Here is a 56784-nt window from a genome sequence, read left to right as displayed (position 1 = left end):
GAAGTCGTGCGCCCGTACGGTGCCGTGTTCCAGCGTCGTGGGCTGCCGGTGTTGCTCACAGCTGCTGGGCGTCCGGAACAACCCGCCACCCGGCTGGACTCGACCCCGCCGATCGGCCGGGAGGCTTGCGCCGCAACGTCCTCCCGGCGTGTCGTGACACGAGTGGACGGTGGTCGTCGCGGGAGTGCTCACGGCCGGGAGGTCCGCAGCGGCCGGAAGGTCTTCCGGATCTCCTCGGTGAGGACGTCCGGTTGTTCGAGGGCGGCGAAGTGACCGCCTCGGTCGAGCCGGGCGTGGTGCAGCACCGTCTCGTAGCGCCGCTCGAGCCAGCGCCGGGACGCCTGCACCGCCTCACCGGGGAAGATGCTGAAACCGGCGGGGACGGGGTTCGGCTGCCCGGGACCGGTCGGCGTGCCGCCGCCGAAACCCTCCTCCCAGTACAGCCGGGCGGAGGACGCGGAAGCGTTGGGCAGCCAGTAGAGCATGACGTCGTCGAGGAGGTCGTCGCGGTCGATGACCTCCTCGGGGACGCCCCCGCTGTCGGTGACGTCCTGGAAGAGCGTGTAGATCCAGGCGGCGAGTCCTGCCGGCGAGTCCGCGAGCGAGTATCCGATCGTCTGCGGCCGCGTCGCCTGTTGCCGGGCGTACGCGCTCTGCCGGTCCTGGTAGTGCTGGGCGCGAGCGATCATCCGGCGCTCCTCCTCGGTCGCCTCTTCGACCTCCTGCGCGGTGGGGAAGACCAGCGGCAGGGTGAAGTGCGCGCCCCGGCACCGTTCGGGCACCTTGCGGGTGATCTGTTCGACGACGGCCGCACCCCAGTCGCCGCCCTGGGTGAAGTAGGTGCCGTAGCCCAGGCGGTGCATGAGGGTGATCCACGCGTCGGCCACCCGCGAGGTGTTCCACCCGGTCGTCGTGGGCTTGCCGGAGAAACCGAAGCCCGGCATCGACGGGATCACCAGGTGGAACGCGTCGCGGGCGTCGCCTCCGTGCGCGACCGGATCGGTCAGCGGGCCCGCGAGGCGGCGGAACTCCAGGATCGAGCCGGGCCAGCCGTGGCACAGCAGCAGTGGATCGGCGTGCGGCTCGGCAGACCTGACGTGCAGGAAGTGGATGTCGATCCCGTCGATGACGGTGTGGGACGAGCCGAGGTCGTTGATGTCCCGCTCGGCGCGGCGCCAGTCGTAGTCCGACGCCCAGTGCTCGCAGAGATCGCGGATGCGCGCCAGTTGCGGTCCCTGGCTGCCGTCGGTGGCGGTCTCGCGGTCCGGCCACCGGGTGGCGGCCAGGCGGTCGCGCAGGTCCAGCAGATCGGCCTCGGGCACGGAGATCGGGAACGGCTCGACGGCGTCGTGGGCGGGTGTTGAGGACACAGGGGCGCTCCGTGGGAGTTGAGGAGGGAGGACGTGATCGTAGGAGTAAGTGGAAGAACTATTCAACTTGGAATTTTGCTTCCGCTTGTCTAGGGTCCGAGGTGTGACCGAAGCTGTTCCCCCTCTGCGCCGGGACGCCGAGCGCAACCGCCAGTTGTTGCTCCGGACGGCCGGCGAGCTCATGGCCTCGCGGGGGCTGGACGTCCCGTACGAGGACATCGCGAGGGCCGCCGGCACCGGGATGGGCACCGTGTACCGCCGTTTCCCGCAGCGGCAGGACCTGCTGGACGCCCTGTTCAGCGAGCACGTCGACACGGTGATCGACATCGCCCGCGAGGCCTCGCGGTACGACGACGCGTGGGCTGGACTCGCCTGGTTCCTCGAACGGCAACTCGAGATCGAGGCGCAGAGCCGGGGCCTGGGTGAGTTGCTCCGCAGCCGCGATCAGGCCACCGAACTGGTGCAGCGGGCGCACGAGGAGATGACACCGCTGGTCGCGGACCTCGTGCGACGGGCGGTCCGGGCGGGACAGCTGCCGGCCGGGGCGACGCCGGCCGACTTCGCCGCGGTGCACGTGATGGTGGGCAGCGTCATGGACGCCTCCCGCGAGCACGCCCCGGGGTTGTGGCGACGTGCCCTGCGGATCGCCCTGGCGGGCCTGCGGCACGCCGACCTGTCCGGCGACCGGCCGGACGAGACGGTCATCGACCACCTCTACCACGACCAGGCGAAATGAAGGCCGGCTCATGACGACACTGTCCGACGACCTGATCGACGTCCTCAACGGCAGGGCGATCTGCTTCGTGACCACGCTCATGCCGGACGGGTCGCCGCAGATCTCCCAGACCTGGGCGGGAACGGACGGCGAGCACGTCCTGATCAACACGGTCGACACCCACCAGAAGACCCGCAACGTCCGGCGTGACCAGCGGGTCGCCCTCGGCATCGCCGACCCCGCGGCACCCTCGCGGTACTGGGCCCTGCGCGGCAGCGTCGTGGACATCACCGAGGACGGAGCCCGGGAGCACATCGACGAGCTGTCCGAGAAGTACATCGGCCGCCCCTACCCCGGTTTCGGTGGCGGTGAACAGCAACGCGTCGTCCTCACCATCAAGGTCGACCGGACGCACACGCCCTGATCACGATGTCCGCGCCGACTTGCGTCCACTGCGGACAAAGGGCGCACTCGCGGCTGTCGATTGCCGCCCGCCGGACGGGCCGAGCGACGCGTCGCTCCCGCGGCTCGATAGCCTGGATCAGGCAAAGGCTCCCGAACTCCTTCGCCCCCAGCGGAAGGATCTCCAATGGCTCAGCTCGGCCGCTCAGGCATCGAAGTGTTCCCGTTGGTGCTCGGTGGGAACACGTTCGGCTGGACCAGTGACGAGAAGGCGTCGCACCGGGTCCTGGACGCGTTCGTCGAGGGTGGCGGGAACTTCATCGACACCGCGGACAGCTACACCGCGGACGTGCCGGGCAACTCCGGTGGCGAATCGGAGACGATCATCGGGTCCTGGCTGGCCGCGCGCGGGAATCGCGACGACCTGGTCATCGGTACCAAGGTGAGCCGGCACCCCGCGTTCAAGGGGTTGGCCGCCGGCACCGTCACGGCGGCCCTGGAAGCCTCGCTGACGCGGTTGGGGATCGATCACGTCGACGTCTACTACGCGCACTTCGACGACCCCAAGACGCCGCTCCACGAAACCGCCGGTGCGTTCGACGCGTTGCACAAGGCGGGCAAGATCCGTGTGGTGGCCCTGTCGAACTACACCGCTGCGAGGATCGCGGAGTGGCTCGACATCGCCCGCCGCGAGGGCTACGAGCCGCCGGCGGTCGTGCAGCCGGACTACAACCTCGTGACGCGGCACCGCTACGAGCGTGAGATCGCTCCCGTCCTGGCCGGGGAGGGGATGGTGGCGGTGCCGTACTTCGCCCTGGCAAGCGGCTTCCTCACCGGCAAGTACCGGCAGGTCGGCCCGTACCGCAAGGCGCTGCCGTACTTCGAGCTGATCGGCGCGTTCCTCACCGGCAAGAACCGCAGGAACAGGCAGGAGTTCGGCGAGATCGTCCGGCGCGTCGTCAGCAGCCGGTACTTCACCGCGGCGGGGCTGGCGGTGGTCGAGGCGGTCGAGGACATCGCGTCCGCCAGGGGAGTGGCGATGCCGACCGTGGCGCTCGCCTGGCTGCGCGGGCGTCCTGGGGTGGTCGCCCCGATCGCGAGCGCGCGCACCGTCGAACAACTGCCCGCCCTGATGGCGTCGGCGGAGTTCGAACTCACCGCGGACGAGACGACCGCGCTCGACGAGGTTTCCGCGCGCGTCAAGTGAATCGGCGTCGTGGCGTTCGGTCATGATGGTGGTCGACGCGCGACGCCACGGTCAACGGGACACGTGGCCGGCGGCGAGGTAGGTGTCCAGCCGGCGGCGGCGTTCGGCTATGAGCTGTTCCTGCCGCACGAGTTCGTCGCGGACCTGCCGGACGCGCGTGAGGAGTCCGGCGCAGTCGCCACGCGGGTGCTCGTCCTGGGCGCACGGCAGGATTTCACGGACCACGTCGGAGGACAGACCGGCGTGGAAGAGGTCCTGGATGAACGCGACCACCTCGACCGACTCGGGGGCGTACTCGCGGTACCCGTTGGTCCGGCGCTCGCTGCGCAGCAACCCCTGCTCTTCGTAGTAGCGCAGAGCCCGGCTGCTGACGCCGGTCGCCTTGCTCAGCTCGCCGATGCGCATGAGCCAGTTCACCTTGACCTTGACGTGGACGTCAAGGTTTAGCGTCGAGACCATGACCACAGCAGCGCAGATGCGCGCCAAGTTCGCCGTCGTCACCGGCGCCTCCACCGGCATCGGGGCGGCCATCGCCGAGCGGCTGGCCGCCGGGGGAGCCCACCTCGTCCTGGTCGCCCGCGGTGCGGACGCGCTCGAGGAGGAGGCCGCGCGGCTGAGCCGGCGCCACGGGGTGACCGTGCGCGCCGTCCCCCTCGACCTCGCCACCGCGGACGCGCCCACGCGGCTGGCCAAGGCGTTGTCGGACCAGGACATCGAGGTGGAGCTGCTGGTCAACAACGCCGGTGTCAGCGCGCGGGGGCCGGTGCTCGACGGTGACCCGGCGCGGTTCCGGTCCTTGGTCGACGTCAACGTCAGCGCGTTGACCGAGCTCACCACGCTCCTGTTGCCCGCGATGGTCGCCCGCGGCCACGGGGCCGTCGTCAACATCGCGAGCACGGGGGCGTACGCACCCGCGCCCCACCTGGCGGTCTACGCGGCGACGAAGGCGTACGTCCTCTCGTTCACCCAGGCGCTGTGGGCCGAGACCCGGGGCACCGGGGTCAGGGTGGTGGCGGTCAGCCCCGGTCCCACGAAGACGCCGATGAACGCCCGCGGCACGCGGAGCGCCGACGCGGTCGCCGCCACGGTGTTGCGCGCCCTGTCGGGCAGCGGACCGGCGGTCGTCGACGGCAGGGCCAACGCGCTGGTCGTGTTCCTGTTCGGCAGGCTGCTGCCGAGGCGGCTCACCCTGGCCATCGGGCGGCGGCTGATGGCCAGGGGCGGTGCCTGACGGAGCAACGTCCACGCCGCGGCTGGGCCGGCAGCGGGCCCGGCGGTCGATCGAGTCGGGCGACCATTCGAGACGGTGGATTCGCCGAAAGGCGGGGGGTTTGCGTAGAAGGGAGTCGGTGGCAGGACGCGTGGCCGGCCCGCAGGACGATCGCCCCTGATGCTTCACGGCCGTGTGGTGGATCCTGAAAGGACTCGATGCGAAGTGGACGTGTTCGACCCCGTGCCGGTGCTTCCGGTGGTGGTTCCCTTGGCGGCGGTGGTTTTTCTGGTGCTGCTGTGGGTCCTGCACCGGCGTGGCGGCCTCACGGTGCCGCGTGCCTGCGTCGCTCTCGCGCTCTGCGTGTACGTCGCCGGAGTTGTCGCGAACACGGTGTTCCCGATCTACCTGAGCGCGCCGGCGACGGAGTCGGGCTGGACGGTCCACTTCGGTCTGATCGACGGCTACACCGTCGGTGACGCGGTGGGGAACGTCCTGGTGTTCGCACCTGTGGGCATGATCGTGCCGCTGCTGCTGGCGACACCTTCGTGGTGGCGTGTGCTGGTCGCGTCGACGGCGTTCAGCGCCGTGGTCGAGGTGAGCCAGTTCTTCGCGAGCAACCTCGGGAACGGTGGCCACCTCGCCGACGTGAACGACCTGTTCTTCAACGTGGTCGGCGGTGTGCTGGGCTACGGCGTGTTCTCCCTGCTGAACCGGGTGCCGGTCCTCGCCTCCCTCATCGACCGGTTCCGCTGGACCGGCCCGCGTCCGGTGGTCAGTTCCTCACCGCGGTGACCCCTCCCCGGTCAGGCACAGCGGTCCACCGTGAACCGCCAGGTGCCCGAGCCCACCGAGAACGGTTGTGCGTCACCCTCTTTCGCCAGCGCGGTCGCACCGGCGGTGGCGCGGACGCGCTCCCTGCCGAACAGCGGCACGACCACCGTGGCGGTGGCGTTGACGGGCACCGTCGCCGTGAGCTCGAACCTGCACGGGTGGTTGGTCCAGGCGGAGCCGACGGTCCCGCGCACGGTGTCGATCGACGTGGAGACGCGGGAGAGGCCGGGAGGAACCTGCGGGGCGATCCCGATCTCGGCATAGCCGGGTGACGCGGGCGTGATGCCGCCGAGCCGGGTGTAGAAGGTGGCGTTGACGCCGGCGAACATGGCGTGGTCATGGGTTTCCATGCCGGACTCGTAGGTCCACTGCTCCCACGGCGTCGTGGCGCCGCGGCTGATCTGGTAGCCGAACCCGGGGTAGCTCCGCTGCCCCAGCACGGTGGCGGCCACGTCGATCCGCCCGGCCTCGGCGAGCGCGTCGACCAGGTAGCGGGTGCCGAAGATGCCGGTGTCGAGATGGCCGCCGTCCTTGCCCAGCACCGTGTCGGCCAGCCGGGCGCCCACGGCCGCGACGCGGTCCGGTGGCACCATGCCGAACGCCAGCGGCAGGATGCTCGTGGTCTGCCTGCCACTGCCGTAGAACGTGCCGGAGGCGTCGAGGAACCGCGCGGTGAACGCCTGCGTGATCGCCGCGGCCAGCTGCCGGAAGTGCGCGGCGTCGGCCTGCAGGCCCAGTGCCTCCGCCGCTTCGGCGGTGTCGGAGGTCTGGCGGTACGACAGCGCGGTGTTGACGATCGCCCGTTCGCTGAAGCAGTCACCGGCGGTCGGGGAGCCCTGGCCCCCACCGGCGTCCGGGCCGTGGACCGGCGGGCACCAGTCCCCGAAGCCGCGGTCGTCCGGCCAGACGAGGTCCGGGCGGGTGGCGGCGTTGGCGTCGGCGAAGGCCTTCATCAGCGGATAGCTCCTGGCGAGCGACGACTTGTCGCCGTACTGCTCGTAGAGCGACCACGCCAGCGAGACGGAACCGCCGCCCATGTCCGGCTGCTGGGCGTTGTGCGCGTCGTTGGGCAGCGCGGTGCCGGGTGGGAGGTCGAGGAAGTACTTGGCGTAGAAGCGTTGCATGTCGAACTCGCGCAGGGACGCGGCGTGGTAGGCCTGCACGTCCATGCCGGGCGGCGTGCGTTCGTCGCGCACCGGGGTGTCGGTGGGCAGGCTCATCGAGTTGTTGAGCATCGCCCAGCGGTTGTTGAGCGCGATCCGGTTCAGCAGCGGGTCGGAGCTGTCGAAGCTGCCCGTGGCGGTCACGTCGGCGCGGGTGACCTTGGCGACCACGCTGTCGCGGCCCGGGGTTCCGGGGAACCCGGTGAGCTCCAGGTACCGGAAGCCGTGGTAGGTGAACCTGGGCTCGTACGTCTGCACGGTCCGGGAGTCGCCGAGGGTGTAGGTGTCGGTGGCGGCCGCGTTCCGGTTGGTCGTGGTGTCCAGCATGCCGTCGGCACGCAGTTCCTCGGCGGTCCGCAGGCGCACGGTGGTGCCCGCCGGTCCGCTGACCCGCAGTTCCGGCCGGCCGGCGATGTTCTGCCCGAAGTCGTAGACGTGGGTTCCGGGACGTGGCTGGGTGATCGCGGTGGCGCGCAGGGTCCGCACGGCTCGGATCGGCGGCGCGTCGTTCGCGGTCAGCACCGGGCTCGGCGCCTGCGCGGTCCGGACGGCGTGCCAGCCCGAGTCGTCGAAACCGGGGCTGCTCCAGCCCTTCTGTGCCAGGCGGGCGTCGTAGCTCTCGCCGTCGTAGAGGTCGTTCGCGGTGATCGGGCTCTCCGACCACCGCCACGAGTCGTCGGTGGTGATCGTCTTCCGCGTGCCGTCGGCGAACGTGACCACGATCGCCGCGATCGCCTGTTTCGGTCCCTGCCAGCGGAAGCCGTACGGGCTGAACCGCGGCCCGTAGCCGGTGCCCAGCCACATCCCGGCGGCGTTGGCCCCCTTGCGCAGCAACGACGTCACGTCGTAGGTGTCGTACAGGTTGCGCCGCTCGTAGGGCGTGCTCGCGGGCGTGAGGACGTGGTCGCCGACCTTGCCGCCGTTGAGGTGCAGTTCGTAGAACCCGAGCCCGTAGACGTGCGCGCGGGCGCTGACGACCGCCCGGTCGAGCACGAACTCCTTGCGCAGCAACGGTGAACCGGGCTCGGTCGCGAGCAGCGTGGGGTCACCACGCGGTTCCAGGCGGCCGTCGACGATCGGTGCGCCGGGGAAGCGCGGGTCCGGTGCGGTGGCGAAGTCGTCGGTGAACAGCACCGTCCCGGCCAGGTCGCGCACGACCAGGTTGTCGTACTGGGCGACCTCGGGCACGCCCTGACTGGTGGAGGAGCGGAACCCGATCGTGCCGCGGCCGGTCGTGGTCACGTCGCGCACGTCCACCTGCACGTCGTCGACCCAGGTGGTGACGGTGGCGCCGGCGGCGCGGACGCGGACGTGGTGAGGTGCGGTGACGTTGGCCGGCGTCAGCACGGGGCTCAGGTCGACCTCGCCGAGCAGCGAGTAGGAGCCGTTCGTCCTGGTGTGCGGCCGCAGCACGACCTTGCCGGGCGTGGTCACGGCGTTGATCTGCCACAGGGCGAAGGCGTCGGAGTTCTCGGCGCGGAACACCAGACTCGCGGCGCCGGACTTCAGCACCACGTCGGCGTCCAGCGTGAAGTCCTGCCACGAGTACGCGTCACCGGTGTCCGGCGTGATCCACCGCGCCCCTGCCCACCCGGCCGTGCCGAGGGTGCCCGTCTCCCACCACGAGGAGCGAGCCGGGATCGCCGCACGCCCCTTCGCGTCCCAGACCCGGACGGTCCAGTGGTAGCGGTGCTGGGGAACGAGGTCCTTGCCGGCGTAGGGGATCGCGACGGAGTCGGAGCCGGTCCGGCGTCCGCTGTCCCACACGTCCGCGCGGCCCTCGACCAGCAGTTCCGGCCTGGACGCGACCAGCACGCGGTAGGCGCTCTGCCGGTCGCCCCGCACGCCCGAGCGCAGCCGCCAGCTCAGGGCCGGGTGGGAGTCGTCGACGGCGAGCGGGGTGGTGGTGCCGGCGACGCGCAGGTCGTGCACCGTCATCCCACCGTCGGCGGTCGCGGGTGGGAGCGCTGTCACGGGTAGTGCCAAGAGGACGCAGAAGACCAGTGCGATCAAGGAGGTGGCGTTCTTCGGGCAGCGTCGACCGAACATGCGTGCTCCGCTCCTGAGTAGGCGGAAGGCGACTCGCACGGACAGGGTTGAAACGTTTCAATCACTGACCTTAGCGAGGACACCCGAGTGATCGCAATGACCGGCCGGCCGGCACATCCGTTCGCCGGCAACGTCTTCGCCCCGCTCGGGGTCGGACCTGCCGGTCGGCCGACGGGCCGGAGAGGCTCCGAGGTCGCTACCGGGGGAACGGAGTTCGTGCTGCGGGCGATGTCGCTCGCGTGGCGCGTTCATGTGTCACGAGTCCCAGCTCGCCGAGGAGGAACTCGAGTTCGCGCACGGCGACCGCATCGCCGTGCACGGCGCCGACCCCGCTGAGGTTGAGCACCACCTCGTCGACCCCGGCGGCGTGGTACTCGCGCAGGCCGGCCACGATCTCGGTGAGCGTGCCGGTGAGGAACAGGCCTTCCTCGACGAGTCTCCTCGCGCCCGCCTCGGGATCGGCCGGATCGACGGTGACGCCCGCCTGGTTCAGCATCGAGACGTAGTGCGGTGCCTGGAGATGCCGCCGGCACACCGAGAACGCCACCCGGTCGAGGTCCCGGCCCGGTTTGCGCTGGGCGACGTGCACCACCGACACCACCCTGGTCCGGCTGCCCAGCTCCGGTTTCAGCACGTCCCGGATGTAGGAGGGCGGGCACAACCACGTGATCGCCACGTCGGCCACCTCGCCCGCCAGCCGGGCCATCGCCGGGCGCAGGACGCCCACGCCGACCTCGACGCGTTCGTGCGGCAACGGCAGGAGTGCTCCGTCCAGCTTGAAGTACTCGCCGTCCAGCCGGACCGCGTCGCCGTCCAGCAGTGCGCGCACGGTGGTCAGGTACTCGCGGGTCGCGGTGAGCGGGCTGCGGTACCTGCCGCCGGTGGCCTGCTGGAAGTCGGCCGGTCCGGGGCCGTAGCCCGCGACGACGGGCCGGCCCGTGAGGACGGCCAGTGAACGCGCCTGGAGCGCGGCCTCGTAGGGGTGGCGCAGCGGCATCAGCGTGACGCTCGTGCCGACCGGGATGCGGTGTCCGAGGCCCGCCGCGTAGGCGAAGACCTGGTGTGGTTCGACCGCGAGCGCCTGGCCCAGCCACAGGCGGGTGTCCGCCCGTCGCACCAGGGACGCGACCGGGCCGATCTGGTCCGGGCGCGTGGGCATGAACGGGACGTGGACCGAGAACTTCACGACGCCACCAGGTTGCGCGCCGGATTCGCGGGGTCGATGCCCGCGAGGGTGAACTCGCGGGCCAGCACCAGTTCCCGCGCCTCGTCGCCGGGGTGCAGCAGCGCCTGGGCGAGGACGCGGGAACGGTGCTGGCCGAAGCTGAGGCCGGACATGCCCAGCCGGGTGTCGTTGGGTTCGTCGGCCACCGCCACGCCGGGGGCCAGTTCCTCGGCGAACACCGATGTCTCGGTGCCGATGCCCGGCAACGCCCGGACCGCGGCCGCCACCAGCTCGGCGCCGGGGCCCGGCAGGTACACCACGAGGGCGTCCCGGCGCGGGTACTCGTCCCTGCGCGACAGGACCTTCGCGTGGTAGGTGCACTCCGCGCGTTCCAACGCGGTCAGCACCGCGCCCCAGACCGAAGGGGCGTCGTCCGCGTTCGTCACGTGGACGTACACCCGTTGCAGGGCAGCGGCGAACTCCGCGGGGCGGGAGCTCGTCACGTACAGGAAGCCCGGCGACAACGCCGGTCGTGCGGCCGGGACCCGGATCTGGTCGCCGTCCACGGCGTCCTCGGGGAACCACACCAGCACGTCGTCCAGTTCCACCAGGACGCGGCCCGCGGACCGTCCTTTGAGGACGCCCGTGACCGTGGTCGTGCGGTGCGGCACGGCGGCGGTGAGGAGGGCTTCCAGCCGCCGGTCCCGCTTCGGCGAGAACCGGTCGCGGGCGTGCCCGGTGTGCAGCCGGGTGTACAGGTCGACCGCCAGTTCGTCGACGGTGCCGGTCGCGCCGACCGTGAGCGTTGACAGGGCGGTGGTGAGACGGTCACGCACGAGCCAACCCCAAGGTGGTGTGGAAGCGGTGCGGCGCAACGAGAATCGTGCGCGCGATGCGGAACAGGGTGTGGCCGACCCCGTCCAGTCGCGGACGGGCCATCGCGTCGATGAACATCCGGTCCAGGAGGTGCCACGCCACGAAGACGACCGCGCGTTCCGCCACGTCCGGCGAGGGGCGGGCGTGGTGGTACGCCTGCCAGAACGCCTCGACCACCGGGCGGACCTCGCGGTAGGGCTGCCAGCGTTCGGTCAGCACGATGTTCGGCACCGGTACCCGGCGGGCGGCGGCGCGGGTGCGGTCGGCGAGGTGGCGGAAGATCGCGTGGTAGAGGAACTCGCCCACGAAGCTGCCCACGTCACGGGCGGGGTCGGCCAGCCGGAACGTCTCCCAGTCCGCCAGGTGGAGGCCGTGGTCCGCGATCAGGAACTGGTCGAGGCGCAGATCGCCGTGGGTCGGTGTGCGCACCACGTCCGCGCCGCGGTCTTCCAGCGGTGCCAGCGATCGCACGATCACATCGTCCTGCTGGACCAGGTGCCAGGCTTGCAGCTGGGCCTGGCTGGACTCGGTGTACATCTCGGCGCTGATGCCGCCGAAGACGTCCTCGTGCGGGTGTTCCGGCAGTGCCTGCTCGGTCTCGGCCAGCGGGCCCGGGTCGAGGCGGTGGACGGAGGCGAGCGCCTTGCCCGCCTGTGCGCCGAGGTCCACGTCGAACGTGCGATCCAGCGCGGCCTTCTCACCGGTGCGGACGTCGTCGAGGCCGCGGAACGCCTGCACGGCGGAGTCCTCGTCCTGGCCGAGCAGCGCGGGGCTGAGGATCGGACCGGCGCACCGGTAGAACGCGGCGGTGCGGCGCAGACCGGAGGTGACCTCGGCGGGCGTGCCGACGATCCGCTTCACGAAGACGCGCTCACCGGTCGTGGTGGTGCCGAGCCAGTTGTCGTTGCGGCCCACGACGGTGGTGGCCGCCTGCCAGTCGAGGGTGCCGAGACCGAGCCGGTCCAGCAAGGAGTCGATCTCGTGCACCACTTCCCCCAGGTCGGATCAGTTCCTGTTCGCCCGCTTCCAGTCGCGCAGCAGCAGACCGGAGAACAGGGCGAGGCCCGCGACCGCGATCACGAGAAGCGCGATCCGGAGCCATTGTGTTTCCTGCACTCCGCCGAGCACGGCCAGTGCCATGAACGCGACGAGCGCGCCCTGGTACTTCGTGGTGGCGGAGTTTTTCTTTTCCGTGGCCATGTCGAAGAGCATATCGCCCTTACCCGAATAGGTGACGCCCCCGCGCGCCAGGGGCGTCGCGCACATCACGTCAACAGGCTGATGAAGATCGTGCTGACGGCCGCGCCCGCCGAAACGCCGGTCATGAAGTCACCGGCGTCGGGAGTGGCGGTCCGGTCGAGTTCCGCGACCGACAGGTCGATCGGGGAGAGCTCGTCGAAGGACAGGTCGAGCTTGGTCATTGGGTGTACACCTCCTTTCCTGTCAGTGCTGGTCAGCTGACCCGATCAGGTGAGGACGATCGTGAGCGTGATGCCCGCGACGCTCATGCTGACGCCGGTGCCGGTGAGGACGTCGCACGTCTTCTGGTCGACGCCGGCGCAGTTGCCGAGTCCTTCCAGGACCTCCAGTTCCTGGAAGGACAGGTCGAGCTCCTGCAGCGTGTTGTTCTGCACAGTGATTCACCTCCTTCCGCCGATCGGCGCGAAGGGGAACTTTCTCTTGACTCCCCAGTCAGAAGCGGGAAACGTCGATGCCGTCCCGCTGTGGCCACTCTAAGCGCCGCCGGTTCGGTTTTTTCAATCGAATCAAACTAATTGTGAGCTGAGTCACCGGCATTCTCCGACTTTCGTAGTACGCGTACAACCAGCGCGGTACGTGAAATCGATACTCCTGCCGGATGGCTTTTCCGGCGGGGCCTGCTGAGCATGGACCCACACGTTGCGGAGATCTGGGGGATCTTGTGAGCACGAATGAGCGGCTTCTTGCTGCGCTGGTCCGGCTGACCAGTGGGAACAGCCAGGTCAACACCACCGCGGGCCGCGTCGTCTTCGTGGAGTCGGCCGAGCACGCGGACTTCGCCCTGGGCCTGGGCGACTGCCCGGAGGACGTGGTGTTCACGCCCGAGCAGTTCGAGGGCGGCATCAGCGAACCCGGCGACGAGCTGTTCGCCGGCGACGGCCTCTTCGTCTACACGCAGGACTACCTGTCGACGCCGTTCCTGGCCGTCGCCGGTCCGACGATCGTGCGGATGACCGGCCAGGAGGACCACCGGGCGTTCCTGGAGGACGCGGACCTGGCGCGGTCGCGGGGCGAGTTCGTCGAACAGCTGCTGAACCCGTCGGTGTTCCTCGCCGACCAGTGCGCGCTCGGCTCCACGCACCTGTGCGGCGCGCCCGCGTTGCTGCGCCTGCACATCCGAGCCTCCGGCGAGGTGTGCACGTCGCCCGGCGGTTCGGTGCTCGGCACCGTCGAATCCACAGTGGACGAACTGGAGGCGGCGGCCGAGGTCCGCGCCGGTGACGTGTGCCTGAACGGTGTGGTCGACGCGTCCGATGTGGACGCTGCCCGGGCGGAACGCCCCTGGCTGTCGCGGTACCTGCGCACGCTGGACGTGCTGCGCGGACTGCGGGCCCAGGGCAGGGCCGGGTACCGGGTCTCCGGGTTCGGCGGACGTCTCGTCGGCACCCTGCCCGCGCTCGACGAACCGGCCGACGCCCCGCTGCTGCTGTGGAACGACTCCGAGCACCTGCTCTGCGACACCGCTACGGGACGGTTGTTCCGGCTGGGCGCGGACGCGGCGCGGCTCACCGAACTGTTGCTGGTCACCGGCTCCGGAGACGAGGCGCTGGTCTTGGCGCGCGAACACCTGGACCTCGCCGATGCGGTCGTGGCGGACGCGCTCGGCGTCGTCGCCCGGCACTTCGAGCAGGCCGCGTGAGCACCCCGCCGGGCACGGCGGGCGCGCTCGCCGAGCTGTACGGGCTGGAGCCGGTGCCGCTCTACAGCGCCGGGGCCGGGGTGTACGACGACATCGCGCGGATCGACCGCGCGGAGATCGGTGACGTGCTGAGGCTGGCGCAGCGCGCCGGTGGGCCGGTGCTGGAACTCGCCTGCGGGTCGGGACGGGTGACGCTGCCGCTGCTCGCGCGCGGGCACCGGGTGGTGGCGCTCGACAACTCGGCCGAGTTGCTGCGGCTGCTGGAGAACCGCCTGCCCGACCCCTCCGCCGCACGGCTGGTCGAGGCCGACATGACGTCGTTCGCACTGGACGAGACGTTCGGCCTGGTGGTGCTCGCGGCGACGTCGGTCTGCCTGCTGGACGCACGGCAGCGCGCCGCGGCGTTCGAACGGGTGCGCGCCCACCTCGCCGACGACGGCCTCTTCTACGTGAGCGTGCTCGACCTCGCCGGCCCGCTGCGCGCCCCACGGCCGGTGGAGCGGACGAGCGTGCTGGTCGGGCCGCGCGGTGTCACGTCGTTGTTCCAGCACTTCGACGGACGCCGGGGAGTGCGGACGACGAGCGTGCTGCACGAGTCCGTTGTGGACGGTGTGACGGCCGGACGCGCGGTGTACGTCAGCGAGATCGACATGGTCGGCTCCGGCGAACTGGTCGAAGAGCTCGGTGCGGCGGGGTTCGAGGTGCTGGAACGGCGCAGCGGTCCGGCCGGCGAACAGGTGCAGGTCCAGCTCGTCTGCGGGAGGCGCCGATGAGGTACCCGGTGTGGGAGTCGCTGGTCGCTCCCAGCGGCTACGGACGCGCCGACCGGCACGCCGTGTCGGCACAGGGCGTGCGGGTGCGGTTCGCCGACGGCAGCTCGGCCTTGTGCGCCACCAGCGGGTTGTGGAACGTCAACCTCGGCTACGGCAACCCCGTGGTCGCCGACGCGGTGCACCGCTCGTTGCTCGACTCGTCGTACCTGACGCTGTTCCGGGGTGGCCACTCACCGGCGGTGCGGGCGGCCGAGGCGTTGCTGCGGGTGTGCGGGCCGGAGCACTTCGGGCGGGTGCTGTTCTCCACCTCCGGGGGCGCGGCGAACGACGTGGTGATGAAGCTCGTGCGGCACCACCAGGCGTTGCGCGGCGAGGGGCAACGGCGGGTCGTCGTGGGGGTGAAGGGCAGCTACCACGGCCTCACCTACGGCAGCTTCGGACTGACCGGCGAACGGCTCGGGCAGGACGCCTACTCGGTCGACCAGCGGTACGTGCGGCACATCGGGTCGGCGGCCGAGTTGACGGCGTTGTTCGCGCGGGAAGGCCATCGGATCGCGGCGGTGGTGCTGGAGCCCGTGCTCGGCTCCGGCGCGCACCCCCTGCCCGCCGGCCTGCTGGCCGCGCTGCCCGCTCTGCGGGCCGAGCACGGTTTCCTGCTGGTCGCCGACGAGGTCGCCACCGGGTTCGGGCGCTGCGGAACGTTCTTCGCGTCCTCGTCCTGGCCCGTGCGGCCGGACGTGCTGGTGACGTCCAAGGGCCTGACGAACGGCACGTGCGCGGCTTCGGCACTGGTGGTGTCGCACGAGGTATGCGCGGTGTTCGAGTCGGCGGACTCGATGCTCGTGCACGGGGAGACGCAGGCCGGAACGCCCAGCAGCTGCGCGGCGATCGTGGCGACCATCGGGGAGGTGGAACGCCTGAACGCCGTCGAACTGGGCCTGGTCAACAGCGAGCGGCTCGACGGGGTGCTGGAGCGGCTGACCCGGCATCCGCTGGCGACCGGGCATCGCGGGGCCGGGTGCTTCCGGGCGCTGGAACTCGTGCCGGGGGTGGCCCAGCAGGTCGTCGAGTCGGCACGGCGGCGCGGGCTGATCGTGCAGCCGGGGCCCGACTGCGTCCAGCTGGTGCCCGCGCTGACCTACGGCACTGACGAGTTCGAGGAGCTGGAAGGCCTGCTGCTGGCCTCGCTGGACGTCGCAGGGGAGCGTGTCGCGTGCTGACGCGCCAGTCCACCCCGACGACCGTGCACGCGGGGTCGTGGCCCGCGCGGCTCGGCGGCCGGGTGACGTGGCTGGTCGACCCGAACGTCCGGTTCGACGTGCCCGGCGCCATCTTCGTCGACCCCGGCGACTCCGGTGTCGACGCGGTGCGCGCGGTGGCCGCGTCGTTCGGCGACTGCGACACCGTCGTCGGCGTCGGCGGCGGGAGCCTGCTGGACCTCGTGAAGCTCGCGAGCCTCGTCGACGTCGATCCCGGGCTGGCCGACGTGCTGACCTCGCGCGGCCGCCGGGCAGGTGTGATCCCGCTGCCCGCCGGACCCTCTCCGGTCCGGCGGCGCGTGCTGGTGCCCACGACCATCGGCACCGGGGTGGAGGTCAGCTCGGTCGCGTGCCTGACCGTGGACGGCGGCAAGCGGCTGGTCGCCGGTGCACGGCTGCGGCCGGAGGCGGCGGTGCTCGACCCGGCCCGCACCGCGTCGTTGCCCGCGCGGTTGCTGCGGGAGGGCGTGCTGGAGGCGTTGCTCCGCGTCCTCGGTCCGGTGGCGGGCGGTCCCCGCGTCGGCGGACTGCCCGACGCCGAGGCGGCGATGCTCGCGCGGGAGCTGGTGGCCGTGGGGGACCGGTTCGCCGCCGGGGACGTCACCGCCGACGGGCGCCTGCACGCGGCCGAACTCAGCGCCGCCACGCACACCGGGTGGGCGTTGGTCGGCAGGAAGCCTTACGCGGCACGGCACTGGTACCTCGCCAACGAGCTGTCGACCGTGCTGGGCGTGCGCAAGATGGTGGCGACGGCGCACGTCGTCCCCGTCGTGTGGGAACGGATCCTCTCCGGCGACGAGCGGTTCGGCGTCGCGGACCGGCTCGCCGAGGCGTGGCGGTGGATCTCGGAGCTGCCACCGGTCGAGGGGTTCCGCGAGCTGGTGCGGCGCTGGGACCTCGAACCCGCGGTGGCGCCCACCCGTCAGGAGATCGCCGCGGCGACGGACAACGCGCTGAGGGCGTGGGGCGGGACGTTGCCGATGCTCGCGGGACTGGACGCGGACGACATCGCCGGGATCTACGAGGGGAGCGTGGCGTGTTCGACCTGATCTCGACCCTCGACCCGGCGAACGGGCTCACCCGCGGCTGGGAGATGCGCGCGCCGGAAGCAGACCGTCCGATGTGGAGTGTCGCGGTCGACGTCGGCGGCGCGCACCCGGTCGGCGCGTGCGGTGCCGGTCGGATGGACACCCTCGCCCGAGCCGCCGGTGAGGCGGTGGAACGGTTCGCGCTGGTCCCCGGGGACGGGGTGGAGTCCGTGCGGGCGCGCTCGCTGCCCGGCGCGCTGGACTTCGCCGGTGCGTCGCTCGGCGATCCGCGCGCGGCCGGCGAGACCCTGCTCTGGTACCGGGGTTGCTGGATGGACTCCGGTGCACCGGTGTGGGTGCCTGCGGGCATGGTCGACCACCCGGGAGACACGCCGTGGTTCGACTCGACACCGTCCGGTGCGGCGGCCGGGCCGGACCTGGAGTTCGCGGCCAGGGCGGCGCTGCTGGAGTGGATCGAACGCGACGCCGTCGCGGTGGCCTGGGCGACCGGTGCCGGGGTGCGCCGCGTCGAGCCGCCCCCCGGACCGGTCCGCCGGCTGGTCGAGTCCGCCCGCGACGTCGCACCCCAACTGGTCAGCGTTCCCGTGCTGCCGGGCCTGACGTGCGTGGTGGCGGCGGTCGTCGACGGGCCCGCGCTCGCGGCCGTCGGAGCCAAGGCGCACCACGACGCGGACCGGGCCATGCTGGTCGCGTTGCAGGAGTCGTTGCAGGTCAGGGCCGCGTTGCTGGCCATGCGCGCGGAGTGGGGCGAGGTGACGGCGCCCGAGGTCGTGCGCGACGACGCGGACCGCGCGCGGCTGTACCTCACCCCGGCCGCGGTGGCGGAGGTGCGGGAGCGGCTGCACGACCAGCCGCTGACCGAACTCGCCTCGGGCCCGGCGATGACGCTGGACGAGCTGGTCGCCGCCGTCGTCGCCGATGGTGGACGGCCCGCGCTGGTCGACCTGACCGCCCGCCTGCCGGAGCTGCACCGGGCGATGGGGTGGCGCGCCGTCAAGGTCGTGGTGCCGGGCTACCAGCCGTTGCGGATGGACGAGCGGCACGTGTTCGGGTGGCGGCACGACCGGCTGAACGGGGCGGTCGGGTCGTTCCCGCATCCGCTGATCTGAACCGACCTGGGGGAGAAGATGACGACAGAGGTGGTGCGTCCCCGGCTGGCGCCGTGGATCGTCGTGCACGCGCCGATGGCCGACGGAGCACCGTGGATCGTGGAGCGGCCCGGCGCGAACCCGTTGCGGGTGAGTGCCGACATCGGTTCGCTGTTGTCCGCTGTGGACGGTCGGCGGGACGTGGCCGCGCTCGCCGGTCTGCTGGGCACCCGGTGGACGCCCGAGCTCGTCGGCGGCGCGGTGCGCAAGCTCGACGACCTCGGGTTGCTCGACGGCGCCCCGGAACCCGAACCCGAGAAACGCGTCGTGTGGCTGTCGTGGACGACGGTGCAGTTCCGGCTCGTGCGGGCGGCCAGGGTGCTGGACCCGTTGCGGCCGTTGCTGGTCCGGCTGCCCGGGCCGGTGATGATCGGGCTGGCGCTGCTGCTTGCGCTGGGCGGCGTGGGGGCGCTGGTGGTGCTGCCCCTGGGCGACGCGCTGGGCTCGCCGCTGCCGGTCGAGGCCGCGGGGTGGATCTGGGGCGGGATCGTGCTCACCACCGTGGTGCACGAGTTCGGCCACGGCGCGACGCTGACGCACTACCACGGCCGTCCCGGCTGGCTCGGCGTGATGCTGTTCTACCTGACGCCCGCCTGCTTCTGCGAGGTCACCGACGGCTGGCGGCTCGGGAGGCGCAGCCAGCGCGTCTTCGTCGCCCTGGCCGGCGTCGCGGTCCAGACGAGCGTCGCCGGGGTGGCGGCGCTGGTGGCGCTGGCCGTGCCGGCCGGGGACGCGCGGACGACGCTGATCGGGTTCGCGGTGGTCTGCTACCTCAGCGGAGCCGTCAACCTGCTGCCGTTCGTGAAGCTCGACGGGTACCTGGCGTTGATGGCGCACCTGGACATCCCGCGGCTGCGCGACCGGGCGATCAGCGACGCGCGGGGCTGGCTCGCGTCGGGACGGCGGCACGAACGCGACCTCCCGCAGCGGTGGGTGCTCCCGTTCGGGTTGGTGTGCCTGGTGTTCCCGGTGCTGGTGCTCGCGCTGGCGTTGTCGAGGTGGACGCACCTGCTGCTCGGCGCGGGCCGGGTCGGTGGCGCGCTGGTGCTGCTGATCGTGGCCGCCCTCGCCTACTGGGCCGGGCGGGGGCTGCTGCGGACCACGTGGACCGCGCGGCTCGCGTCGCTGGCCGTCGCGGGTGGTGCCGTGGTGGTGGCCCTGCTGGCGTTCGTGCCGGTGCGCAACGACGTGCAGGGCGGCTACGTCAGCAACGGGACGTCGGTGCGGCTGGCCCTGCCCACCGGCGCCGCCGAGGTGCCCGTCGGGGCGCAGGTGGTGTTGCGGCGCACCGGTTTGGTGTCCGGGACGGACATCGGCGCCGCGACGGTGGACGGCAGGCCGCAGGCGGGGGAGGTGCCGCTCGGCGCGTTCCTGCCGTTCCGCTCGGACACACCCGCCGAGGCACTCGTCGTGCCGTTGCGGGGCGCGGTGCCACCCGGCGTCGGCGCGGCCCACGTCGTGGGCGAGGACGTGCCGCTGGGCACGTGGCTGGCGGACAACTACCTGCTGCCCGCGTGGCGGCAGGTCTTCGGACAGGAGGGGAATCGATGATCGAGTTCCGGGACTTCACCAAGCGCTACGGCGACCTGACGGCGGTCGAGGACCTCAGCTTCGAGGTCCGGCCGGGACGCGTGGTCGGCCTGATCGGGCCGAACGGGGCGGGCAAGAGCACGTCGTTGCGCGGGCTGCTGGGGCTGGCGCGGCCGACGTCCGGTGCGGCGACCGTGTTCGGCGTTCCGTACGAGCGGCTGACGAACCCCGCCCGCCGGATCGGGGTGCACCTCGACGGGCTCGGGTTCGAGACCGGCATGACCGGGCGCCGGCACCTGCAGATCTGTGCTGTCGCGGCGGATGCGCCGCGCGGCCGGGTCGACGAGGTGCTCGACCTGGTCGGGCTCGCCGACGCCGGCAAGCGGCGGCTCGGCCGGTACTCGACCGGCATGAGGCAACGGCTCGGGCTGGCGACCGCGTTGATCGGCGACCCCGAGCTGCTCGTGCTGGACGAACCGGCGAACGGCCTCGACCCGCAGGGCATCCGGTGGCTGCGGAACTTCCTGCGGTCGTTCGCCGACGGCGGCGGCACCGTGCTGTTGTCGAGCCACCAGCTGGCCGAACTGGCACAGACCGTGGACGAGGTCGTGATCATCAACGGCCGCCGGGTGTTCAGCGGATCGCTGGACGAGCTGACCGGCGGTGGCGCGCACCACCTCGAAGACCGCTACTTCGAGCTGGTCGAGGAGGGCGTCCGTGCGTAACGCGCTGCGGTCCGAGCTGCTCAAGGCCGGCAGCGGGTTCTGGATGCTCGCCGTGCTCTCCTACGGGCTGCTGCTGCCGTTCATCATGTGGAGCTTCTTCGGCGGTGAGCCTCGGGACAGCCTCGTGGTGGCACCGGTCGCGGCCGCCTTCACCGGCTGCTACCTCGTCACCCGCGACTACTACTACGGCTCGATCCAGCGCGTGGTGTTGTTCAACGCCAAGGAACACGTGTTCCTCGCGAAGCTCGTGGCGGGGCTCGTCGGCGGTCTCGCCACCGGGGTGATCGGCGTGCTCGGCTGGGCGCTGCTCTCCCCGTTCGAGTGGCGGGTCGCGGCCGGGTGCGTCGTGGGGTGCGGACTGGCCGGGGTGTTCGGGGCCGCGGTCGGGTGGGTGCTGCCGAACTACTACCTGGCCACGTTCGTCGCGCTGGTCGTGCCGCTGACCGCGGGGACGGCGCTCGCCACGTTGTACCCGGAGGTGGGGAAGTACCTGCCCTCCAACGCCTTCGCGGGCGTGATCGGGGTGACGCCGGGGTTGCTGCCGGTGTGGGGGAGCGCCGGGCTGGCGCTGGCGTGGGTCGCCGGGGTGGCGTTCGCCGGGCGCGCCCTGTTCCTGCGCCGGGAACTGTCGTGACCGCGCTGCGGGCGGACCTGATGCGGCTCGGCTCGGACCCGATGCTGCTCGGGTTCGCCTTCGCCGCCGCCGTCCTCGGGCTGGCAGGGTCGCCGGACGTCGTGCTCGTGGCGGCGTTGTACCCGGCCGTGCGGTACACCTACGAGCTGCGCCGGGGAACGATGGCGCGTGCCGTGCTGCTCACCGGGCGGCAGCCCGTGCTGGCCGCGCGGGTGGTCACCACGCTGCTCGGGGGAGCGGTGATCGGAGCCGCCGGCGTGCTCGCCTCGCTGGTGCCGTGGGCGACGACCGACGCGGAGGTGCTGCTGACGGCGCCCCTGGCCGCGGTGGCCGGGCTGTTCGCCGGGGTGGTGCTGCGGAACTACTTCCTCGCGCCGCTGGCGGTCGTGCTCGTGCACATCGGCGGCGAGCTCGTGGTCGTGACGTGGCCCGTGCTCGGACCCCAGATGGGCGTGCTCGGGGTGGGCGGGGTGCTGGTCGCGGGTGTTGTGGCGTGGCTCTCGCTGAGCCTGCGCGACCTGTGACGGAACTGCGGCTTTACTCCATTGGCCGGATACTGGTCGCTCGTGTGGATCAAACGCCCGCTTCTCACCGACTCGCTGCTGGCGTTGGTGCTGATCGTCCTGCACCCGCTCGTGCTGCGGGCGGCGGACGAGCCGGGCCTGCCGCCGGTCCTGCTGGGCGTGGCGGGCATCCTGCCGCTGGCGGTGCGCCGTCGTGCACCCCGTGTGGTGTTCACGCTGGTCCTCATCGCCGCGACGGTGCTGATCGCGCGGTACGGGACCGTGGGCGGCGTGGGACTCGCGTTGCAGGTGGCGCTGTACACGGTCGCCGTGCGTGAGACGTTGCGCGTGACGCTGAGCCTCACCGCCCTCGTCGGCGTCGCCGAGGTGACCAGCGTGGTCGCGGGCGTGCACGAGATCCAGCCGGTCAGCCTGCTGTTCGACCTCGTGATCGTCGTCGGCGCGGTCGTGCTGGGACGTGTGGTGCGCCGCAGTTCCGAACGCGCGCGGCAGCTGGAGCTGGCCGTGTGCGAGCTGGAGGCGGCCCGCGAGCAACTGGCCGAGGAGGCCGCGATGCGCGAACGCGCCCGCATCGCCCGCGAGCTGCACGACATCGTGGCGCACAGCCTGAGCGTGATCGCGGTCCGCGCGGGCGTCGGCCGGGCGATGGCGGACGACCCGCGGCTGGCGCGCGATGCCCTGGAAGTCGTCGAGACCACCGCCAAGGAGGCGCTGTCCGAGATGCGGCACCTGCTCGGCGCGCTGCGATCGTCCCCTTTGGACACATCGCTGGAACCACAGCCGGGCCTGGACCAGCTGGAGGCGCTGACCGCGTCGATGCGCGACGTCGGCCTGGCGCCCGTGCTGGTCCTCAGCGGCGAGACGTTCCCGATGACCGCGGGCGCGGAACTGACGGTCTACCGGATCGTGCAGGAGGCGCTGACGAACACGCTGCGGCACTCGTGCGGCCCGGACGTGACGGTCGAACTGCGGTACCTCGCCGAACGGCTGGAGGTCGAGGTCACGAACTCGTCGAGCACCGAGGCCGGCACACCCGGCCACGGCCTGGTGGGCATGCGCGAGCGCGCACTGGTCTACGGCGGCTCGCTGGACGCGGAACGGTTGGCGGACGGGCGTTTCCGGGTGAAGGTCACGCTGCCGCGCGAGAAGCAGGAGGCCCTCCGATGATCCGCGTGGTGGTGGCGGACGACCAGCCGCTGGTCCGGGTCGGCTTCGTGACGTTCCTGGGAGCGCAGCCCGACATCGAGGTGGTCGGCGAGGCGGGCGACGGCGCGGAGAGCGTCCGCGTGGTCAGCGAGACCAAGCCCGACGTCGTGCTGATGGACGTGCGCATGCCCGCGTTCGACGGCATCGAGGCCACCCGCCGCATCGCCGCCACGTTCGGCCCGAGCATCGCCGTGATCATCCTGACGACGTTCGACTTCGACGAGTACGTCTTCTCCGCCCTGCGCGCGGGCGCCTCGGGCTTCCTGCTCAAGGACACCAGCCCCGAGGACCTCGTGCAGGCGGTGCGGGCGGTGGCGTCGGGCGACGCGCTGCTGGCGCCGGCCGTGACGAAGCGCCTGATCAAGGAGTTCGTGCGGAGCCCGGTCGTCGGGCCGGGCGAGCTCGACGCGTTGACCAAGCGCGAGAACGAGATCATGGTGCTCGTCGCCCGCGGGTTGTCCAACAGCGAGATCGCCGAGCAGTGCCACCTGTCCGAGGCCACGGTGAAGACACACGTCAACCGCTTGATGAACAAGCTGGAGTTGTCGTCGCGCGCTCAGGTGGTGGTCGCGGCCTACGAAGCCGGACTCGTGGTGCCCTCCCGGTTCTGCGGTTGACCAGGGCGTGGTCTGACAGCTGACGGTTCTGGAGACCTATACGGTGCGGGTATGAGCCAGCCGATTCCCTTCGTCGACGCCAAGTTCAAGCTCGCCGTCGTCCAGGAGCTGATGTACAACCAGGGACTCCTGCCGAGGTTCGACCTGCGCGAGTACGCGGCCGAGCAGGGCTTCACCTACGACGACGGCAGCTTCGAGGCGGTACCGGAGGCACTCGCCTACTTCGCGGCGCTCGAAGTCCCGGTCGAGCTCGCGGAGAAGGTCACCGAGATCTACATGGACGGCGGCAACGAGATCTACCTCGAGATCGCGCCGGGCTGGGACGGCGAGGACGGCCTGTTCGACGTCCACGAGTTCGCCGATGTGCGGCACTTCCCCAACCTGAAGTCGATGACGCTGCTCTACACGGGCAACGAGGAGGCGCTGACGGCGCTGCGTGCCCAGGGGATCGAGGCGGACTGGCTCTGACCGGCCGCTCCTGATCGGCGTTCACCGCGCCCGTCCGCCGGCTCCCGGCCGCTTCAACGGAGGTGGTCCCGCACCGCACCCCAGGCCGTCCGGTCCGCCGTAGGAGCGCAGCATCGTCGCCGCGCCTCCCTTCGGGACGACGACCGGCCACGCCGTCCAGCGGCGGCGGTGAGTTTGCGGTCGTGCCGTGGTCCGCGGCTGGATCGACGAGCGCGAACCCGAGGCGCAGGCCAGACCACCAAGCCTGGTTGTGGCACCCCGCAGGCGCGCGAACCCGGCCCGCGCGGAGGTGGCCGACGGTCGGCCCGGCCAAGTAGCGTCGGCCTGTGCCAGAAGAGGGTGAGGTCATCGCCGGGCGGTACCGGCTGGTGTCGTCGATCGGGCGAGGATCGATGGGGGTGGTCTGGCAGGCGCGCGACGAGCGGTCGGACCGCGTGGTCGCGGTCAAGCTGCTCACCACGGACCGGCGGTCCCCGGACGCGGTGGCGCAGATGCTGCGCGAGGGCCGGGTCGCCGGTCGGCTGCGGCACCCGCACGCGATCAGCGTGTACGAGGTCGTCGAGCACGACGACAAGCCCTGTCTGGTGCTGGAGTACCTGCCCTCCCGCAGCCTCGCGGCGCTGATCGCCGAACGGGGCGCGCTGTCGCCGGGTGTGGTCGCGGCCGTGGGCAGGCAGGTCGCCGCCGCGCTGGCGGCGGCGCACGCCGAGGGCATCGTGCACCGGGACGTCTCGACGTTCAACGTCCTGCTGGCCGAGGACGGCATCGCGAAGATCACCGATTTCGGCATCGCCCGCGCGGTCGGCGAGGGCACGGTGACCGACGCCCGCCTGATCGTCGGCACGCCGGCCTTCCTGGCGCCGGAGGTGGCGGCGGGCGAGGCGGCGACGTTCGCCTCGGACGTGTTCTCCCTCGGCGCGACCCTCTACGCGGCGCTGGAGGGCACGCCGCCGTTCGGTGTGGACGACAACCCCTATGCGCTGCTGCAACGCGTGGTGCGGGGAGAGTTCGAGCCGCCGCGGTCGGGTGGCCCGCTCGGCGACGTGCTCGTGCGCCTCCTGCGTCGTGACCCGGCCCGACGCCCGACGATGGCCGAGGCCCACAAGCTGCTCGCGGCGGTCGCGGAGGGACTGCCGCTGCCCGCCGGGCCCCCGAAGAGCGGGACGCGGACGTTGCTCGTCCGCCGCCACCCGCCGCGCCGGGTGATCGCGCTGGTGGCCGGTGCGGCCGTCCTGGTCGCCGGCGGTGTCGTGATCGGCACCGCCGTGCGCGGAGACCGGCCCAGCAGCAGCGCCCAGACCGGCTCCACCACGACGACGACCACGGCCGCGACCGCCTGCGACGCCCGGTACGAGATCACCAACTCCTGGCCGGGCGGCTACCAGGTCGAGGTGACCGTGCGCAACACCGGCGCGGACGGCCTGACCGGCTGGACCACCACGTGGCAGCCGGCCGCGGGCCACACCATCGGCAACCTGTGGAACGGCACCCTGACCCGGAGCGCGGCCGCCGTGACCGTCACCAACGCCGGCCACAACGCCGTGCTCGCCGCCGGGGCGACCACCTCGTTCGGGTTCGTCTCCGCCGGTCCTGAACCCGCTCGCCCGGCCGTGACCTGCTCCAGCGCCGGCTGAACGCCGGCTCACCGGTCGCCGGGAGCAAGGCGAGGTGACTCGGTGGTGTGCTCACGGCGGGGCTGCCGGGCGTCGGGATCAGGACGCACCCACGGCACCTGGGACACTGGACCCCCGACCACCCGCCAGACCAGGAGTGCACCTTGCAGCAGGGAACCGTCCGCTGGTACGACCTCGAGCGCGGCTTCGGCTTCCTCGCCCCCGACGACGGCGGCGACGACATCTTCGTGCACGTCTCGCAGGTGCAGGGCGAGGGCGCGGCCCGCGCGTTGCGCGAGGGCCAGACGGTGGAGTTCGAGACCGGTGAGGGACCGCGCGGCCCGCAGGCGCTGCACGTCACCGTCACCGGGGACGCCGCGCCCGGCGCGACCCTGGGCGTGCTCGCCACCGTCTCCTGGTACGAGCCGGCCAAGGGCTACGGGTTCGCCGCGCCGGACGGCGGGGGCGCGGAGGTGTTCGTGCACTCCTCCTCGATCGTCACCGGGGGCGTCGTCGCCGCCGGGCAGCGGGTGGCCTTCGTCGTCACCGCGGGGGAGAGGGGGCCGCAGGCCCAGCACGTGGTGCCGCTGAGCTTCGACGCCGGGGTCCGCCGAGCCCCTCTGGCCGCGGCCGGCGACGGCGCCGACGGCTCCGTGCTGTGGTTCGACGAGGAGAAGGCGTTCGGCTTCGTGGCCGCCGACGACGGGGCGGGCGACGTCTTCCTGCACGTGCGCGCCCTGGTCGACGACCGGTACCTGCCGGTCGAGGGCGACCGGGTCACGTTCACCGCGGTCACCACGGACCAGGGGCGTCAGGCACGCGACGTGCGGTTCGTGGCCGCCGGCGAGCCGGTGGAGGCCGCCACGACCCCCGGCCAGGCCCGTCCGGGTGCCCGGCCCGCGACCCGCGCCGGTGACGGCACGGTGGCCCGCTACGACGCCGACCGCGGCTTCGGCTTCATCACCCCCGACGCGGGCGGTCCCGACCTCTTCGTGCACGTCTCGGTGGTCTCTGGCGAGACCCTGGAGGCCGGCGACCGGGTGCGCTTCCGCATTCGGCAGAGCGACCGGGGCCCGCAGGCCGACGCCGTCGAGCACGCCTGACCGTCCGGACGGTCAGGCGACGCCGCGAAGGCGAACCCCAGCACCACCTTTCGCCCCGTGGAGATGACAGTGGACGAATCGACCGACGCCGCCGAGGTGCTGGCGGTGGACGGGAACTTCGCCGTGGTCCAGCTGCCCGGCAGGAACTTTCCTGCCGCGGCGATCCAGGGAGATTCCCTGAGCGTGCTCCGAGACACGATCAAGGAACTCTCCGGGTGCCTCGCCGAAGGTGATCTCGACGAGGCCGAACATCCGCTCGCGGAGATCGAGTCCGTCATCTCGGCGATGATGTCCACGTACGAGGACGCTTCCCGGGAACGTGGGTTCAAGCTGCCCTACGCCACCTGATCATGGACACCTGGTCACCGCTCGCGGTGGTCGACGTCGGCGCCCCGGGGCCGGTCGCCGACGTCGCCGTGGCCTCGGTCGGCGACGACGTCGAACTGGTCGCCGCCGACACCACCGGGCCGCTCCGGCACGCGGTGCTCGGCGACGGTGCCCGGGGCCGCCACGCTGACGCCTGCCCCTTCGCCGGTGACCCCGGCACCCCGTCCCGGGTGACCCTCACCGGCCCGTGACGCCTGGCCGATGCCGCGCGACCGCACCCCGCTGGTCTGGGACTCCGCCGTCCCCGGTCAGCCGGTGGAGCAGGTCGTGCCGTTGAGGGCGAACGACGTGGGCGCGGCCGTGTCACCGGTGTGGGTGGCCTGGAAGCCGATCTCGACGGACCTGCCGGGCGGGATCGTGCCGTTGTAGCCGGCGTTGCGCGCGGTGACCTGCCCGGTCGGCGGTGCGTAGGTCGCGTTCCACCCGGAGGTGATGGTCTGCCCGCCCGCCAGGGTGAAGACGAGTGACCACCCGTTGATCGCGGTGGTGCTGTTGTTGGTGACGGCGAGGCTCGCGGTCAGGCCGTTGTTCCAGGCGTTGACGGTCGTCTTCACGCTGCACGTGCCCGGCACGGGCGGGTCCGGATCGGGGGTGCCGGTGATGCCGAAGAACTCGATCGCGGCGGCGGCCATGCCGGACGACGGCAGGCTGTGCCCGGCGCCCTGGATGCTGTAGGCCTCGACCTGGCCGCCGTAGCGGCTGCGGTTCCAGCCTGCTCGCGGGGTGTCGGTGGACGTCGGTGTCTGGCTCAGGCCGAACACGTCGGTCCACTGCTCGATCTCCTCCTGCAGCAGGGAGTACGGCACGAGCGTGTCGGCGGTGCCGTGCCACAGCTGGATCCGGGGGCGGGGGCCGGTGTAGCCGGGGTAGGCCTGCCGGACGAGGTCGCCCCACTGCCGCGGGGTGCGGTTCGCGCCGCCGTTGCCGGTGCACCTGCTGGCGCCGGGCGGGTAGTCGGCGGCGTTGGCGAAGCAGTGGAAGGGCACGCCCATGAAAGCCGCGCCCGCCTTGAAGACGTCCGGGTAGAGGGCGAGCATCTCGTTGGTCATCATGCCGCCGGAGGACGACCCGGTGGCGAAGACGCGGCCGGGGTCGCCGCCGTAGCGCCGCTGGACGTAGGTCACCATCGAGACGATCGACACCGGATCGCTGCCACCGCCCCGGCGCTTGGCGGCGTCGGACCAGGTGTCGAAGCACTTGCCGAACCCGGCTTCCTGTTGCGCGCTCGGGTAGATGACGACGAACCCGTGCCGGTCGGCGAGGGACGCGAACTCGCTGCCGGAGTGGAAGCCGGGGCCGGAACCGCCGCAGCCGTGCATGGCGACCACGATCGCCGGGGTGGCCGGGCGGTTGTCGGGCACGTAGACGTGCATCCGCATCCCACCGGGGTTGTCGCCGAAGCCGGTCACCTCCACCAGGGAAGCAGCGGAAGCCTGTGGTGGCAGCAGGATCCCGGCGACGGTGAGCACCGTGACGACGAGGGTCAGGAGAGTTGATCTGCGTGCGGTCACACCGACCTCCGGTCAGGGGTTCCGGAACCGAGGAGCCAAAAGGTATTCAGATCTGTGACGGCCGTCAAATAATTGCCGAACGAAATTGGTGAGGCGTTCGACGAACGTGCGCCGTGAGGTGGGCGAACTCCCCGGGACCCGCGTCGAATCCGGTGTGGACGATCGACAGCCGCTTTCCGGTCCTTGACCGATGGTGACGTGCGCGGCACTGTGCAGTGCGGGGCGCCGGTCGAGCGGTTCCGTTGCCGGGCGAGTGGTAAGCGGTTTCCAGGGGGTGTGCGTGGCACGGCCGAAGGCACTGGTGGTCCGCGGTGGGTGGGAAGGTCACCACCCGGTGGCGGCCACCGAGTTGTTCCTCCCGTTCCTGGAACACGGCGGCTACGCCGTGCGGATCGAGGAGTCGACCGAGGTGTACGCCGACGCGGCCGAGATGGCCCGCACCGACCTGATCGTGCAGTGCGTGACGATGTCGCAGATCACGACGGCGCAACTGGCGGGGCTGCGCGCCGCGATCGAGGCCGGCACGGGCTTCACCGGCTGGCACGGTGGCGTCGCGGACTCGTTCCGCGCGTCGTCGGACTACCTCCACCTGGTGGGCGGCCAGTTCGTCACGCATCCCGGCAAGGAGCCGTGCGAGCGCCAGGGCACGCAGGAGGACAACTACCTGCCGCACGAGGTGAACATCACCGCGCTCGGCCGCGAGCACCCGATCACCGCGGGGATCGAGGACTTCGCACTGGTCACCGAGCAGTACTGGGTGCTGCACGACGACCTGATCGACGTGCTGGCCACCACGACCCACCCGGTCCGGCCGTGGCACCCGTGGCACCGGCCGGTCACCTGCCCGGCGGTCTGGACGCGCCGGTGGGGCGCCGGGAGGATCGTGGTGACGACACCGGGGCACAGCCTCGACGTGCTGGAACACCCGAGTGTCCGAGCCGTCATCACGAGGGGGATGTCGTGGGCGACCCGCACCGCGTCGGCATCGTAGGTCTCGGCTTCATCTCACGGGCGTACCTGGACACGCTGCGCGGGCGTCCCGAGGTGCGCGTCACCCGGGTCGCCGACCTCGACAGGACCCGGTCGGACGCGGTCGCGGCCGGACTACCGGGCACCGAGGCGGTCGACGTCGAGCACCTGCTCGCCGGCGGGGACGTCGACACGGTGCTCAACCTCACCGTTCCCGCCGCCCACGCCGAGATCACGCTCCGCGCCGTCGACGCCGGCAAGAACGTCTTCGTCGAGAAACCGCTCGCCGTCACGTTCGAGGACGGCCAGAAGATCATCGACCGGGCCGCGTCCGCCGGTGTCCGGGTCGGGTGCGCGCCGGACACCGTTCTCGGCACGGGTACGCAGACCGCGCGGGCGGCGATCGACGGCGGGCTCATCGGACGCCCGCTCTCCGCGACGGCCGTGATGGTCACGCCGGGGCACGAGCGCTGGCACCCCGACCCCGACTTCTACTACACCGCGGGCGGCGGCCCGTTGCTGGACATGGGGCCGTACTACCTCACCGCGCTCATCCACCTGCTCGGCCCGGTGCGCGCGGTGATCGGTGCGGCCAGCCGCCTGCGCACCGAGCGCGTCATCGGTTCCGGCGCGCGGACGGGCCTGCGCATCCCGGTCGAGGTGGACAGCCACGTCTCCGGCGTGCTCGAACACGCCAACGGCGCGCTGACCACCATCACGACCAGTTTCGACGGGGTGGCCACCACCGCCGCGCCGATCGAGGTGCACGGCGAACTCGGCACGCTCGCGGTGCCGGACCCGAACCACTTCGACGGCGAGAACCGCCTCTTCCCGCTCGGCGGCACCGGGTGGCGAACCCTGCCCGCCGCCGCGGGTCACGCCGGCGCGGGGCGGGGGATCGGCCTCCTCGACCTCGTCGCGGCGGGTGCGGAGGGGACTCCGCGCGCCGGCGGTGAGCTCGCACTGCACGTGCTCGAGACGATGACCGCCGTGCTGCGGTCGGCGAGCGAGGGACGGCGGATCGAGCTGACGACCACGGTGGAGCGGCCACCGCCGGTGCCGCTCACCCCGGCGCGGTGAGCGTCACGCGACGTCGCTCAACGGCAGCACACCGCTCATCGAGTCGATCCGGTCGTCGTCGCGGACGAGGTGAACGGGGCGGTCGAACCGGTACTGCACGACCTCGCGGGCGGAGTCGGTGGTGACGATGCGCACGACGTGGCCGTGCCGGCTGACGGCGGCGGCGCGCAGCGGCACCCGGTAACCAGGCCACGGCTCGTGCCAGAACCACTGCCCGGCAACGACATCGGCGGCGATGTCGCCGACCCGCGTCTGTACGACCGACGTGTTCATTCGTCCCTCTCGAGCCGGAGCGGTGGTGGAGCTCGCCAGGAAGGTTCCCCGTTCCGGGCGAAGTCACGCTCACTCCTTCGCGGTACACGGACGCCGGGGGCGGGTTTGCTGTTCGCCGGATGCGTCTTTACGGTGAGGGCGCAACGCGCTGATCGTCATCTCGAGCCACGGGAGTCGGCACCTGACATCGAGCGCTGACTCCCTGCTCGCGGGGTCGGCAGGGAAGAGCAGCTCATGTACGCCCGCCCGCGCGAGGAAGCGGTGTCGTTGTCCGTTCACACCAGTCATCACAGCCTCGACGGAGCCCTGCCCGTGGTGGTCGTGGCGGGCGCGCTGGACCACGTCGGCGCCCGGCTGGTCGGAGCGGCGGTGCTCGACCAGGTGGCGCTCGCCCCTCCGGGCGTGATCGCGGACCTGCGCGCGGTGACGTTCCTCGCCGCCACCGGGATCGAGTCGTTGATCAGCACCGACGAGTCCGCCCAGTCGGCCGGGGTCAGGCTGGCGCTGGTGGCGGATCAGCACGCCGTGATGGAACCGCTCCGGGTCACCAGCTGCGACCTCGTGCTGGACGTGTTCGAGAACGTGCCTGAGGCTTTGTGGGCGTTGCTCAGCTGGTGGCCGCAGCCGAGTCCGGCGGGGCACCCCGCCGACGGCCTGCACGCCGAGCCCGGCCGGTAGCGCGGCGCCCGCGCCACCGGCGAGGCGGTCCCAGTGCGCCGCTCACGCGCCCAGATGCACGAGCCGGCGGTTCAGGGTGGACGTGGCTGCTCTCCGAGGGGTTCCGGGGGATCAGGCGCTGAACTGCCACCAGTTCACGTTGAGCAGGTAACCGCCGCCGCCGGCGAACCTCAGGTAGAGGTCACGGGTGCCGGTCAGGCCGCTCACCGAGCAGGAGACGGTGGTCCAGTTCTGCCAGCCGCCGGTGTTGGGCACCGAGCAGGTTCCGGCGAGGGCGCCGGTCGGGCTGCCGGAGCGGACCTCGACCGAGCTTCCCGCGACGGTGGACGCGACGCGGGCGGTGAAGGTCCTCGCGCCGTTGCCGAACGCCACGTTCTTCAGCTTCACGTTGTCGCCGTTGTTGAGGTGGCTGAGGTTCAGGCCGCCTTCGCTGGACGGTTCGGTCTCGACACCGTTGCCCCACGCGATGGTCTCGCCCTCCTGGCGGACGTACGGGTTGAGCGTGTCCGCCGCGGGTGGCCCGGACGTGGTCATGGTGATCGTCGGGATGGTGCCGTCGGCGTTGTAGCTGAACCTCTCGACGGCGACGGAACGGGTGAAGCCGCCACCGCCCGGGAGAGCGCCGTTGTGGTAGAAGAAGTACGAGCTGCCCTTGAAGTCGATGATGCCGGCGTGGTTGGTGAAGCTGTTGCCCTGCGTGGGCATCACGGTGCCGCGGTAGGTCCACGGCCCGGTCGGGCCCGGCGCGGTGGAGTAGGCGATGAACTCCGAGCAGCACTTGGCCGCGAAGACGTTGTAGTACAGGCCGTTGCGCTTGTAGACCCAGGGGCCTTCCTCGTAGAGGGTGGGCCGGTTGGGGTCGCCGGTGCGGGTGCCGAAGCCCGCCGTGGTGAGCGGGATGCGGGTGACGCCGCCGCTGTAGGAGATCATGTCGGCGTTGAGGCGGACGTAGGACAGGTTCGGGTTGCCCCAGTACAGGTAGGCCTGGCCACCGTCGTCGATCATGACGGTCGGGTCGATCTCGCCGTTCTCGACCAGCGGCCGGCCGAGCGCGTCGCGGAACGGGCCGGTGGGGCTGTCGGAGACGCCGACGCCGATCGCCGGGCGGCCGGTGGCCTTCGTGACGACGGGGACGTACCAGTAGAACTTGCCGTTGCGCTCGATCGCCTGCCCGGCCCACGCGTCCTGCTTGGCCCAGCTGAAGGTCGCGAGGTTCATGGGGGAGCCGTGGTCGGTCCAGTTGACCATGTCGGCCGACGACCAGACCCGCCACTCCTTCATGGTGAACCAGGTCGAGCCGTCCTCGTCGTGTCCTGTGTAGAGGTAGACCCGTCCGTTGTGGACCAGCGGCGCGGGGTCGGCGGTGTAGATGTGTTGCACGATCGGGTTGTCCGCCCTCGCCGGGGCGATCACGGTGAGGACCAGCGCCACCACCGCGGCGGCGGTCGTCCAGAACGGTCGTTTCGTGGCCATCGTCGTCGTCTCCTGGGGCAGGGAGGCTCCGCGGCTCGGACGCCGAGCCGCGGGAGCCGTCCTCCGGTGGTGGTTCAGGCGGCGGTGCAGGAGGGGGCGAGCCCGGATCCGCTGCCGGTGCCCTGGAAACCGAACTCGGTGGACCCGCCCGCGGGCACGGCGCCGTTGTAGTCCACGTTCGTGAAGGTGACGGTTCCGCTGGCGCCGCTGCGGTTCGCGCTCCAGTGGGAGGTGATCGTCCCGTTCGACAGGGTCGCCGTGACCCGCCAGCCGCGCAGCACGCTGGAGCCCGCGGTCACCTTGACGGTGGCCACGAACCCGCCGTTCCACTGGTTCAGCGACACCGACGCCGTGCAGCCGCCGGGACCGGGGTCGTTGGTCGTGGTCGTCGTGGTGGGACCGGGGCCTCCCGCGTTCAGCGCGTCGAGCACGGAGGTGTACGCGGCCTTCTTGGCGCCGGAACCGGTGAACAGCAACGGGTTCTCACCGGTGCGCCACGAGTCGGTGTCGCGGATGCCCCACACGGTGATGCCCGTGCAGGCGCGCACGGCCATGCAGGCCCTCGTCACGGCCCCGTAGGCGTTCGCCTGGTTGCCACCGGAGATGTCGAGCTCGGTGATCTGCACCTCGACGCCGAGGTCGGCGAAGCGCTGGAGGTTCGCCTGGTAGTCCGAAGGCGCGTTGTTGGAGAGGTGGGACTGGAAGCCGACGCAGTCGATCGGCACGCCACGCGCCTTGAAGTCGCGCACCATGGTGTAGATGCCGGTGGACTTCGCGTTGATGCTGTCGGTGTTGTAGTCGTTGTAGCAGAGCTTCGCGGCGGGATCGGCCGCGCGGGCCGCGCGGAACGCCGCCTCGATCCAGTCGTTCCCGGTCCGCTGGAGGTTGGAGTCGCGCCGGCCACCGCCGCCACCGTCGGCGAACGCCTCGTTGACCACGTCCCAGGCGTAGATCTTGCCCCGGTAGTGGGTGGCGACCTGGGTGACGTGGTTCATCATGGCCTGACGCAGGTCGGATCCCTCCAGGCGCTGCGCCCAGCCCGGTTCCTGCTGGTGCCACAGCAGGGCGTGACCGCGGACCCGTTTGCCGTTGCCCACGGCCTGGTTGAGGATGCGGTCCCCGCCGGAGTAGGTGAACTGGCCGCGGTTGGGTTCGGTCGCGTCCCACTTCATCTCGTTCTCGGCGGTCACCATGTTGAACTCGGTGTTGAGGATGTTCACGTAGGTCTGGTCGTTCAGCTTGCCCGCCGCGACGGCCGTGCCGAAATAGCGGCCCGACTGCGCCGCCGCGGCCCCCAGGGTGCTCGCCGCGCTGGCGGGAACGGACACGAGGAGCACGGCGCCCAAGGCGGCCGTCGTGACTGTCGAAATGATCGCGCCGAGTGAGACCGACCTCGATGTCAGTTTCATCTTCCACACTTTCACCGGATGTGCCCGGAAATGCGGGCGTGATGGGCAGGGCGATCCACTGCGCGCTTCGACGAGGTCCGGTGCCGGGCTCTCGGGTGCGCGGAACCGCTGTGGTGGTGCACCTCCGTCACCTGCGGTGCGGAGCGACGTGGGTGCTGGAGCTCAATCGTCTTCGACGGAAAAGCGGCATCGCCGTCCCTTCGGCCTGCAACTGCACGTGCGCTGTTCAGGAGTCTGGCAGCTCCGTGTTCACGCTCACAAGAAGGCGGCCGCGACCTGTTCGTGGAATTGCGCTGGATGGGGGAAGAAACGCGTGAAAGCAGTAAATAACAACGTCGAACGATGTCGAACGCCGTCGAAAACATTCGAACAAATCGAGTCGCGGATGAAGTGAGCGCTAACAGCCTCGGCCTTTTGGTGTGTGTCTCCGCAGTGAGCAGGCGAAATGAGGCCGGTCCACGGCGACTCCGTCCGACGACCTGGCCGACCTCCTCGGCGGCAGGGGAGGAGGACGGCCGGTTCGGCCCGGCCAGGCCCATGCCTCCCCGAGGACGGCGGCAAGCGGTGGCGATCTCCACTGGCACGTCGCCCGGCTGGAGTTGTAACCTGTCGAATTGAAGAATTCTTCAATTCGACAGGTTGTGGTCCGTGGACGAGTTCGAGGAAGGCCTGCGCCTCCGCGTCGGCCAGGCCCAGGAGGCCGTGCGCCTCGCGGTGGAGCAGCAGGACGACTACGCCGCCGAGGTGCACGGCGCGGATCTGGCCGAGCTGCGGCGGCTGGCCGCCGAGCACGGCGTCGCGCTCGACGCCCGTCGGGAGGGCTGAGCGGTGCCCGTTCCGCTGTACCAGGCCAAGGCCGAGTTCTTCCGGATGCTCGGGCACCCCGTCCGCATCCGCGTGCTGGAGTTGCTGCAGGACGGTCCGAAGGCCGTCCGCGAGCTGCTCGCCGAGATCGAGGTCGAGCCGTCCAACCTCTCCGCTCAGCTGGCGGTGTTGCGCCGGTCGGGCATCGTCACGGCCACCCGCGACGGCTCGACCGTGGTCTACGCGCTCGCGGGCGCGGACGTGGCCGACCTGCTGAAGGCGGCCCGCAAGATCCTCACGGAGCTGCTGGTCGGGCAGAACGAGCTGCTCGCCCAGTTGCGCGAGGACTCCGCGTGAGAGCCTTCCTGCCGGTCAAGGCGGACTGGGTCACCGCCACACCACGGGACTTCCTCGCAGGCCTGACGGTCGCTGTCGTGGCGTTGCCGCTGGCGCTGGGGTTCGGGGTGGCGTCCGGCCTCGGCGCCGCGGCCGGACTGGCGACCGCCATCGTCGCCGGTGCCCTGGCCGCGGTGTTCGGCGGGTCGAGCCTGCAGGTGTCCGGGCCCACCGGCGCGATGACCGTGGTTCTGGTGCCGATCGTCGCGACGTACGGGCCCGGCGGCGTGCTGACCGTCGGCCTGCTCGCGGGGGTGCTGCTCCTGGTCCTGGCGGTGGCCAGGGCGGGCCGCTACATGAGGTACGTGCCGGCGCCGGTGATCGAGGGCTTCACCATCGGGATCGCGGCGGTCATCGCGCTGCAGCAGGTTCCCGCGGCACTCGGTGTGCCCACGCCCGACGGCCACAACGTCGTGGTGAACGCGGTGCGCGCGTTCGGTTCCGGACCGGCCTTGACCGCCGTCGCCCTCGCGGGCGGGGTCGTGCTGGTCATGCTCCTCGGCGCCCGCTGGAAGCCCGCTGTCCCGTTCTCGCTGCTGGCCGTCGTCGCGGGCACGGTGGCGGCGGAGATCTGGTCGCTCCCGGTGGCACGGATCGGGTCGTTGCCCGCGTTGCTCCCGGCGCCATCTCTGTCCTTTGTGGACCTGGGCGCGCTGTGGTCGCTCCTGCCGTCCGCGGTCGCGGTGGCGGCACTGGCGGCACTGGAAAGCCTGCTGTCCGCGACGGTCGCCGACGGCATGACCGTGAACAAGCGGCACGACCCGGACCGCGAGCTCTTCGGGCAGGGCATCGCGAACGTCGTGACGCCCCTGTTCGGAGGTGTGCCCGCGACCGCGGCGATCGCCAGGACCGCGGTCAACGTGCGGTCCGGCGCGAACTCGCGCCTCGCGGCCCTGGTGCACGCCGTCGCGCTCGCCGTGATCATGCTGGCCGCGGCCCCCGTGGTCGGCCGCATCCCGTTGGCCGTGCTGGCCGGCGTGCTGCTCGCCACCGCCGTCCGGATGATCGAGGTGGGATCGGTGCGGGTCCTGATGCGTGCCAACAGGTCCGATGCGCTGGTGCTCGCCCTGACCGCGGTCGCGACGCTGGCGCTGGACCTCGTCACCGCTGTGATCATGGGACTCGTCGTGGCAGGCGCGCTCGCGCTGCGCGCCGTCGCCAGGTCGGCGCGGATCGACGAGGAACCACTCGAACCCGGTGATCACACCTTCGAGGAACACGAGCTGCTCGCCCAGCACGTGGTCGCCTACCGCCTGGACGGGCCGCTGTTCTTCGCCGCGGCACACCGGTTCCTGCTGGAACTCACCGAGGTCGCCGCGGTCTCCGTGGTCATCCTGCGGATGTCGCGTGTGTCCACCATGGACGGCACTGGCGCGCTGGTCCTGCGAGACGTCGTCGAACGACTGGAGGGCAGAGGGGTCGCCGTGCTGCTCTCCGGCGTGCGGGAGGAGCAACGCCACCAGCTGGAGACGCTCGGCGTGCGGACGTTCGCCAGCACCCCTGAAGCCATCGAGCACGCGCGGGACCACTTGCGCCGCAAGGGCGTGTTGCCCTGACGACTCCGGGGGCAACGCCAGGCTCGCAGCGACGGTGCGTGAACCGTCGGCCAGGACCTCCGCTCAAAGCCTCAGATTTCCGGTTCGTGGCGGGTGGACATCGCAAGGTTGGTACTGTTTTATGAAGTGAAGTTCCCACTGGCTGAGGTGGCGGGGCGTGTGAGCTGGTGGCGATCTCTGGGCACGGTGCGGCACCGGACCGCCCTGGCCGTGCTGCTGGTGTTCTCCGCGGTGTGCCTGACGGAGGAGCTTGCTCAGGCGTCCCAGCGGTACCTCCTCGGATTCCCCGAGGCGTACTCCCTCGGCCTGCTCGGGCACGCGTTTCCGCGGCTCGCGGGCTCGGCGTGGCTGGACCACGTGTGTGCGGGCGTGATGCTGGCCGGGCTCGTCGTGCTGAGGTTCGCGTTCGCCGGCCGTGCGCTCCGGTGGTGGACCGCGGCGATGGCGGTTCAGCTCTGGCACCACTTCGAGTCCCGGGTGGTGCCTGCCTTTCCCGGCGGCATGCACCTGGCTTACAACGTGACCGCGTTCGCCCTCATGGCGATCGCGCTGGACTGCCTTCGGCGGCAGGGCCGGGACGAGCGCGGATCCTGGTGATCGCGGCTTCGCTGGACAGCTGCTGGTTCTTCAAGCGTCACGCGGAGGATTCCGGTCCTCGAGGGTGGTGTGCGCGTCCGGACCCTCCGCCCCAGGACCGCGGTGTCCACCACGGGCCGCCTGTCCTGCCGCGGCCCTCGAAGCCTCGACGTGGTCCGGCGCCGAGCCGCTCAACCGCCGCAGGTAGCTCACTTCGTCTTCCGGTGACACGGTCGAACCTCCTCGGTCAGGGCGTGCGCACGCAGCGGAACAGGGCCCATCGCGGTGCCGCGGGCAGGGGTCCTCCGTCGCCGAACCCGACTTCGCCCGGCTTGCCCTCGGAGAACTCGTCCAGGCGGAAGCCGCAGTAGCGCAGGTCCCGCAGATAGGTCTCCAGGCTGCGGTGGTACGCGGGGCGGCCGGCCCAGGAGGGCAGGCCGGGACGCTCGCCGTCGGCGAAGTAGCCCTCCTCGCCCGCGGTCGCGGCGGGATGGTCGACGAGGAACGCGAACCGGCCGCCGGACTCCACGTGGTGGTGCAGGGTCTCCAGGAGACGGGCGAGGTTGCGCACGTGCTGGGGTGCCGCGGTCGACACGACCAGGTCGAAGCGGCCCAGGTCGGCGCCCCACCAGCGGTCCAGGTCGGTGGTGCGCACGTCGGCCAGGGGCGCGGCGGCGCGTGCCCCGGCGGCGAGGGAGGCGTCGGCGGCCAGGCCCACGCAGGTCCGCGGACCGGCTTCGGCGACACGGCGCAGCACCCGCGGGTCGCCGCAGCCGAGGTCCAGCACCGACAGGTCGCGCACGTCGCCGAGCAGCGCCAGCAGGTGGTCGGCGGCGTCGAGCGCCGCGCTGTCGCGGGTGGTGGTCAAGACCGTCCTCCTCGGTGCGTCATGCCGCCCGGCTCACCGCGGCGAAGCCGTCGACGCGCAGCGGTGGCATCGCGGTCCGGGTGCGCTCGTCATCCCACTCGCGGGCCAGGGCGACGGTGGGACCGCCCACCTCCAGCACGCGGTCGAGCAGGTGCAGCGGGCTCTCGTTGAAGCGGAAGTCGTCGACGGCGCCGACCACCTCGCCGTCGCGCACGACGTGCACGCCGTCGCGGGTGAGGCCGGTCATCAGCAACGTGGAGGGGTCGACGTCGCGCAGGTACCACAGGGACGTGAGGAGCAGGCCGTGCCGCGTGCTCGCGATCATCTCCGGCAACGACGGCCCGCGCGCGGCACCCTCCAGCACGAGGTTGGCGATGCGCGGCGTGACCGGTGCTCCCGCGCGGGCGGCCGACTCCCTGGTGTGCACGAGCGACGACAGCACCCCGTCGGTGATCCACGACGTCGGTCCCAGCGCGAGACCGTTGTCCGCCACCGAGGTGTCGGCCCCCGACGCGCGGGCCACCACGAACGGATCGCACGTCACCCCCGGCGCTCCGGGGTCGCTGCGCAGCGTCAGCGGCTGCCCGGACAGCCGGTCGCCGAGGCGTCCGGTGAACGGGCCGCGGCCGTCCTCGGCCTCCCGCGCGCCCGCCGAGAAGTAGAGCTGCCGCATCAGGTCCGCGGTGCACGACGGTGGCAGCAGCACCTCGTAGCGGCCCGGCACCAGGTCGAGGCGTCGTGCGCTCCAGTCGAGCCGTTGCTCCAGGGAACCGAGCAGCGCGGGCAGGTCGAGCGCCGCCGGGACGTCCGCCTCCGCGCCCGCCCAGCTCGACGCGGGTGCCTGCGCGGCGCGGGCGGTCAGGTCCACGACGGCCGTCGGCTGCACGTGCCGCAACCGCAGACCCGTCGTCGTGCCGAGCAGCGTCGTCCGCACCTCGTGCTCGGCGTACCCGTGCAGGACACGGCCCCGCGCGGCGAAGTCCCCGGCGGCCGCGGCGACCTCGGCGGCGGTCTTCGCGAGCACGTCCGGTGGCGCGTCCGCGGCCGGGTCACGCCAGTCCGGCGCCTCCGGGCGGTCGGCGGCCACCAGGCACCCCGCGCTCTCCGCGTCCGGCCGCCGCGCCGCCGCGGTCGCCGCCTCCACCACGGCGGACACCCCCGCCGCGTCGAGCGCGCCGCTCGCCGACACCACCCCGGCCGTGCCCTCGCGGGTCCGCACCACGGCGTGCACCCGTCGGTCCAGCACATGGCCCGCCCGCGTCGCGGTGTCTCCCGCCCAACGCAGGTGCGCGTGCACGGTGTCGTCCACGACGACCACGACCTCGTCGCCCTTCCTGCCGGCGGCGAGCGCCCGCTCCACGACCTCGTGCGCCCCGATCACGCGGCACCGCCGACGTGGAGCACGGGCACACCGCGGAACAGCGCCGAGGGCACGGCGTGGCTCGCGGCGGCGGCCTGCGCCGGCCGTCCCTTGCCGCAGAAGTCCGCGCCGAACGAGGTCACCGTGCTCGCGTCGCCGAGGCCGGCGAGCGCACCCCAGAAGTCCGTTGTGGACGATTGGTAGGCCACGCCGGACAACGGTTCGGCGAGGCGGCCCGAGCGGATGCGGTGACAGCGCTGGGCGGTGAACTGGAAGTTCTCCCGGCGCGAGTCGATGGACCAGCTCGCCGATCCGGCCAGGTACACGCCGTTCTCGACGCCGCCGATGAGGTCGTCGGTGCCGCACGGCGTCGCGGACGGCTCCAGTGACACGTTCGGCATCCGCGGCAACGGCGGGTGCGACGACGACTCGGCGAACGCGCAGCCGTTGGACCGTGACGCGCCTGCCGCCCACGCGGTGGATCGGTCGAACTGGAACCCGGTCAGCACGCCGTTCTCGACCAGCGGCCACGACTGGGCGGCCACGCCCTCGTCGTCGAAGCCGGTGGTGGCCATGCCGTGGGGGGCCGTGCGGTCCGCGGTGACGTTCATCAGCTCGGAGCCGTAGCGCAACTCGCCGAGCCGCTCCGGTGTGGCGAACGTGGTGCCCGCGTAGGAGATCTCGTGCCCGAGCGCGCGGTCGAGCTCGGTGGCGTGGCCGACGGTCTCGTGCACGGTGAGCCACAGGTTCGACGCGTCGACCACGAGGTCGTACTCGCCGGGCTCGACCGGCCGGGCGCGCAGCTGCTCGGCGAGGTGCTCCGGCATCGCGGCGACCTCGCCCTCCCAGTCCCAGCCCGTGCCGCCCAGGTACTCCCAGCCACGCGCGGTGGGAGGGCCGAGCGAGCGCAACGTCCGTGTCACGCCCGTGGCCGGATGGGTGCCCGCGATCAGCACCTGGGGGTGGACGCGGATGCGTTGCTGCGTGGTGGTGGTGCCCGCGAGGTCGGCGTAGAAGCGGTTCTCCTGCACCGCCGTGCACTTGGCGAGCACGGACGACACGTGCGGCGATGCGAGCAGGTCACGGCTCCAGCCGCCCAGTACCGCGGCGCGGTCGGGTTCGGGAACGTCGAACGGGTTGACCTCGTAGGCCGACACCCACGACGCGTCGGTGTAGACGGGTTCCGGGGCGAACGGGACGTCGCCGGACAGCGGTGCGCCGGCGCGGGCGACGGCCCACGCCCGGTCCGCGGCCGCGACGGCGGCCTCGGGGGTCAGTTCGGAGGTGGCGGCGAAACCCGGACCGCCCGAGGTGAACAGGCGCACCGAGAGCGCCGTGCGCTCCGTGTCGGCCGCGGCGGCGGTGAAACCGTTGTGCAGCAACAGATGACCGCGGCGCGTGCGCACCACCTGCACGGCGGCGTGCCTGGCACCCAACCGGCGGGCGCGGTCGAGCGCGGCGTCGGCGAGACTGCGCAGGGCGAGGGCGAGGAACGCCTGGTCCACCGGAGTGCTCCTTCCCACGACCACTGCCTCAAGTACTACATTAAAATCAAGCAAAAGCAAGGGAGGGTCGATGCGGACCGGTCGCTGGTGGGGCCTCCTGGTCGTGGCCGTCGCGGTGCTGCTGGTCCCGCTCGGCGGTGAGGCCGCGGCGCAGCACCACGACATCGGCCCGGTCGGCCCGTCCACCCTCGGAGGTGTGTGGCTGCGCCTGCTGACGGTGGCCGCCCTCGTGGTGGTGATCGGCTCCGCGCTGTTGCGCCCCTTCGTCGCGGGCCCTCGCTCGCGCGTGACGGCGGTGTCGGCGGGAGTGGTCGCGGTGCTCGGTGAGCTGCTCCTCGTCCCGGTCAGGGTGGATCGCCTCGACCCGCGCGACGTGGTGCTGCCCGTGGTGATGGTGACCTGTGCGCTCGCCGCGCTGCCGCTGCTGTCCTGGTCACGGGGCCGGGTGAGCCGGTTCCTGCCCGCGCTGGTGGGTCTGGGCGTCGCGGTGGCCGGCACGGACCCGGCGGCCGCGGGCGAACTGCTGGCGGGGGAGTGGACGGGGGACGCCCTGCGGTCCAGCGCGCTCGCCTGGGTGGCGGCGCTGACGTGGTTCGAGCTGACCGCGCCGGTCGGCGCGGTGGCGGTCCGGTCGGTCGCGGTGGTCGCGTTCGCGGTGGCGGTCGGGGCGCTCGCGGCGGTGCCGGGGTTCGTGGCGGCAGGCGAGCACGACTCGGTGGCCCGCACCGCTCAGACCACCCTGACCTCCGGCACGTAGAACACCCAGCGCCCGCCCGCCTCGCTGAACGCCCGCTCCTTCGCCATGATCTCCTCCGCGTGGTTCCACGCGAACATCAGCGCGTAGTCGGCCTTGCCCGGCCCGAACGCCTCGGGCGGCTCGACCGGGATGTGCGTGCCCGGGGTCAGCCTGCCCTGCTTGGCGGGCGTGGTGTCGATCACCGCCGAGACCAGGTCCGGTCCCAGTCCGCAGTAGTTGGCGACCGTCGCGCTCTTGGCCGTCGCCCCGTACGCCACGATCCGCGCGCCCTCGGAGCGCAGCCCGCGCAGCAACGCGACCAGGTCGTCGCGTCTGCGTTCCGTGCGCGCGGCGAACGAGGCGAGCAGCGCGGTGTCGTGCAGGCCGATGACCTGCTCCTCGGCCAGCAGTGCGGCGACGGAGGGGGCCGCGCTCCTGCTGCCGCGGTGGGCGGCGGTGAAACGGATCTGGCCGCCGTGCACCGGGAGGCGTTCGACGTCGACCAGCTCCAGGCCGGCCTGCGCGAGCATGGTCACCACCGACCGGGCGCTGAAGAACAGCACGTGCTCGTCGATGATCTGGTCGAACGCCGTGTTGGTGAGCACCGCGCCCAGGTACGGGTCCTCGAACACGAACTCACCGTCGGGCGCGAGCAGCGCCGCGACTCCGCGCAGGATCGAGTTGATCTCCGGGTCGTGGCTGATCGTGTTGGCGGAGAACACCAGATCGGCCGGTCCGTGCTCGGTGCGCACCTCGCGGGCGACCTCCTCGGTGAAGAAGTCGACCCGCACCCGGACGCCACGGGCGACGGCGTCGGCGCCCGCGTCCCCGGACGGGTCGACGCCCAGGTGGCGCAGACCCCTGGCGGCGGCGACGCCGAGGAACACCCCGTCGTTGCTGCCGATCTCCACGGTGAACGGGTCTCTGCGGCGGGCCAGCAGGCGCTCGGCCGTGCGGGCGAAGTGCTCGCGCATCACCGCCGAGCCGGACGTGCGGTACGGGTAGCTCTGGTGGAACATCCGCTCGGTGGGCGGCACCTCGACCAGCTGGGTCATCCAGCACGCCGCGCAGCGCCCCACCGCGAGTCGGAAGAAGTACTCCTGGGACAGGTCGTCGCCGGGCGCGGGGAAGGCGTCGGAGAGGGGCTGCTGCCCCAGGTCGAGGAACTCGTCGACTGGACCGGTGCACACGAAACAGGCAGTCGCCATTTAAAAAACTATAGTGACTTGCGCAAGGGACCGGCAACTTCGCGAGAACGGGCTGCCAGGCTTGACAAGGCGGCGGTGGTTGCTGCTACAACGGGTAGTAATCGGACAGTTCAGGCATCTGTGCAGCCGGGTCGGGGGGTGGTCGTCGTCGTACGAACACGCCACCGGGGCTGGTCTCGCGAACTGGACTCGTTCGTCGTCGGCCTGCCGAAAGCAGACCTGCACGTGCATCTGGAGGGCGCGCTGCGTCCCGCCACGGTGCTCGACCTCGACCGCCGTGGTGGCGGGCAGCTCGCGGGGATGGACGAGCAGCAGCTCTCCGAGCTGTTCCGGTTCCGCGACTTCCGCCACTTCGCCGACCTGTACTCGACCTGCACGACGGTGTTCCGCGCACCGGAGGACTTCGCCCGCGCGGTCGCCGAACTGGCCGAGGACCTGGCCCGGCAGGGAGTGGTCTACGCCGAGGTGACCTGTTCTGCGATCACGCACCACCGCGATCGCGGCCTTCCCTTCGACGAGGTGGTCGACGGGCTGTGGGCGGGGGCGCGGACCGCTCTGCGCGACAGTGGTGTGGTCGTCAGGTTCGTGCTCGACCACGTCAGGGACCTCTCGCTGGACGATTGCTGGCTCACGGCGCAGTGGTGCGTGCTGGGCCGCGACCGCGGCGTCGTCGCGCTCGGGCTCGGGGGCTACGAACCCGGTCGTCCCGCGTCGCTGTTCGCGGACGCGGTGCGCTGGGCCATCGGGCGTGGGGTGCCGTTCGTGCCGCACGCCGGCGAGGCGGCCGGTGCGGACGCGGTGCGCGACGCACTGGCGTTCGCCCCGCCGAGGCTCGGTCACGGCTTCCGTGCGGCCGAGGACCCCGCCGTGGTCGGGGAACTGCTCGATCGCGGCACCGTGCTGGAGGTGTGCCTCACCAGCAACCTCCGCACCGGAGTCGTGGCCGACCTGGCGGAGCACCCCGTCCGCGCCCTGCTCGCGCGGGGTGTGCCGGTGGTGCTCGGTTCCGACGACCCCGTGCTCTTCGGGTCCACGGTGGTGGGCGAGTACGAACAGGCGGTGACCGGTCTCGGTGTGGAGCCGGACGACCTGCCCGTGCTGGCACGCACCTCCCTGGAGTCGGTGCTGGCCGGACCCGAGGTCCGCGACGCGCTGGTCGCCGCGCGCGACCGTCCGGCGGCGAGTCAGCCGGGTGAACCCTGACGGGTGCCGCACAACTCGACGACCCACGCCGAATCCCGCGGTGACCCGCCGCGGCCGTCCCCGCTCGCCGTTCCGACCGGAGTGCCCGCCCATCGCCAGGCCCTGTGACAAAGCGATGCCACCACACGCCCGACGGCTGGATCCGGTCGTCGAAAAAGTCGTGCGCGTTGTTTTCGGAGAATTCCTGCAATAATGGTCCGAATGGCGATGGGTTATCCGCGAAATGGTCCATCGAAGTGTCCTCGACGGCCTATGGAGACGACGATTCGAAGTGCTGCCGCTCGGCATTGAGTCATGCGCGGAAAAATGCTATCGCGCAGCAGGTTCGTTACTCTCCATGACGATATGCGGCGTTCGTGTGAAGTTGGCGAGATGCCTTGATGCTTGGTTTATCGGCTGGTAGACACGGTTGTCGAAGGCTGCTGGGTTGCTTTGTCCGATGTGCTGCGAGGGCCGTCGGCGGTCCGTGTGGCCATCGAAAAGGATGAGGTTGTTGTGCGGCCAATCATTGGAAGTTCAGCTGCTGGACGCCGTTCGGCTATTCGTCCGAAGATCGCGTTGCCACTGTCCATGGCGGATTTCGGCAAGCGTGGATTCAGAACGGACCGCCCCGCTGCGCGCGCGGTCCTCGAAGGACATGCGCGCATGTTCCTCATCGGGTTCAACATCGGTGTCGAACACTGGCGCGCCCCGCACGACGAACTGCACACGCGCATCCCCGACGCCGAACGCGGGTTCGCCTACGAGGGCGCCGGGATGTTCGCCGGACTGCTCGACCTCGCCACCGCGGGCCGCGCCCGCGCGGTCAGCCGCCTCGTCACGGGCCCCGGCGAGGCGTACGTGCACCTGGTCCACGTCGGCGCCGGGTGGCTGGCGACGCCCATGCGCGTCACCGCCGTGCCCCGGCTGCCGCGCACCCCGCTGCTGCGGTGGCTCGGCGTGGACGGGTCGGGCTTCGGCGAGGTCTACTTCGGCGGCCTGCGCGCCCTGCACCGGCGGGCGGCGCGCAGGCCCGGTGAGCTCTGGGAGGCGCGGCTCGCGGGCTGCGGCAGGGCGCTCTGGTTCGCCGAGTCGGCCCACCCGGAGGGGGTCGCCGCCGTGATCGGCCGGGCCGCCCCACCGGCCAGGCCGCACCTGTGGGCGGGCGTCGGCCTGGCGGTCACCTACGCGGGCGCCGCCGACGAGCGGGCGTTCGACGAGCTCGAGAGCGCGGTGGGACCCCACTACGCCCACTTCGCGCAGGGCGTCGTGTTCGGCGCCGCGGCGCGGCAGCGCTCCGGGATCGTGCCGCCGCACACCGAGCGGGCAGCCGTCCGCTTCCTGGGCGTCGCGCCCGGCGAGGCCGCCGAGTGGAGCGACATCGCCGCGCGCGACCTGACCGGCTCCGACGACGTCCGGTCGTACCTGCGGTGGAAGGCGGAGATCCGCACGCTCATCACCGCACGCCGCTGACTGCAACTAGGAGAGTGCGAACGACATGCGCATCAACGCACGACAGATCCTGGTGTTCGGCGTCATCGGCGCGCTCTGCGCCGCGCTCGGCGTCGCCGTCGCGAGGCCCGGCCTCAGCCAGGCGGAGACGGACGCGCTCGCCGCGCGCTACAGCTTCGCCACCGAGACCCTGAACCCCGCCCCGCCCGGCGCCCGCGTCGAACGCACCGTCGCTCCCGGCCTGAACAAGATCCGCGGCTGGATCTCCTCGGTGGGCGCCGCCGCCGCGTTGTCCGACCTGCGCGGCCAGGGCCACGCGGGCGACCTCTGCCTGGTGGACCCGCGCGACGACTCCGTGACGCTGCGCCCGGTGCGTTCCGCGGACCCGTCCGGGTACGCGCCCGTGCGGCTCACGCCCACCGGCCTGCCCTACGACCGCACCATGGCGCCGATGGGCTGCGTCCCCGCCGACATCGACGTGGACGGCGACATCGACCACGTCGTGCACTACTGGGGCCGTTCGCCCGTGGTGTTCCTCAACACCGGCGGCCCCGGAGCCCCGACCACCGGCGGCCACCGTGCCGTCGAACTGGTCACCCCGATGGCGGTCTGGAACTCCGGCACGTTCAACATCGGCGACATCGATGGTGACGGCAACCTGGACCTGGTGGTGGGCAACTACTTCCCGGACGGCGCGCGGGTGCTCGACCCCGAGGCGCACGACGAGACCCGCATGCAGATGCAGAACTCCATGTCCCTCGCGCGCAACGCCGGCATCAACCGCATCCTGCTCGGCAAACCCACCGGCCGGCCGGACGAACTGCCCTCGTACACCGACGTGAGCACCGCGCTCTCCCGCGACGCCGCCGCGTCCTGGACGCTCGCCACCGGCCTGCAGGACATGACCGGCGACGGGCTGCCGGAGCTCTACCAGGCCAACGACTTCGGCCCCGACCAGTTCATGGTCAACCGGTCCACGCCGGGCAACGTCCGGTTCAGCGAGATCGTCGGCGAACGCGACTGGACTACCCCCAAGTCCACCGTCGTCGGCCGGGACTCGTTCAAGGGCATGGGCGTCACCTTCACCTACGACGGCGACGCACCGCTGCCGTCGATGATCGTCAGCAACATCACCACGCCGTTCGCCCTGCACGAGAGCAACTTCGCGTTCACCCCGACCGGCACGCCCGCCGAGCTCGCCGCGGGCGGGTTCCCGTTCGACGAACGCAGCGAGGAGCTCGGCATCGCCCGCGCGGGCTGGTGCTGGGACGTGCGCAGCGGCGACTTCGACAACGACGGCACCGACGAGATCATGCAGGCCAACGGGTTCCTCAAGGGCGAGAAGAACAAGTGGCCGCACCTGCAGGAACTCGCCATGGGCAACGACGACCTGTTGCGCCACCCCGAGTTCTGGCCGAACTTCCGGCCCGGTGACGACCTGTCCGGCAGCGAGCCCAACCGGTTCTGGGTGCGCGGTCCCGACGGCCGCTACACCGATCTGGCCGCCGCCACCGGCATCGCGGCCGGCGACAACACCCGCGCCATCGCGTACGGCGACGTGGACGGCGACAACAAGCTCGACGCGGTCGTGGCCAACCAGTGGGAGGACTCGGTGCTGCTGCGCAACACCGCGCCCGCCGGACCCGCCGCGGACCTCCGGCTCGTGCGTCCCGCCCCCGCGGGCTCCGGCGACGCCGTGACCGACGTGATCGGCGCCCAGGTGCGGTTGCACCACCCCGACCGCCCCCAGCGCGCCCAGCTCTACCCGGCCAACGGCCACACCGGCGTCTCCGCGGCGAGGCTGCACCTCGCCATTCCCGGCGGCGGCACGACGCCCGCGACGGTCACCTGGCGCGACGCCGGCGGCCTGCACGAGGCGACGGTGAACGTCCGTCCCGGCCACGGAACCATCCTGCTCACCAGCGACGGAACGGCGGAAGTGCGATGACCACGACGGCCTCACCCGACCTCGGCCAGCGGGCGGAGACCGCGGCCCAGCCCGCCGCACCTCCTGCCACGACGGCGAAACCCGGTGTGCCACCGGAGGTCAAGCGCGTCCGCGCGCTGGCCCGCTTCGCCACCACCATCACGATCTTCAACATCCTCGGCCACACCGTGCTGGGCTTCGAGCAGGCGCCGATCACGCCGATCGCCGCCGCGCTCATGAGCTACGCCACGGCACTGCTGTTCGAGTGGCTCGACGCCTGGGCGCAGGGCCGCACGCCGGGCTACGCGGGCGGGTTCCGCTCGCTCGTGGTGTTCCTGCTGCCCGCGCACATCACCGGCCTCGCGTGCGGGATGTTGTTGTGGGGCAACACCTCGCTGTGGCCGTACCTGTTCGCGATCGCGGTCGGCAACGGCTGCAAGTACCTCGTCCGGTTGCGGGTCAACGGAAAACTGCGGCACGTGCTCAACCCGTCGAACACGGGCATCGCCGTGGTGCTGGTGCTCTTCCCGTGGGTGAGCATCGCGCCGCCGTACCACTTCACGAACCTCACCGTGACGGCTCTGGACTGGTTGCTGCCGCTCGGGATCCTGATGTTCGGCACGATGCTCAACGCGAAGCTCACCGGCAAGATGCCGTTGATCCTGGGCTGGCTGGGCGCGTTCGCCGCGCAGGCCGTGCTGCGGTGGTTGCTGCTCGACCACTCGCTGCTCGGCGCCCTCGTGCCCATGTCAGGGCTCGCGTTCATCCTGTTCACCAACTACATGATCACCGACCCCGGCAGCACGCCGTCCTCGCCGCGCAACCAGGTGGTCTTCGGCGTCACCTGCGCCGCCGTCTACGCCGCGCTGGTGCTCTCCGGGATCTCCTTCGGCCTCTTCTTCGCCCTGGTGATCACCTGCGTGCTGCGCGGGATCGTGCTGGTGGCCGCCGGGATGCGGGCCGCGCGCACGGCCGTGCCCCAGCAGACAGCGGGTACCTCATGAGCGGTTCCGGTGGCGTCGCGGTGGTCGGCCTGGCCTGCCGGTACCCCGACGCCGATTCCCCCGCGAGGCTCTGGGAGACGGTGCTGGGCCGCCGGCGGGGGTTCCGCAGGCTGCCGGCGACACGTCTGTCGAGCGACTACATCGGCGCGGCCGACGACCCCGACCGCACGTACCTGACGCACGCGGGCCTGCTGCGCGGCTGGTCGTTCGACCGGCAGCGGTTCGGTGTGCCCGGACCGCTGCACCGCGCGGTCGACCACGCGCACTGGCTCGCGCTGGAGACCGCGGCGGACGCGCTCGTGGACGCCGGGTTCCCCGACGGCCGCGGCCTCGACCGCGACCGCGTCGGCGTGCTGCTGGGCAACACCATGACCGGGGAGTTCTCCCGTGCGGCCCAACTCCGGCTGCGCTGGCCGTTCCTGCGGCGCGCGGCCAAGGCCGCGCTCGACGGCGCCGGCGTCGACTCCGAGCAGGGCAGGCGCGCGCTCGCGTTGCTCGGCGACCTGGTGCGCGCGCCGTTCCCCGTGCCCGGTGACGAGTCGCTCGCGGGGGCGTTGTCCAACACCATCGCCGGTCGCGTGTGCAACCACTTCGACTTCCACGGCACCGGGTTCACGGTGGACGGCGCGTGCGCGTCGAGCCTGCTGTCGGTGATGACCGCGGGCCGCGCGTTGCTGGGTGGTGAGCTCGACTTCGCGCTCGCCGGCGGGGTCGACCTCAGCCTCGACCCGTTCGAACTGGTCGGGTTCGCGAGGACCGGCGCACTCGCGGTCGACGAGATGCGCGTCTACGACCGCCGTCCCACCGGGTTCCTGCCGGGGGAGGGCTGCGGCGTGGTCGCGTTGATGCGCGCCGAGGACGCCGAACGCGAAGGCGTGCGCACCTACGCCGTGCTCGCCGGCTGGGGCACGTCGTCGGACGGGGCCGGTGGCCTCACCCGGCCCAAGGCGGACGGCCAGTCGCTCGCGATGAGCCGTGCCTACCGGATGGCGGGGATCGCCCCGCACGCCGTGGAACTCGTCGAGGGCCACGGCACCGGCACGCGCGTCGGCGACGAGGTCGAGCTCACCGCGCTGTGCCAGGCGCGCGGCGAGGGCGCCGCCCGCGCCGCTCTCGGGTCGATCAAGGCGAACATCGGGCACACCAAGGCCGCGGCGGGGGTGGCGGGCCTGATCAAGGCGGTGCTCGCGGTGCACCACCGCGTGCTGCCGCCCACGACCGGCGTGGAGGAGCCGCACGAACTGCTGCGCGCTCACGGCACGCCGTTGCGGCTGCTGGAGGAGCCCGAGCCGTGGACGACGGCCACACCGCTCGCATCGGTGTCCTCCATGGGCTTCGGCGGCATCAACGCCCACGTGGTGCTGCGCGGTACGACGGCGCGGCCCGCCGCTCCGGTGCCACTGCCCAGGGCGGTGCCCCCGCCCCGGTACGACATCGTGCTGCTCGACGCCGCCGACCGCGCGGTGCTGGAGGACCGCCTCGACCGGCTGGCCCGGCTCGCACCCGCCCTGAGCGACGCGGAACTGCACGACCTCGCCGCCACCGCGCACGCCGAACGGCGCGAACCCGGGGCCGTGCGCTGCGCGCTCGTCGCCGACACCGCGGACCGCCTGGCGGACGCCGCCGGCGCCGCCCGTGCCGCACTGTCCACCTGGGACGGTGAGCTGCTGGTGGACGAGGCCGCCGGCGCCGTCCTGGCCGCCGGGCCACCCCGTCGCGTCGGTCTGCTGCTGCCCGGTCAGGCCGCGCCCGTGCGCGCCCGGCTCGACCCGTGGGCCGACGGGCTCGGCGTGCCGGAGGCGGGCGTCGCCGTCGTCGACGGCGAGACCGACACCGCCGTCGCCCAGCCCGCCGTCGTCCGCCAGTCGCTCGCGGCACTGGCGTGGCTCACCGCGTCCGGCTGCCGCGCGGTGGGCGCCGTCGGTCACAGCCTGGGTGAGCTGACCGCTCTGGTGTGGGCGGGCGCGCTCGATCCGGCGACGGCCCAGTCGCTGGCCGTCGCCCGCGGCCGGGCGATGGCGGACCACGGCACGCCCGGCACCACCATGGCCGGGGTGGCGGGCGACGAGGACACCACCCGTGCCCTGGCCGAGGGACTCGACCTCGAGATCACCGGGTTCAACGGCCCTTCCCAGACCACCGTGGGAGGTCACGCCGACCAGGTCGCCGAGCTCGTCCGCCGCGCCCGCGACCGCGGCGTGAGCGCCACCGCGCTGCCCGTGTCGCACGCCTTCCACAGCACCGCCATGAGCGCGGCGGCGCAGCCGCTGCGCGAGGCGCTGGCCGGCGTGGCGTTCCAGCCGCCCGCGCGACCGGTGTTCTCCACCGTCCTCGGCAGGCCGCTGACCTCGGACACGGACCTCGTCGGCCTGCTCACCGACCAGCTCACCCTGCCCGTCCGCTTCACCGAGGCGCTGACCCGGCTCGCCGAGAGGTGCGACCTGCTCGTGGAGGCGGGCCCCGGCACCACGCTCACCAGCCTGGCGCGGTCCACCGGCGCGACCGCCCTGTCCCTCGACAGCGGGAACCCGAGGCGGCACGCCCTGACCACCGCCGTGCTCGCCGCGTGCTCCGCGGCCGACCTCGGCGCGTGGTTCGCGGGCCGCACCCACCGGCCACTCGGCCTGGACACCGGGATCGACCTGCTGGCCAACCCGTGCGAGACGGACCTGCCGGGCGTGGACGCCGACGACGTGGTGGAGGTGCCCGCTCCCCGGACCGAGGCGGTGCCGCAGGAGTCCGACCCGCTGAGCATGGTGCGCGCCGAGCTCAGCCGCGTGCTGGAGCTCCCGCAGGCCGTGGTCAGGCCCGAGAGCACCCTGCTCGGCGACCTGCACCTCAACTCGCTGCAGGTCGTCCAGGTGGTGGGGATGATCGCCGGGGCGCTGGGCCGCCGCACGCCGGACAGCGCGTTGTTCGGGATGGACGTGACCGTCGGCGAGGTCGCCGCGATGCTCGAGGGCCTGCCCGCGGCCGGTCCCGCGGCCGACGGCCCGCCCCCGGCGCTGGAGCGGTGGGTGCGGGCGTTCGAGCACAGCTGGGAGCCGTTCGACCCGGCCGCCGACGCCGCGCACCCGACCGCGGCGGCGCCCGGCACGTGGCAGGTCGACGCGCCACCCGGCCACTGGCTGCACGACGCGGGCCCGCTCCCCGGAACACCGGGCGAGCGCAACCTCGCCGTGTGGCTCGAGGACCCGCGGCCGGAGGAGGTGGCGCGCGTCCTGGTCGCGATCGCCGGACTCCGGCCGCACCGCCTGCTCGTCGCCCACCGCGGGCACCCGGCCGCCGCCGCGGTGGGCCGCAGCGCCCTGGTCGAGCTCGACGGGTGCGCGGTCACGGTCGTCCACGTCCGCGAGGACGCACTCGACCCCCGGCTGGTCGCCGCGTCGGGCTACCGCGAACTGCGCGTGCGGCCCGACGGTGGCGCCGACCACGTGACCACCCGCGTCCGGCGCCACGACCGGGGCGGCGACCTGCCGCTCGGCCCCGGCGACGTCTGCCTGGTCACCGGCGGCGCCGCCGGCATCACCGCCGAGTGCGGTGCCGCGCTCGCCAGGCGGACCGGCTGCACCCTCGTCGTGCTGGGCCGCTCCGAGCCCGACTCGGTCGCCGATGCGCTGCGCGCCCTCGGCGAGGACGTCACCGTCCGGTACGTGCGCGCCGACGTCACGGACGCGGCCCAGGTGGCGGACGCGGTCGCCGAGGCGGGCGGGTTCGGTCCGGTCGTGGGACTGCTGCACGGCGCGGGCGTGAACCGGCCCCGGCTGCTGGGCGCGATCACCGCGGACGGCCTCCGCGAGACCCTCGCCCCCAAGGTCACCGGCCTGCGGCTGCTGCTCGACGCCGCACCGGCGCTGAGGCTCGTGGTCGGCTTCGGTTCGATCATCGGCCGCACGGGCCTCGCGGGTCAGTCCGAATACTGCGTGGCCAACGACTGGCTGCGCGAGGAGGTGGAGGCGGCCGCCGAAGCCCACCCCGGCCGCCGGCACCACCTCGTGGAGTGGTCGCTGTGGGACGGCGTCGGCATGGGCGAGCGGATGGGCGTCGTCGAGGGCCTCACCGCCGCCGGGATCACGCCGATCACCCCGCAGGACGGCCCGCCCGCCCTGCTCGACGTGCTGACCGACCCCGGCGCACCGGTGACGCTGCTGGTCACCGGCCGCTTCCCGGAGACCCCGGCCGTCGCCGTGGCGGGACCACCACCGCAGTCCCTGCGCTTCACCGAGGACCCGAGGGTCCGCTACGCGGGCGTCGAGGCGGTGCTGGACGCGGAACTGTCGCTCGGCGACGACCCGTACCTCGACGAGCACCGGGTCCAGGACGTGCCGGTGCTGCCCGCCGTCTTCGGCCTGGAGGCGATGGCCCAGGCCGTGGCCGTGGTGAGCGGCGAACGGCAGGCGTGGGAGTTCCGGGACGTCGACCTGCGCAGCCCCGTCACGGTGCCGGACCGGGGCACGCGCTCGGTCCGCGTGCTGGCGCTCGACGACGGGGCGGGTGCGGTCCGGGTCGCCGTGCGCGACGACGGCGACGGGTACACGGCGGACCGCTTCACCGCGGTGGTCCGCGAAGCAGCGGACGTGCCGGAGGCGGGGGAGGCCGATGGGCTGGACGGATGCGCACCGGCGAGGGCTGACCGGCTCACCGCTGCACCTGCCGCCGCTGCACCCACCGTTGCTGCACCCACCGCCGCTGCACCCACCGCCGCTGCACCCACCGCCGCTGCACCCACCGCCGCTGCACCCACCGCCGCTGCACCCACCGCCGCTGCACCCACCGCCGCTGCACCCACCGCCGCTGCACCCACCGCCGCTGCTGCACGCACCGTTGCTGCACCCACCGCTGCGCTGCCTGCCGCTGCTGCACGCACCGTTGCTGCACCCACCGCTGCGCAGCCTGCCGCTGCTGCGCCCACCGCACCTGCACCCACCGTCCCCCTGCCCACCGCCGCTCCGCATACGGCTGCGAGCGCCCACCCCTTCTACGGCCCCCTCCTGTTCCACCGGGGCCGTTTCCGCCGCCTCCTCGCCTACGAGCGGCTGTCCGCGTTCGAGGTCAGCGCCACCGTCCGGGCCGACCCCGGCACCCAGTGGTTCTCCGACTTCCACCACCAGCGGCTCCTGCTGGGCGACCCCGGTGCCCACGACGCCGTCCTGCACGTGCTGCTGGCCTGCGTCCCCCACCGCCGCGCCCTGCCCGTCGGTGCCACCCGCTACACCGCCTGGCGCCGGCCGGAAGGGGAGCTGCACGTGCACGCCGTGGAACGCGAGCACACCGCTGACGACTACGTCTTCGACGTGGACGTGCGGGACTCGGCCGGCGTGGTCGCCCGCTGGGACGGGTTGCGGCTGCGCGCCATCGGACCGAACCGCTGGGACGAGGCACTGCCCGCGTCCCTCGTCGGCCCGGTGCTGAGCCGTCGCCTGATCGAGCTCGACCTGGCGCAGCGGGTGGAGCTGGTGGTCGCGAGCGCCGACCACGACACGCACGGCTGGGTCGCCGCCGAGGCGCACGACCACGTCCTGCTCGCCCGCGCACCCCACGCCGTCGGCGTCGCGTGGGGTGCGACCACCCCGCTCGAGCCGGACAACGCGATCGCGGTGTCCCTGGCGGGCAAGCTGGACGAGCCCGTCGAGGTGGCCGCGGGACGGGTCGCGGCCGCGCGTGCCGCGCTCGGCCGGGCCGGGCTCGACCAGCACGCTCCGCTGGAGATCGCGGAGGTGACCGACGACGGGCTCGTCGTGCTGCGGGGGCAGGCCGTCGTGGCGGTGGTCGCGCGGCCCGCGGTGGCGGGGCTGGGCGATCCGGTCCTCGCGGTCGCCGTGGAGGTGGCCTGACGTGCGCGAGTACGTGGTGCTCCACCGCGTCACGTTCGACGAGACCAACCTCGTCGGCAACGTCTACTTCGCCCACTACCTGCACTGGCAGGGGCACTGCCGCGAGGCGTTCCTCGCCGACCACGCTCCCGGCGTGCTCAGCGAGGTGCGGCGCGGTGAGCTCGCGCTGGCGACCGTGTCCTGCTCGATGGAGTACTTCTCCGAGTGCTACGCCCTCGACGAGGTCGAGATCGCGATGACCCTGCGCCGCAAGCGCGGCAGCCGGGTCGAGATGGACTACGAGTTCCGCCGCGACGGCAGCCTGGTCGCCCGCGGCGCACAGGTCGTGTCGTGCCTGCGCCGCACTCCGAGCGGTGTGTCACCGGTGCAGATCCCCGACGAGTTGTCGCGTGCCCTGTCCGCCTTCGAAAAGGAGACCGTGTCATGACGCACGTCATGGATCGACCGGTGATCAGATCTCTCAACGCCGAACGGCACCGCGCGGCGCTGCTGGTGTTCATGGTGGTGGTCGCGGCCCACTGGGCCGAGCACCTGGCCCAGGCCTTCCAGGTGTACTTCCTCGGCATGCCGCTCCCGGAGGCCAGGGGAGTGCTCGGCATGCCGTTCCCGTGGCTCGTGCACTCCGAGTGGATGCACTACGGGTACGCGCTGGTCATGATGATCGGCCTGATCCTGCTGCGCCCCGGTTTCCGGGGCCGGGGCCGCACCTGGTGGACCATCGCGCTGGCCATCCAGGTCTGGCACCACCTGGAGCACCTGCTGCTGCTGGTCCAGGCGCTCGCCGGCGCGAACCTCGGCGGCCGCCCCGCGCCCACCAGCCTGCTGCAGCTCGTGCTGCCGCGGATGGAACTGCACCTGTTCTACAACGCGATCGTCTTCGTGCCGATGGTGGTCGCGATGGTGCTGCACAACAAACCGACGGCCGAGGAACGCGCGGAGGCGAAGTGCGGGTGCGCGACAGTGGGGAGCTGATCCGGCGTGCTGCCCGAGGACGGTGAACACCGCCAGTTCTGCCCGCTCGCGGCAGGGCTCGAGGTGGTGGGGGACATGTGGACGATGCTCGTGGTGCGGGAGCTGCTCGTCGCGCCCGCCGACGAGCACGAACTGCTGAAGGGCGTGCCCGGCCTGACGCCCGCGCTGCTCGCGCCACGCCTGGAAGCGTTGTGCGCCAACGGCATCGCGGAGTGGGAGGGCGAGTACCGGTTGACCCCCCTGGGGCGCAGGCTCCAGGGGCCGCTGCTCGCCCTGGCGCGCTGGGGTCGTGAAGTCACCAGCGGCGACCGGGCGAGATAACTATAAAAACATATAGCTTGTTGCTACCCTTGGGGCGGTACCAGTCTTCGAGCTGGGGAGGGTCGCAGTGTTCGAGAGGTTCACCGACCGCGCGAGGCGGGTGGTTGTCCTTGCCCAAGAAGAGGCTCGGATGCTCAACCACAACTACATCGGCACCGAGCACATCCTCCTGGGTCTGATCCACGAGGGTGAAGGTGTCGCCGCCAAGGCGCTCGAGTCGTTGGGGATTGCGCTGGAAGGCGTGCGCCAGCAGGTCGAGGAGATCATCGGCCAGGGCCAGCAGGCCCCTAGCGGTCACATCCCCTTCACCCCGCGTGCGAAGAAGGTCCTGGAGCTCTCACTGCGTGAGGCGCTTCAGCTCGGCCACAACTACATCGGCACCGAGCACATCCTGCTCGGCCTGATCCGCGAGGGCGAGGGCGTCGCCGCCCAGGTCCTGGTGAAGCTGGGTGCTGACCTGAACAGGGTGCGGCAGCAGGTGCTGCAGCTGCTGTCGGGTTACTCCACCGAGAAGGGTGCGGCGGAGTCGACCGGTCGCGGCGAGGGCACGCCGTCGTCGTCGCTGGTGCTGGACCAGTTCGGGCGCAACCTCACCGCCTCGGCGCGTGAGGGCAAGCTCGACCCGGTCATCGGGCGTACCAAGGAGATCGAGCGGGTCATGCAGGTGCTGTCGCGGCGCACCAAGAACAACCCGGTCCTGATCGGCGAGCCCGGTGTCGGCAAGACCGCCGTCGTCGAGGGCTTGGCGCAGATGGTGGTCAAGG

55 protein-coding genes and 2 pseudogenes are annotated in these 56784 nt (G+C 72.1%); 39 read left to right on the top strand and 18 right to left on the bottom strand.

The window, feature by feature from the left end:
- Positions 1 to 188: 188 nt before the first annotated feature.
- Positions 189 to 1370 carry an epoxide hydrolase family protein gene (locus QSK25_RS19970; RefSeq protein WP_285640212.1) on the bottom strand — a complete coding sequence of 394 codons (1182 nt, stop codon included), beginning with the start codon at positions 1368 to 1370 and terminating at the stop codon, positions 189 to 191.
- A gap of 103 nt (positions 1371 to 1473) precedes the next feature.
- Here QSK25_RS19970 and QSK25_RS19965 point away from each other — a divergent pair, with 103 nt between their 5' ends.
- The 3 genes from QSK25_RS19965 to QSK25_RS19955 all read left to right on the top strand — a co-directional run bounded on the left by QSK25_RS19965 (position 1474) and on the right by QSK25_RS19955 (position 3694).
- Complete coding sequence (locus tag QSK25_RS19965; protein ID WP_285640211.1) at positions 1474 to 2106, top strand: TetR/AcrR family transcriptional regulator; 633 nt, start codon at positions 1474 to 1476, stop codon at positions 2104 to 2106.
- 10 nt (positions 2107 to 2116) lie between these two features.
- Entirely contained in the window at positions 2117 to 2509 is a 393-nt protein-coding gene (locus QSK25_RS19960; protein ID WP_285640210.1) for a PPOX class F420-dependent oxidoreductase, read from the top strand.
- A 165-nt stretch (positions 2510 to 2674) separates the two neighbouring features.
- Positions 2675 to 3694 carry an aldo/keto reductase gene (locus tag QSK25_RS19955; protein ID WP_285640209.1) on the top strand — a complete coding sequence of 340 codons (1020 nt, stop codon included), beginning with the start codon at positions 2675 to 2677 and terminating at the stop codon, positions 3692 to 3694.
- A 51-nt stretch (positions 3695 to 3745) separates the two neighbouring features.
- Here QSK25_RS19955 and QSK25_RS19950 read toward each other — a convergent pair whose 3' ends face one another.
- Entirely contained in the window at positions 3746 to 4153 is a 408-nt protein-coding gene (locus QSK25_RS19950) for a MerR family transcriptional regulator (RefSeq protein ID WP_285640208.1), read from the bottom strand.
- Between QSK25_RS19950 and QSK25_RS19945 the strand changes: the two genes are divergently transcribed.
- Both QSK25_RS19945 and QSK25_RS19940 read left to right on the top strand, forming a co-directional pair.
- Positions 4152 to 4925, top strand: a complete 774-nt coding sequence (locus tag QSK25_RS19945) for an SDR family NAD(P)-dependent oxidoreductase (RefSeq protein ID WP_285640207.1) — start codon at positions 4152 to 4154, stop codon at positions 4923 to 4925. The two genes, QSK25_RS19950 and QSK25_RS19945, sit on opposite strands and share 2 nt — an antisense overlap.
- Positions 4926 to 5129: 204 nt before the next feature.
- Positions 5130 to 5699 (top strand): VanZ family protein, encoded by a 570-nt coding sequence (locus QSK25_RS19940; protein WP_285640206.1) that lies wholly within the window; start codon positions 5130 to 5132, stop codon positions 5697 to 5699.
- A gap of 11 nt (positions 5700 to 5710) precedes the next feature.
- Here the strand turns inward: QSK25_RS19940 and QSK25_RS19935 are convergent, their stop codons facing one another.
- From QSK25_RS19935 to QSK25_RS19905, 7 genes are all read right to left on the bottom strand, one after another.
- Positions 5711 to 8950: a family 78 glycoside hydrolase catalytic domain gene (locus tag QSK25_RS19935; RefSeq protein ID WP_285640205.1), complete on the bottom strand. Its 3240-nt coding sequence runs from the start codon at positions 8948 to 8950 to the stop codon at positions 5711 to 5713.
- Positions 8951 to 9146: 196 nt separating this feature from the next.
- Positions 9147 to 10136, bottom strand: coding sequence for an LLM class flavin-dependent oxidoreductase (locus QSK25_RS19930; protein WP_285640203.1), 990 nt, complete (start codon positions 10134 to 10136; stop codon positions 9147 to 9149).
- A complete protein-coding gene (locus QSK25_RS19925; protein WP_285640201.1) occupies positions 10133 to 10951 on the bottom strand; it encodes a T3SS effector HopA1 family protein in 819 nt (272 codons plus the stop codon). Before QSK25_RS19925 ends, QSK25_RS19930 begins: the two co-directional genes overlap by 4 nt.
- On the bottom strand, positions 10944 to 11978 hold the full coding sequence (lxmK, locus tag QSK25_RS19920) for a class V lanthionine synthetase subunit LxmK (protein ID WP_285640199.1): 1035 nt from the start codon (positions 11976 to 11978) through the stop codon (positions 10944 to 10946). The genes QSK25_RS19925 and lxmK overlap by 8 nt, the downstream gene beginning before the upstream one ends.
- A gap of 18 nt (positions 11979 to 11996) precedes the next feature.
- Positions 11997 to 12191, bottom strand: coding sequence for a hypothetical protein (locus tag QSK25_RS19915; protein ID WP_285640198.1), 195 nt, complete (start codon positions 12189 to 12191; stop codon positions 11997 to 11999).
- Positions 12192 to 12256: 65 nt separating this feature from the next.
- Positions 12257 to 12412 carry a hypothetical protein gene (locus QSK25_RS19910; protein WP_285640197.1) on the bottom strand — a complete coding sequence of 52 codons (156 nt, stop codon included), beginning with the start codon at positions 12410 to 12412 and terminating at the stop codon, positions 12257 to 12259.
- A 45-nt stretch (positions 12413 to 12457) separates the two neighbouring features.
- The gene (locus QSK25_RS19905; protein ID WP_285640196.1) at positions 12458 to 12625 is read right to left on the bottom strand and encodes a hypothetical protein; all 168 of its coding nucleotides are present in this window, start codon (positions 12623 to 12625) and stop codon (positions 12458 to 12460) included.
- A gap of 287 nt (positions 12626 to 12912) precedes the next feature.
- Between QSK25_RS19905 and mpaB the strand changes: the two genes are divergently transcribed.
- The 17 genes and pseudogenes from mpaB to QSK25_RS19810 all read left to right on the top strand — a co-directional run bounded on the left by mpaB (position 12913) and on the right by QSK25_RS19810 (position 27117).
- Positions 12913 to 13890, top strand: coding sequence for a daptide biosynthesis RiPP recognition protein (gene mpaB / locus QSK25_RS19900; protein WP_285640195.1), 978 nt, complete (start codon positions 12913 to 12915; stop codon positions 13888 to 13890).
- Positions 13887 to 14663 (top strand): daptide-type RiPP biosynthesis methyltransferase, encoded by a 777-nt coding sequence (gene mpaM / locus QSK25_RS19895; protein ID WP_285640194.1) that lies wholly within the window; start codon positions 13887 to 13889, stop codon positions 14661 to 14663. Before mpaB ends, mpaM begins: the two co-directional genes overlap by 4 nt.
- Positions 14660 to 15883 (top strand): daptide-type RiPP biosynthesis aminotransferase, encoded by a 1224-nt coding sequence (gene mpaD, locus QSK25_RS19890; protein WP_285640193.1) that lies wholly within the window; start codon positions 14660 to 14662, stop codon positions 15881 to 15883. Before mpaM ends, mpaD begins: the two co-directional genes overlap by 4 nt.
- Positions 15877 to 16971, top strand: a complete 1095-nt coding sequence (gene mpaC / locus QSK25_RS19885) for a daptide-type RiPP biosynthesis dehydogenase (RefSeq protein WP_285640192.1) — start codon at positions 15877 to 15879, stop codon at positions 16969 to 16971. Before mpaD ends, mpaC begins: the two co-directional genes overlap by 7 nt.
- Entirely contained in the window at positions 16959 to 18080 is a 1122-nt protein-coding gene (locus QSK25_RS19880; RefSeq protein ID WP_285640191.1) for a YcaO-like family protein, read from the top strand. Before mpaC ends, QSK25_RS19880 begins: the two co-directional genes overlap by 13 nt.
- 18 nt (positions 18081 to 18098) lie before the next feature.
- The gene (gene mpaP / locus QSK25_RS19875; RefSeq protein ID WP_285640190.1) at positions 18099 to 19670 is read left to right on the top strand and encodes a daptide biosynthesis intramembrane metalloprotease; all 1572 of its coding nucleotides are present in this window, start codon (positions 18099 to 18101) and stop codon (positions 19668 to 19670) included.
- Positions 19667 to 20374: an ABC transporter ATP-binding protein gene (locus tag QSK25_RS19870; protein ID WP_285640188.1), complete on the top strand. Its 708-nt coding sequence runs from the start codon at positions 19667 to 19669 to the stop codon at positions 20372 to 20374. The genes mpaP and QSK25_RS19870 overlap by 4 nt, the downstream gene beginning before the upstream one ends.
- Positions 20367 to 21008, top strand: a complete 642-nt coding sequence (locus tag QSK25_RS19865) for a hypothetical protein (RefSeq protein WP_285640187.1) — start codon at positions 20367 to 20369, stop codon at positions 21006 to 21008. The genes QSK25_RS19870 and QSK25_RS19865 overlap by 8 nt, the downstream gene beginning before the upstream one ends.
- The gene (locus QSK25_RS19860) at positions 21005 to 21532 is read left to right on the top strand and encodes a hypothetical protein (protein ID WP_285640185.1); all 528 of its coding nucleotides are present in this window, start codon (positions 21005 to 21007) and stop codon (positions 21530 to 21532) included. The genes QSK25_RS19865 and QSK25_RS19860 overlap by 4 nt, the downstream gene beginning before the upstream one ends.
- A gap of 42 nt (positions 21533 to 21574) precedes the next feature.
- Positions 21575 to 22699, top strand: coding sequence for a sensor histidine kinase (locus QSK25_RS19855; protein ID WP_285640184.1), 1125 nt, complete (start codon positions 21575 to 21577; stop codon positions 22697 to 22699).
- Positions 22696 to 23355, top strand: coding sequence for a response regulator (locus tag QSK25_RS19850; protein WP_285640182.1), 660 nt, complete (start codon positions 22696 to 22698; stop codon positions 23353 to 23355). The genes QSK25_RS19855 and QSK25_RS19850 overlap by 4 nt, the downstream gene beginning before the upstream one ends.
- A gap of 51 nt (positions 23356 to 23406) precedes the next feature.
- Complete coding sequence (locus tag QSK25_RS19845) at positions 23407 to 23823, top strand: DUF6892 domain-containing protein (RefSeq protein WP_285640181.1); 417 nt, start codon at positions 23407 to 23409, stop codon at positions 23821 to 23823.
- Positions 23824 to 24149: 326 nt separating this feature from the next.
- Positions 24150 to 25457, top strand: a complete 1308-nt coding sequence (locus QSK25_RS19840; protein WP_285640180.1) for a protein kinase domain-containing protein — start codon at positions 24150 to 24152, stop codon at positions 25455 to 25457.
- A 143-nt stretch (positions 25458 to 25600) separates the two neighbouring features.
- Positions 25601 to 25795: pseudogene (locus QSK25_RS19835) on the top strand (cold-shock protein); the annotation flags it as partial.
- A 39-nt stretch (positions 25796 to 25834) separates the two neighbouring features.
- The gene (locus tag QSK25_RS45610; RefSeq protein ID WP_502881880.1) at positions 25835 to 26539 is read left to right on the top strand and encodes a cold shock domain-containing protein; all 705 of its coding nucleotides are present in this window, start codon (positions 25835 to 25837) and stop codon (positions 26537 to 26539) included.
- A gap of 69 nt (positions 26540 to 26608) precedes the next feature.
- Positions 26609 to 26887: a DUF6959 family protein gene (locus QSK25_RS19815; protein ID WP_285640179.1), complete on the top strand. Its 279-nt coding sequence runs from the start codon at positions 26609 to 26611 to the stop codon at positions 26885 to 26887.
- Between the two features lie 2 nt (positions 26888 to 26889).
- A complete protein-coding gene (locus QSK25_RS19810) occupies positions 26890 to 27117 on the top strand; it encodes a hypothetical protein (RefSeq protein WP_285640178.1) in 228 nt (75 codons plus the stop codon).
- A gap of 57 nt (positions 27118 to 27174) precedes the next feature.
- Here the strand turns inward: QSK25_RS19810 and QSK25_RS45605 are convergent, their stop codons facing one another.
- Entirely contained in the window at positions 27175 to 27480 is a 306-nt protein-coding gene (locus QSK25_RS45605) for a cellulose binding domain-containing protein (RefSeq protein WP_502881879.1), read from the bottom strand.
- A 42-nt stretch (positions 27481 to 27522) separates the two neighbouring features.
- A pseudogene (locus tag QSK25_RS19805) lies at positions 27523 to 28413 on the bottom strand (extracellular catalytic domain type 1 short-chain-length polyhydroxyalkanoate depolymerase); the annotation flags it as partial.
- A gap of 304 nt (positions 28414 to 28717) precedes the next feature.
- Here QSK25_RS19805 and QSK25_RS19800 point away from each other — a divergent pair.
- Both QSK25_RS19800 and QSK25_RS19795 read left to right on the top strand, forming a co-directional pair.
- A complete protein-coding gene (locus QSK25_RS19800; RefSeq protein WP_285640176.1) occupies positions 28718 to 29428 on the top strand; it encodes a ThuA domain-containing protein in 711 nt (236 codons plus the stop codon).
- Positions 29398 to 30486: a Gfo/Idh/MocA family protein gene (locus QSK25_RS19795; RefSeq protein WP_285640175.1), complete on the top strand. Its 1089-nt coding sequence runs from the start codon at positions 29398 to 29400 to the stop codon at positions 30484 to 30486. The genes QSK25_RS19800 and QSK25_RS19795 overlap by 31 nt, the downstream gene beginning before the upstream one ends.
- A gap of 3 nt (positions 30487 to 30489) precedes the next feature.
- On the opposite strand, the gene QSK25_RS19790 is transcribed toward QSK25_RS19795, so the two are convergent.
- A complete protein-coding gene (locus tag QSK25_RS19790; protein WP_285640174.1) occupies positions 30490 to 30759 on the bottom strand; it encodes a hypothetical protein in 270 nt (89 codons plus the stop codon).
- 234 nt (positions 30760 to 30993) lie between these two features.
- Between QSK25_RS19790 and QSK25_RS19785 the strand changes: the two genes are divergently transcribed.
- Positions 30994 to 31437 (top strand): STAS domain-containing protein, encoded by a 444-nt coding sequence (locus tag QSK25_RS19785; protein WP_285640173.1) that lies wholly within the window; start codon positions 30994 to 30996, stop codon positions 31435 to 31437.
- A gap of 111 nt (positions 31438 to 31548) precedes the next feature.
- On the opposite strand, the gene QSK25_RS19780 is transcribed toward QSK25_RS19785, so the two are convergent.
- Together QSK25_RS19780 and QSK25_RS19775 are read right to left on the bottom strand one after the other, a co-directional pair.
- Complete coding sequence (locus QSK25_RS19780; RefSeq protein WP_285640172.1) at positions 31549 to 32910, bottom strand: glycoside hydrolase family 43 protein; 1362 nt, start codon at positions 32908 to 32910, stop codon at positions 31549 to 31551.
- 74 nt (positions 32911 to 32984) lie between these two features.
- On the bottom strand, positions 32985 to 34319 hold the full coding sequence (locus QSK25_RS19775) for a glycoside hydrolase family 10 protein (RefSeq protein ID WP_285640171.1): 1335 nt from the start codon (positions 34317 to 34319) through the stop codon (positions 32985 to 32987).
- Between the two features lie 648 nt (positions 34320 to 34967).
- Here QSK25_RS19775 and QSK25_RS19770 point away from each other — a divergent pair.
- The 4 genes from QSK25_RS19770 (at position 34968) to QSK25_RS19755 (ending at position 37672) form a co-directional block, all read left to right on the top strand.
- Positions 34968 to 35144, top strand: coding sequence for a hypothetical protein (locus tag QSK25_RS19770; RefSeq protein ID WP_285640170.1), 177 nt, complete (start codon positions 34968 to 34970; stop codon positions 35142 to 35144).
- Between the two features lie 3 nt (positions 35145 to 35147).
- Positions 35148 to 35480: an ArsR/SmtB family transcription factor gene (locus QSK25_RS19765; RefSeq protein ID WP_285640169.1), complete on the top strand. Its 333-nt coding sequence runs from the start codon at positions 35148 to 35150 to the stop codon at positions 35478 to 35480.
- A complete protein-coding gene (locus QSK25_RS19760; protein ID WP_285640168.1) occupies positions 35477 to 37075 on the top strand; it encodes a SulP family inorganic anion transporter in 1599 nt (532 codons plus the stop codon). The genes QSK25_RS19765 and QSK25_RS19760 overlap by 4 nt, the downstream gene beginning before the upstream one ends.
- A 126-nt stretch (positions 37076 to 37201) precedes the next feature.
- A complete protein-coding gene (locus tag QSK25_RS19755; RefSeq protein ID WP_285640167.1) occupies positions 37202 to 37672 on the top strand; it encodes a hypothetical protein in 471 nt (156 codons plus the stop codon).
- A 226-nt stretch (positions 37673 to 37898) separates the two neighbouring features.
- On the opposite strand, the gene QSK25_RS19750 is transcribed toward QSK25_RS19755, so the two are convergent.
- Genes QSK25_RS19750 through QSK25_RS19740 form a run of 3 tightly spaced genes read right to left on the bottom strand, consistent with a single transcriptional unit; the run spans position 37899 to position 41384 of the window.
- On the bottom strand, positions 37899 to 38519 hold the full coding sequence (locus tag QSK25_RS19750) for a class I SAM-dependent methyltransferase (protein ID WP_285640165.1): 621 nt from the start codon (positions 38517 to 38519) through the stop codon (positions 37899 to 37901).
- Between the two features lie 19 nt (positions 38520 to 38538).
- Positions 38539 to 39900 carry a metallopeptidase TldD-related protein gene (locus QSK25_RS19745; RefSeq protein WP_285640164.1) on the bottom strand — a complete coding sequence of 454 codons (1362 nt, stop codon included), beginning with the start codon at positions 39898 to 39900 and terminating at the stop codon, positions 38539 to 38541.
- Entirely contained in the window at positions 39897 to 41384 is a 1488-nt protein-coding gene (locus tag QSK25_RS19740) for a TldD/PmbA family protein (RefSeq protein ID WP_285640162.1), read from the bottom strand. The genes QSK25_RS19745 and QSK25_RS19740 overlap by 4 nt, the downstream gene beginning before the upstream one ends.
- 70 nt (positions 41385 to 41454) lie before the next feature.
- On the opposite strand from QSK25_RS19740, the gene QSK25_RS19735 reads away from it, so the two are divergent.
- Positions 41455 to 42141, top strand: a complete 687-nt coding sequence (locus QSK25_RS19735; RefSeq protein WP_285640160.1) for a DUF6239 family natural product biosynthesis protein — start codon at positions 41455 to 41457, stop codon at positions 42139 to 42141.
- Here the strand turns inward: QSK25_RS19735 and QSK25_RS19730 are convergent.
- Positions 42114 to 43328 carry a class I SAM-dependent methyltransferase gene (locus QSK25_RS19730; RefSeq protein WP_285640158.1) on the bottom strand — a complete coding sequence of 405 codons (1215 nt, stop codon included), beginning with the start codon at positions 43326 to 43328 and terminating at the stop codon, positions 42114 to 42116. The genes QSK25_RS19735 and QSK25_RS19730 overlap by 28 nt on opposite strands.
- A 138-nt stretch (positions 43329 to 43466) precedes the next feature.
- Between QSK25_RS19730 and add the strand changes: the two genes are divergently transcribed.
- The 9 genes from add to QSK25_RS19685 form a co-directional block, all read left to right on the top strand.
- The gene (gene add / locus QSK25_RS19725) at positions 43467 to 44531 is read left to right on the top strand and encodes an adenosine deaminase (protein ID WP_285640156.1); all 1065 of its coding nucleotides are present in this window, start codon (positions 43467 to 43469) and stop codon (positions 44529 to 44531) included.
- A gap of 441 nt (positions 44532 to 44972) precedes the next feature.
- Positions 44973 to 45983: a DUF1702 family protein gene (locus QSK25_RS19720; protein ID WP_352236199.1), complete on the top strand. Its 1011-nt coding sequence runs from the start codon at positions 44973 to 44975 to the stop codon at positions 45981 to 45983.
- Positions 45984 to 46008: 25 nt separating this feature from the next.
- The gene (locus QSK25_RS19715) at positions 46009 to 47910 is read left to right on the top strand and encodes a CRTAC1 family protein (protein ID WP_285640153.1); all 1902 of its coding nucleotides are present in this window, start codon (positions 46009 to 46011) and stop codon (positions 47908 to 47910) included.
- Complete coding sequence (locus tag QSK25_RS19710) at positions 47907 to 48893, top strand: enediyne biosynthesis protein UnbU (RefSeq protein WP_285640152.1); 987 nt, start codon at positions 47907 to 47909, stop codon at positions 48891 to 48893. The genes QSK25_RS19715 and QSK25_RS19710 overlap by 4 nt, the downstream gene beginning before the upstream one ends.
- Positions 48890 to 54727 (top strand): type I polyketide synthase, encoded by a 5838-nt coding sequence (locus tag QSK25_RS19705; RefSeq protein WP_285640150.1) that lies wholly within the window; start codon positions 48890 to 48892, stop codon positions 54725 to 54727. The genes QSK25_RS19710 and QSK25_RS19705 overlap by 4 nt, the downstream gene beginning before the upstream one ends.
- Position 54728: 1 nt before the next feature.
- Complete coding sequence (locus QSK25_RS19700) at positions 54729 to 55154, top strand: acyl-CoA thioesterase (RefSeq protein WP_285640148.1); 426 nt, start codon at positions 54729 to 54731, stop codon at positions 55152 to 55154.
- Positions 55151 to 55699 carry a hypothetical protein gene (locus QSK25_RS19695; RefSeq protein WP_285640146.1) on the top strand — a complete coding sequence of 183 codons (549 nt, stop codon included), beginning with the start codon at positions 55151 to 55153 and terminating at the stop codon, positions 55697 to 55699. The genes QSK25_RS19700 and QSK25_RS19695 overlap by 4 nt, the downstream gene beginning before the upstream one ends.
- Before the next feature lie 6 nt (positions 55700 to 55705).
- Entirely contained in the window at positions 55706 to 56020 is a 315-nt protein-coding gene (locus QSK25_RS19690) for a winged helix-turn-helix transcriptional regulator (RefSeq protein ID WP_285640145.1), read from the top strand.
- Positions 56021 to 56087: 67 nt separating this feature from the next.
- Positions 56088 to 56784 (top strand): Clp protease N-terminal domain-containing protein (locus tag QSK25_RS19685; protein ID WP_285640144.1); only part of this gene is annotated, 697 nt, incomplete at its 3' end.

Source organism: Lentzea sp. NBRC 102530 (assembly GCF_030269365.1).
Lineage (GTDB): Bacteria > Actinomycetota > Actinomycetes > Mycobacteriales > Pseudonocardiaceae > Lentzea.
The sequence above is the reverse complement of the archived record's forward strand: the minus strand, read 5'-3'. Positions and strand labels throughout refer to the sequence as shown.

What these genes read in the sequence shown, in the direction of transcription:
- QSK25_RS19810 (WP_285640178.1), top strand. Translation starts at nt 26,890, where the DNA reads ATGGACACCTGGTCACCGCTCGCGGTGGTCGACGTCGGCGCCCCGGGG.
- QSK25_RS19785 (WP_285640173.1), top strand. Translation starts at nt 30,994, where the DNA reads ATGTACGCCCGCCCGCGCGAGGAAGCGGTGTCGTTGTCCGTTCACACC.
- QSK25_RS19950 (WP_285640208.1), bottom strand. Translation starts at nt 4,153, where the DNA reads ATGGTCTCGACGCTAAACCTTGACGTCCACGTCAAGGTCAAGGTGAAC.
- QSK25_RS19705 (WP_285640150.1), top strand. Translation starts at nt 48,890, where the DNA reads ATGAGCGGTTCCGGTGGCGTCGCGGTGGTCGGCCTGGCCTGCCGGTAC.
- QSK25_RS19955 (WP_285640209.1), top strand. Translation starts at nt 2,675, where the DNA reads ATGGCTCAGCTCGGCCGCTCAGGCATCGAAGTGTTCCCGTTGGTGCTC.
- mpaP (WP_285640190.1), top strand. Translation starts at nt 18,099, where the DNA reads ATGACGACAGAGGTGGTGCGTCCCCGGCTGGCGCCGTGGATCGTCGTG.
- QSK25_RS19775 (WP_285640171.1), bottom strand. Translation starts at nt 34,319, where the DNA reads ATGAAACTGACATCGAGGTCGGTCTCACTCGGCGCGATCATTTCGACA.
- QSK25_RS19945 (WP_285640207.1), top strand. Translation starts at nt 4,152, where the DNA reads ATGACCACAGCAGCGCAGATGCGCGCCAAGTTCGCCGTCGTCACCGGC.
- QSK25_RS19915 (WP_285640198.1), bottom strand. Translation starts at nt 12,191, where the DNA reads ATGGCCACGGAAAAGAAAAACTCCGCCACCACGAAGTACCAGGGCGCG.
- QSK25_RS19695 (WP_285640146.1), top strand. Translation starts at nt 55,151, where the DNA reads ATGACGCACGTCATGGATCGACCGGTGATCAGATCTCTCAACGCCGAA.
- QSK25_RS19730 (WP_285640158.1), bottom strand. Translation starts at nt 43,328, where the DNA reads ATGGCGACTGCCTGTTTCGTGTGCACCGGTCCAGTCGACGAGTTCCTC.
- QSK25_RS19870 (WP_285640188.1), top strand. Translation starts at nt 19,667, where the DNA reads ATGATCGAGTTCCGGGACTTCACCAAGCGCTACGGCGACCTGACGGCG.
- QSK25_RS19910 (WP_285640197.1), bottom strand. Translation starts at nt 12,412, where the DNA reads ATGACCAAGCTCGACCTGTCCTTCGACGAGCTCTCCCCGATCGACCTG.
- QSK25_RS19780 (WP_285640172.1), bottom strand. Translation starts at nt 32,910, where the DNA reads ATGGCCACGAAACGACCGTTCTGGACGACCGCCGCCGCGGTGGTGGCG.
- QSK25_RS19845 (WP_285640181.1), top strand. Translation starts at nt 23,407, where the DNA reads ATGAGCCAGCCGATTCCCTTCGTCGACGCCAAGTTCAAGCTCGCCGTC.
- QSK25_RS19715 (WP_285640153.1), top strand. Translation starts at nt 46,009, where the DNA reads ATGCGCATCAACGCACGACAGATCCTGGTGTTCGGCGTCATCGGCGCG.
- QSK25_RS19710 (WP_285640152.1), top strand. Translation starts at nt 47,907, where the DNA reads ATGACCACGACGGCCTCACCCGACCTCGGCCAGCGGGCGGAGACCGCG.
- QSK25_RS19935 (WP_285640205.1), bottom strand. Translation starts at nt 8,950, where the DNA reads ATGTTCGGTCGACGCTGCCCGAAGAACGCCACCTCCTTGATCGCACTG.
- QSK25_RS19735 (WP_285640160.1), top strand. Translation starts at nt 41,455, where the DNA reads ATGCGGACCGGTCGCTGGTGGGGCCTCCTGGTCGTGGCCGTCGCGGTG.
- QSK25_RS19790 (WP_285640174.1), bottom strand. Translation starts at nt 30,759, where the DNA reads ATGAACACGTCGGTCGTACAGACGCGGGTCGGCGACATCGCCGCCGAT.
- QSK25_RS19850 (WP_285640182.1), top strand. Translation starts at nt 22,696, where the DNA reads ATGATCCGCGTGGTGGTGGCGGACGACCAGCCGCTGGTCCGGGTCGGC.
- mpaD (WP_285640193.1), top strand. Translation starts at nt 14,660, where the DNA reads ATGAGGTACCCGGTGTGGGAGTCGCTGGTCGCTCCCAGCGGCTACGGA.
- QSK25_RS19960 (WP_285640210.1), top strand. Translation starts at nt 2,117, where the DNA reads ATGACGACACTGTCCGACGACCTGATCGACGTCCTCAACGGCAGGGCG.